The organism is Hymenobacter pini, from assembly GCF_020421205.1.
In the GTDB taxonomy this organism is placed as follows: domain Bacteria; phylum Bacteroidota; class Bacteroidia; order Cytophagales; family Hymenobacteraceae; genus Hymenobacter; species Hymenobacter pini.
The window spans coordinates 460,307-503,786 of the sequence record NZ_JAIZZH010000004.1; the positions used below are offsets into that span (position 1 = coordinate 460,307).

The window sequence follows — 43,480 nt, forward strand, 5'->3', positions numbered from 1 at the left end:
CAGCGTCTGCTGGCGGGCAATTTCGGCGAGCAGGCCGGGCCGGTCCTTCACGGCGGCAATGCGGGCCAATTCGGGCTTCAGGTAGGTGAGGCCGGCTTTTTCCAGCCCCACCGAGTCCATGCCGGTGGCGTAGAAGTCGCCCACTTTCTGGCGGTTCGAGCCGGGGGTGGCGGCGCGGTCGGCGGCGGCATCTTCCAGAATGCGGCGCAGCGTGGCCTGGGTCCGGTCGCCGAGCAGGTTGCGCGGGCCCCAGCTGCTGGCGTAGGCCGGCACGGGGTTGTTGCGCAGCCAGTTACCGCCCGAGAACTGATAGAAGTCCTCGCACGGCGACACCGAGCGGTCTACATCCTGGGGGTTGATGCTACGGCCGCCGGTGCTGGAGGCCACGGCCGGAGCCGACGTAGTGGTAGTAGTTGTGGTTGTGGTAGTCGGGCGACTGGTGGTGCAGCCGGCCAACAGAGCCAGCAGTACCGCCGCCGACCCAGAACGGCGCGGAGTAAGAGCGAAATGCATGGGGCGAAATACAACGGTGATTTCGCCTAAGGTCGGGGGAGTTGCGGGAAAGTTGCGCAGCCTGCCCGCTCGGGCTACATCTGAGCCCGCAGCCAGGCAATGGCCTCACCCTCATCGGTAAACTGCACCGACATGGGGTGGCCGGCTACGGGGTGTACCAGTTCCGGAAACGGGGGCGAATCGGTGGAAACCAGCAGCTGGTGCGGGGCCAGTAGGAAGGCCACCCGCAACTCGCCCCCAAACCGGCCCTGGCTGAGCCGGGGTACATTTTCATTCACCCAACTCGTTATTTCTGCGGTGGTCCGAAACCGGCGGCGGGCGTCCATCAGCCAGAAGCGGCATTGGCACTCTTCTGCCGCTTCAAACATGTGCAGGTAGTTCTGCTTGATTTCCTCCGTCCGACTGATTTCCACCATCCAGCGGCCTACCAGAATACCCAGGTCGGGACGGTAAGTGATGGGGAAATCGGGGGTGGAGAAGAGGGACATGAGCAGAAGAACCAACTAAGCGTGGGAGCAGGCGTAACGCCTGCCCCTGCATAGCCGTTCAAAAATACACGTTTTCACCGACGAGGCTTTGCCCGCTCGTACTGCACCGGCCAGGGCACATCGGCCCCCAGCTCCTGGGCGGCATGCAACGGAAAATGCGGGTCGCGCAATGATTCCCGGGCCAGCAAAATCACATCGGCCTGACCATTACTCAGGATCTGCTCTGCCTGGCGGGCTTCGGTGATGAGCCCCACCGCACCGGTGGCCAGCCCGGTTTCGCGGCGCACCTGCTCAGCAAACTGCACTTGGTAGCCGGGCCCCACTGGAATATCGGCCTTGGGTACGTTGCCGCCGGTGGAGCAATCCAGCAGGTCCACGCCATTGTCCTTCAGCAGCGCGGCCAGGCGCACGGTGTTCTGGTCCGTCCAGCCACCCTCCGTCCAATCGGTGGCCGATACGCGCACCCACAGGGGCAGGTGGTCGGGCATTTCGGCGCGGGCAGCGGCCACCACTTCCAGCAACAGCCGTACCCGGTTTTCAAAGGAGCCGCCATAAGCGTCGGTGCGCTGGTTGCTGAGGGGCGAAAGGAACTGGTGCAGCAGGTAACCGTGGGCCGCGTGTAGCTCCAGCACCTCAAACCCAACTGCCACGGCCCGCCGGGCAGCTAGCCTGAAGTCGTGAACGACTTGCTGAATACCGGCTTCATCCAGGGCCAGCGGCGCCATTTCGTCGGCGGTGAAGGCCAACGCGCTTGGAGCTACCGTGAGCCAGCCACCTTCGGCCTCACCCAGTTGCTGGCCGCCTTTCCAGGGGCTGGCGTGGCTGGCTTTGCGGCCGGCATGGGCCAGTTGAATACCGGGCACGCAGCCCTGGCTTTTTAAAAACCCGGCAATGCGCTGCAGGCCCGGCAGGTGTTCTTCCTGCCAGATGCCCAGGTCGTCGGGGGTGATGCGGCCCTCCGGCGACACGGCCGTGGCCTCCAGCAATATCAGCGCCGCACCACCCACGGCCCGCGCCCCCAGGTGTACCAGGTGCCAGTCGTTGCTGAAGCCATCCTGCGCGCTGTACTGGCACATGGGCGAAATAACAATGCGGTTCTTAAGGGTGATGCCGCGCTGGGTAAGCGGCGTGAAAAGCTGAGTCATGGCTGTTGTTCAGACTATAAAATGATGCTGGGCGAATAGGCGCGCACCAGTGCAAGCGAGCAACTGGTGGGTATGCTGCACAAGCATACCCAAAGCGGCCCCGAAAGTTTACGTCCTTATACCCGTCAGCAGCTTTTGGGACTTAGTTAAAGTATTGTGACCCTAGCTGCGTCTACCTGCACAGTAGCGGCTCTTTTCCCGCTGCTGGCAGATTATGACGCTACGCCTACAAGCAGATTTTCGACAATTGGTTGCACGCAACCAAAGTGCGTTGTATATTTGTAACCGATTTTGTTACGAATCAACTCATGAACACTCGCTTCGCTGTTGCAACGCACATTCTGGCCTACCTGGCGCACGCCGAGGGGCAGCCGGTGTCGTCGGAGGTGCTGGCGGCCAGCGCCGGCACCCACCCGGTGGTAGTGCGCCGCCTGGTGAGCACCCTGCGCACGGCGGGCCTGGTACAGAGTCAGCGCGGCGCAGGCGGCGGCACGCTGCTGGCCCGCCCGGCCACGGATATTTCCCTGCTGGATGTGTTCCGGGCCGTGCAGGAAACGGAGCCTGACCTGTTCCAAGTAAACAGCACCAACCCCAGCGCGCACTGCGACCTGGGCCGCGTAATGCGCGAAACTCTGGATGGCTTGTTTGGGCCGGCCATTGAGGCCATGCGGGCGGCACTGTCGGCGGTATCGGTGGCGCAGGTGCAGCAGGAGCTGGGTAAGCATCTGCCGCAGGGCTGCCCTGGGGCGTCGGGTTGACGCTTTTTATTTCCCTAGAAATGTAACCACACCGGTTACTATCTGTTTTTCACCTAGTTCTGCCGGCCTCAACAAGGCTGGCGTGTTCCACCCCCGGCTTGCCAAGTGTAGCCGCTGGTGCAGGCCGGTAAGCCCGGCACCGCATTTTCATGAAAAAGTTGGTTGGCCTTGGGCTGGTTCTGATGGTTGCAACAGGCAGCGCCCTGCTGCCCTTGTGGCTACCCGCCTCCGATGCCCAGGCAAATTCTCTCGACGCCAGCGTCGCTTACTTTCAACCCGTAGTACGCACCGTTGCTCAGTCAGTGGCAGTACCCGTTGGCGGCCAGCCTATTCTGACCCAGCAGGGTGGCCGGGTGCACGAAACCTACGTGCACGATGGGCAGCGGGTGCAGAAAGGCCAGGTGCTGGTGAAGCTCCTGGAACGGCTGCCCAGCGTGCAGCAGCAGCAGTTGCAGCAACGCTTACTACGCCAGCAACAGGCATACGCGGCCTTGCAGCGCCGGGCGGCCCCGGCCGCTGAGCTGGCCACGGCCCGGCAGCAGCTGGAAGATACCCGCCAGCAGCTGGCCCATTGCGTGCCCATGCTCAGCTTTGTGTACGTGACGGCCCCGGCCGATGGGGTAGTGCAGCACGCAACGGCCACTTTGGGCGCCCAACTAGCCGCCGGTGCGGTGGTGGCGCATCTGGCTCCTGTGCCGGCCGCCGATACCACATTGCTACTTACCAGCGTTGAGTAGGCCCGCGTGGCTTCTTAACCGCCCGATTGTTTCTTTTTTCGTCGTTGCCCATTCCTTATGGAACAGCTCATTCGCCATCAGGTAGAGCGCATGCTTCGTCGCAAGCGCCGCAACCCTTCCCTCCTACTCACCGCCACTTCCCGCCTGCAGGAAGACATCGGCCTCGACTCCATTGACTTAGTGGAGCTGGCCATCAACCTGGAACACCGCTTCCACATCGAAATCAAAGATGCTGAAATGGAACAGCTGCGCACGGTGCAGGATGTACTTGATTGCGTTGACCATCACCTTAGTAACTTGCTGATCGATTGACCTGCCGCCAGCCCTGCCGGCCTGAAACCGGCTGTGGCCGTATAGCTACCCATGATTCCGCTCATCACCTTCACTCCCCGCCTCACCCTCATTGCTGCCAGCCGCGCCCTGCTCACGGCCGAGCTAACCAAGCCCCATTATTTCCCGGTACTGCTGGGCGCTGATATGCCAGCGCACTGGCCCCCCGGCGAGTACGACCGGGACGCACAGCAGTTTTTTCTCGACCAGCTAACGGCTGGCGGCCGCGACGCCGCGGGCTGGTACGGCTGGTACGCCATTCTGCGCGCCGGGGCCGAGGTACCTAAGAATACTGTAGTGGGCGCGGGCGGCTTTCATGGCCCGCCCACCGATGCTACCGCCGAAATAGGCTTCTCGGTGGCCGATGATTGGCAGGGCCGGGGCATTGGTACCGAGTTGGTTTCGGGCCTGATACACCAAGCGGCCGATACGGGTATGGTGCGCTACCTCACGGCCCGCACTACGCCCACCAACGACGCCGCCCGCCGAACCTTGGAGGCTAACGGCTTTAAGCGTATTTCTGATGCTTTGGATGCGGAAGGCCGCCAGTTGTTCGGCCGCGACATATCCGAGGCCGATAAAACGCCGCCGAAAGCTTAGAGCTTAGAGCTTAGAGCTTAGAGCTTAGAGCTTAGAATGTATGAAAGAGGCCTCATTAAGTTATGGTGAGGCCTCTTTTTTATTGCTTTTTGTGGTCTCAAAGGCTAACATCCCAGTTCCGGGCATTAAGATTTTTCCGGGTAATGCGGATCTAGCTTCACCAGGGCGTCGCGCAGGGTACGGGCTACCACGTAGGCCTTGTACCAGTTCTGGTCGGCGGGCACAACATGCCAAGGGCAGCTGGCCGGATTGCAGTGCTCGAACACATCCTCGTACACGGCGCGGTACTGGGGCCATTGGTCGGCTTTCTGCTCGTCGCCGGCTTCGTATTTCCATTTTTTGGTGGGGTCGGTGAGGCGCTCCTGCAGCCGCTCCTGCTGTTCCTCCTGCGAAACATGCAGGTAAAACTTTAGCACCACCGTTCCGGCCTGTTGCAGCAGCTTTTCGAAGGCATTGATGGCCGTAAAACGGCGGCGCGCTTCCTCGGCCGTCACTAACCCATCTACCCGGGTAATCAGCACATCCTCGTAGTGGGAACGGTTGAAAACCTGCAGCATACCCCGGGCCGGTACTTGCTGGTGGATCCGCCACAGAAAATCGTGGGCTAGCTCCAGTTCGGTGGGCTCTTTAAACGAATGTACCCGCACGCCCTGCGGGTTAATGCCACTGAATACGCGCCGGATCAGGCCGTCTTTGCCGCTGGCATCCATGCCCTGCAGAATTACCAGTACGCTGTGCTTGCTTTCGGCGTACAGGCGGTCTTGCAAGCCAATGAGTTCCTGCCGTATCTTTTTCAACTCGCGCAGCGTGGTGTTTTTGTGGAACTCGGCCGGGGCACGGGTAGCCAGGCGGACCAGATTGACGGAGGACATAGCAGTGAATAGTTGAAATCAGCAAAAAATCTGGCAGCTTTAGGTTCTACCAACCTCATTCCTCATATGTTGCAAGGCTTGCGCACCATTGTATATCCGGTAGGCGACCTACCTAAGGCCAAAGCTTGGTACAGCCAGGTGCTGGAGCAGGAACCCTACTTTGATGAGCCTTACTACGTAGGTTTCAACGTGGGCGGCTATGAGCTGGGCCTCGACCCGCACGGCCCGGTTGCCGGCCAGTGCGGCCCCGTAACGTACTGGGGTGTACCCGACGCCGAAGCCGCCTTTACGCGCTTAGTGGAGCACGGCGCACACCCCTATGAAGCCGTGCACGATGTGGGCGGGGGCATCTGGGTGGGCACCGTGCAAGACCCTTTCGGCAACCTGTTCGGCGTTATTCAAAATCCTCATTTTCAACTTCCCTCGGCGCAATAACCGGCCGCAAAGCGGCCGAGTATATGGCAGGTAGCGGGCTACCCGGTAATTTGCGGCTGATTCTTACTCGGCCCTTCTGCCTATGACTTCATCGCCCGGCGCCCCCCTTGCGTATCGCCCTGAGCTAAATGGGGTGCGGGCTATTGCCGTGTGGCTAGTAGTGGTGCAGCACTGGGCAGCCCCGCCAATTATGATGGGCGAAATGGGCCGAATGGTGTTTTTCGTGCTTAGCGGGTACCTCATTGCCGGTATTGTGTGGAAGCAGCAGGCCTATCCTGGTGCACCCGGCCCCTGGCGGCAGCGGCTGAGCACCTTCTACAAGCGGCGGCTGCTGCGCATTATTCCGCCTTATTACTGCGCCTTGCTGCTAAGCGCCCTGCTGCCCTTAGCCACTGTGCGCGAGCACCCGGCCTGGTTTATGCTGCCGGCCGCCAACCAGCTATTTTACCGGCTGCAGCAATGGGGCGAGGGGTGCGGCCACCTCTGGACGCTGGCCGTAGACGAGCAGTTTTATCTGCTATGGCCGTTTCTATTGGCTATAGTGGGCCTGCGGGCCTGGTGGCTGCTGCTCATCGGGCTAGGGGGCCTGTTGTTTCGGGTGGGCTGGAGCCTGCTGGTAACGCCGGGCTTTGTGCTGCTACTGCTGCCCGCCTCCCTCGATTTATTTGCCGCCGGTACCCTTCTGCGCCTGCTGGAAAACGCGCCTGGGTTAGCCCGCTGGGCCCAGGGCCGGCACGTGCTGCTGGCTTGGATTACTTGGTGGCTGCTGTGGGCGTGGCTGCACCCGGTGCAGGGCGGCACTATCTGGCTGATGATTTTCCCCACGGTAGGTGCCATAGCGGCTTTTCTGACGCTCGGCTGGCTGCTGCGGGTACCGAACGCCGCGCGGCGGCTGGGCCTGCTTCACCCGGTGCTGATTTGGCTGGGGCAGCGCAGCTTCGGTACTTACTTGTACCATTTACTGCTGCCGGTGCTGTGGCAACGAGCGGTGTACAAGCTGTGGCCGGCTGGCTCAGGGTGGCGCGAAATGCTGTTGGGGCCGTTACCAACGCTTCTGGTGCTTACGCCTTTGTTGATTGCGCTTAGCGCGGCATCCTGGCATTTTATCGAAGGCCCCTTAGACCGCTGGAAGCGGCATTTACGCTACAGCTGATAACTATATACAGACACAATGCCATGCTTTGCATAGGTATATTGTCCCAAAACAAGACTTTTTGACTTGTATACAAGCCAGAAAAGGCTGCATCTGGTTTGGTACGGGATTTGAAAATACCCTTTCACCTAGTAGAAAGGAATTTGACCATGAACCTGATCAGCAAAGACTTTATTCGCAGCATGATGCCGCACCTCGACCTGATGAACACGTTAGGCGGTGGTATTGCACAGGCCACCATGCGAATTGATAAGCGCGAGAAGGGCGTAGTAGTGCGCGTTGCGGCTCCGTCCGTCAGCCCCGATAATTTCCACGTGGTGCTCAACGACAACGTTCTGACGGTGTTTGCCGAGTTCCGCCACTCCCCCGAGGACCAGTTGGCGGCTCCCCTGTTCAGCCGGGTGCTCAACCTGCCCAAGGGCCTCGACCTCACCCGCATCGACGCGGTGTTTGAAGGCCAGGAGCTGCAAGTGCGCATCCCGTACCAAACGGATGCTGAGCCGCGCGAAATCAATATCAAGCAGCGCTAAAACCTCCGTTAGCTGCTCATAACGCCGGGACCGACCGGCCCATGGTTTCATCTGCCACTGCCCTCCGCAGTGGCTTTTTTATTGCCCAATTATTAGTTGAACAGGGGCCATAGCAACACAAAGGCCAGGGCCAGCGACACGTAAAACCATCCCATTACCTGACCCCGATACCGCCGCGGCAGGCGGTTGCTCAGCACCAGCACGGCCGCTACCATTACGGCCAGATACAGCAGCAGAAATACCACGGCCTTCACCCAATTGCTCACAATGGTGTTTTCGGGCTGCATTTGATCGGGCATGCCCAGGCCGGCGGTGGCCAGCTTAAGGACGTAGTATGTCACTACTTCAAACACCACAAACAGCCCCGCCCCGGCCAACAAAGCCAACGGGCTGCTTTTCTCTCGGATATCGGCCATGCGGGTTGTTGGGTATGTAGGTGTTTATACTTGGGGGTTTGCTGGTAGAGTTGTTAATCGTGACGAGCAACACTAGCCACACACCACCTGCTCAGCGTCGGCCCAGGACCTCGGCCGTACGGGTAAGAATATAGAGCTCCTCTACCTTGGCGCGGGCCCAGGGCGTACGGCGCAGAAAGGTGAGGCTGGATTTGATACTGGGGTTCACCGCAAAGCAGTTGATGCGGATGCGGCGGTCCAGCTCGGGCCAGCCGTAGGCCGCCACCAAGTACTCCAGAATCTGGGCCAGCGTAACGCCGTGCAGCTCCCGAATCAGGCGGCCCGATTCGTCGCGCGCGTCCGCGGGCAGGTTGGATAAATCAGGCATGTGCTAAAGGCTGGTGAAGCACAAAAATGCAAAAAGCAGCACGCATTTGGGCACAGCGGCACGGTTTTCTGCCGGTTAGAGGCACCAGAAACGTCGGCTGGCGCGTTACCTTTGGCAACTACCCATTTCCCGTATGCCTGCCACCCGTTCTGCCCGTCGCCCTGTTGTAACCCGTCCGTGGTGGCGGCGCGGGTTGCCGCTGGCGGCGCTGGTGCTGCTGCTGCTGGCCGGCCTATGGTACCAGCGCCATCAGCGGCAGGTAAACCGGTACGCCCGGCGGGTCTATGCCTCGCTCATCAGCCGCTACCTCACCGGGCACGAAAAAACGCCGCTGCTGGCGGGATATTCTGTGCACGGCATTGATGTATCAGCCTACCAAGGTCGCATCGACTGGACGCAGGTGGCCGGGCACCGGGTGCGCTTTGCGTTTATTAAGGCTACGGAGGGCGTAACCCTGCGCGACAACCGGTTTCAGCGCAACTGGCGCGGGGCCCGGGCCGCGGGCATCTACCGGGGGGCCTACCACTATTTCCAGCCCAACTACGACGCTACCAAGCAGGCCAACCTGTTTACGCGCACCGTGCCACTGGCCCCCGGCGACCTGCCCCCGGTACTGGATGTGGAGCACGCGGAGTTTCACGATGTAGCCCAGATGCGCCGGGGCGTGGCCACCTGGCTGCGGCTGGTGGAGCGCCACTACGGTGTGCGGCCCATCCTGTACTCCAATTACAGCTTTTACAAGCGCCACCTGGCCGGGCATTTCGATGAGTATCCACTCTGGCTGGCCCACTACGAGGTAGAGCAACCCACGCTGCCCCGCGAGAAATGGATTATCTGGCAGCACTCCGATGAAGCCTACGTACCCGGCATCCGGGGCACCGTAGATTTCAACGTGTTCCAGGGCAACTTCCAACGGCTGCTGGCCCTGCGGATTCCGCCGCGGGGCTCAGCTGCCCCCAACTAACGGATGAGCATATTGAGCAAGCAACCTCTCCTTACATTGGTCGGCACCCGGCTGCTGCTACTGCTGCTTAGCTTGGTTATGGTGGCATGTGCCACCGGGCGCAACACTGGCACCTACACGGAGTCGGGTATTGGTACGTATTACGCCGATAAATTTGAGGGGCGGCCCACTGCCAGCGGTACGGTGTACCGGGGCCGCCAGCTCACAGCCGCCCACCGCACTCTTGCATTTGGCACGGTGGTGCGGGTCACAAATCCTCGCAATGGGCGCTCCGTCGAAGTAACCATCACCGACCGGGGCCCGCACGTAAAAGGCCGCATCATTGATTTATCCAAGGAAGCGGCACGCCGCATCGGTATTTTTGGGCAGGGCATGGCCCCAGTTGAGTTGCGTGTAGTGCGCGCTGCCCCTGATAATTCTTCTCGCTAACCCTGCTCATGCGCATCCGCAAAAAAGTACAGTGGACTATTCCCGCTGAAGCTGACCGCTTTACCCAGTTGGGGGCTTTTGTAAAAGCCGCCGAAACCCAGGGCTGGAGCGAAGCTGAAATCCAGTTTGTGATGGACGAGGTAGTGGAAGCCCGTGACGAGGCCGAAGTAGCCCTGATTTTTCAGGATTATACCCAACACACCCGTCGATAAACATAACAGCGGCGGCCCACCTCCGAGGAGGCGGACCGCCGCTGTACCTTAACCAGATAGCTGCGTGAGCAGCCAGTCTACTTCTTCTTCATTTTAACTTTGCCCTTGCCGTTTTTGGCCAGGGCCATCAGGCTGTCCTGCTCGGCCCGCATAGCCATAGTGGTCAGGCGGCCCGTCAGCGACATGTAGTCGCCCTCTTTCAGGGTAGTGGTAGTACCATCGGGCATCGTTACCATGCCGCTGGGGTTGATTTTAGTGCCATTTACTACACTGGTTTCGGCACCCAGCGCCTCCGTGTGCGCATCGCGCGTCACCATCACTTTACCGTCTTTCATCATGAAGCCGTCCTTCATGGTCATGCCCACCGGGGCGGCGGCTCGGGGCCTGGGCTGCACCGGACGGCGGGGCGGCATTTTGGTTTGCGCTTCGGCCGAGAGAGAAGCCAGACCCGTCAGGAGTAGGGCCGCGCAGAACGTAGGGAGTAGTTTCATGCGAGTGAGAAATAAGGGGAAATGGGTGAGAGGAATACGGCGCTCCGGCGGCACCGGTAGTTAAGATACGTAACTACCACAGCTTCGCCAAGCAGGTAGGCCGGTAACCCCGCAGTGGCTGGTTTCGTTTCAAAATATACGGAACCCACTGGTTTTAGGGTCCCCTCTCCCCTCTACTCTCTCCTGCCAACCCGCCGTGGATTACAAAGACTACTACAAGACGCTGGGCGTTGAAAAAACCGCCAGCAAAGACCAGATCAAGAAGGCCTACCGGAAGCTGGCCCGCCAGTACCACCCCGACGTGAACCCCAACGACGCGGAGGCGGAACGCAAATTCAAGGAAATCAACGAGGCCCACGAAGTTCTCAGCGACGACGAGAAGCGCCAGAAATACGACCAGCTGGGCGCCGACTGGCAGCGCTACCAGCAGGCCGGAGCCGGACGGGGCGGGCAGCCCGGCGGCGGGGGCTTCGACTGGAGCCAGTATGCCCAGGGCGGCGGCTTCGGTGGCGGCGGCGACGACCCGTTTGGCGGGGCTGACTTTTCTGATTTTTTCAGCTCCATGTTCGGGGGCATGGGTGGTGGGGGCAGCAGCGCCCGGCCCCGCACCGGCCAGGATTATCAGGCTGAATTAGAGTTGAGCCTAGAAGAAGCCTACCACGGCGGCCCCCGCACGCTCACCGTCAGCGGCAAAAACCTGCGCATCACCATTCACCCAGGCGTGGAGGACGGGCAGGTTATCCGGCTGCGCGACCAGGGCGGCCCCGGCCGCAACGGTGGCCCCAGTGGCTCGTTGTATATCACCCTTCGCATCCGGCCCGATGCCCGCTACTCCCGCGCCGGCAACGACCTGACGATGGATGTGCCCGTGAGCATGTACACGGCTCTGCTCGGCGGGGAGCAAACCGTCGAAACCCTATCGGGCCCCGTTAAAATCAACATCAAGCCCGAAACTCAGAACGGCACCCGTTTGCGGCTCCGTGGCAAGGGCTTCCCGGTGTATCGGCAGGCCGGCCAGTTCGGCGACCTGTATCTGCGCCTCAGCCTCACGCTCCCGCAGAACCTCACGGATCAGGAGAAGGCCTTATTCCGGCAGCTCGCCGATTTACGCAAATAAGTTTTCGGCGCCGAGAGCCGGTTGCCAGCCCATACACGCAAACGGAAACTAAGCCCTAGAAACCAGAAAATCCCCGACTTATGGAAGCCCACATCATCACCATCACTTACCACGACTGCGCTATCCATTATGGACTGAGCGAGGCAGATATCCGCGAATTCGTGGATTTGGGCCTGTTGCAGGCCGCGCCTGACGTGCCCGACGCCTTGCGCGAGGAACCGCTACACGTGGCCCGGCTGGCCCGGCTATACCACGATTTGGGCTTGAGCAAAGACAGCCTGGAAGTGGTACTGGCTATGCGGCAGCGCCTGGAGCAAGTGCAGCAGGAATTGCGGCAGCAGCGGGCCCGGGTACAGCAGCTGGAGCTGTTTCTGCGCGGCTCCGGCCCGTTGCTGGATGTAAACTTTCGGTAAATAATAAGGGCTGCTTAGCCTCCTGCCGCTGCCGTTTTGCACTCTGCAAAGTTCAATATATAGCACTTACACAACCTTTCCGAATGGTTGAGGTATAAAAGCCCAATCCGGAAAACCGAGTTTTCCTCACTAGCCACCTTTTTCCATCTTCATATGCTTCCACGCATTCCCCTCCCGAGGGCACTGGCGCTGGGCCTGGCGGCCTGCGCTTTCACCCCGCACCTCACGCACGCCCAGTCTGCTGACCGCAAGACCGCCATCGGCCTCAACGTAAGTGCCATGCAGTACAAAGGCAGCTTTGGCTCCGATTTCTGGGACTGGAGCGAGAACAAGTATGCGCCGGGCATTACCTTCAGCCAGTACCTCTCCAAAGGGGTTGACCTGCAGCTGAGCGGTAACTACGTGGAGTTCAAGAAGACGGCTCCTAACACGGGCCCTTACTTCGGCAGCAACTTCGCTACCAACGTAGTGAACGTGAACCTGGGCCTGAAATTTAAGGCGTTTAAGGAAGAGGCGCGTGTGCGGCCCTACCTGCTGGCTGCGCCGGGCTGGACCTACACCAGCCGCGAAGGTACCATCAACCGCAACGGTCAGGCCTTGCGCACCGACGAGGATAAGAGCTATTTCGACCTGTTCGGCGCGGCCGGTATTGATTTCCGCCTGGGCGATGCCGTGACTTTGTTCGTGCAGACTGGCCAGCATATTCCGCTCAACGCTAACCTTGACGGAGAGCCGGTGCGCGACGATAACAAGATTGATGACCGGTTCCTGCAGCACACCGTGGGCCTGAACATTGCCCTAGGCAAAGCCAAGGATGCTGACGGGGACGGTGTTTCGGACAAGAAAGATAAATGCCCCGGCACCCCCGCCGGTGTAGCCGTGGATATGAACGGCTGCCCGCTGGATGGTGACGGCGACGGTGTTCCGGATTACCAGGATAAGTGCCCCACCGAAAAAGGTCTGGCTTCACTGGAAGGCTGCCCCGACCGGGACGGTGACGGCATCCGCGACGGTGACGACAAGTGCCCCGACACCCCCGGCAAAGCGGAACTGCAAGGCTGCCCTGACTCGGATAACGATGGCGTAATCGACCAGAACGACAAGTGCCCCAACACGCCCGGCGGCGTGAAAGTAGACGCCAGCGGCTGCCCTATTGATACCGATGGTGACGGTGTGCCCGACTACCAGGACCGTTGCCCCAACCGTCCCGGTCCGGCTTCCAACAAAGGCTGCCCCGAAATGAAGCCCGAGGAAGTGAAGCGTCTGAAAGAGGCCACCAAGTACATCCAGTTTGAGTTCGACAAGGCTACCCTGAAGCCGATTTCGTTCCCGACCCTGGACGCCCTGGTGAAAATCATGAATGACTACCCGGACTACTTCCTGAGTATTTCGGCCCACGCCGATAGCAAAGGTGAAGATGCCTACAACCTGCGTCTGTCGGATGAGCGTGCTGCCTCGGCCCGTGCTTATATGCTACGCAAAGGCGTTCCGGCCGACCGGATTGTGTCGCACGGCTACGGCGAAACCAAGCCCATTGCTGACAACGCCACCGAAGCTGGCCGCGCCATCAACCGCCGCGTAGAGTTCGACGTGTACCTGCCCGGTGACCCGAACCCCGCCGAAACCAAGTACGGCCCCGCGCCCGAAATTCCGGCTGCTCCGGTGAAAGCCGCTCCGGCCAAGAAGGCCCCGGTGAAAAAAGCGCCGGTACGCCGGAAGTAATTCGGTGCTGACCCATCTGTGAAAAGCGGCCTGCTCCACTGAGCGGGCCGCTTTTTTTGTTATTTGCCCTCTGCTTATCTATTCTCTTTGGGTTCGGTTGTTACCGTGGCCCTGTAGCTCACTATGCTATCTAAAGTATTCTACTGCTTTATCTTCCTCATTTTCCTACCATCCACGGCCGGGGCCCAGTCCCAGCACCGGGTACCCGGGGTTGCCACCGAATTTCTGAAGCGCCTGAAAGGGCAACTTCCAACGGAGGTTAAGGGCGACGTGCTGCGTGTTACAATTCAGGATACACTGCTGGCAAAAACGCCTACGTACTGCCCGCTGCTTGATGCCAAGCGGGTAGTTGAATATGATGCCCGGCAGCATATCAGGGCTGTTTTTTTTGCTCCCGATACATTCAGAGTTGCCACCATTGTGCGTTACGACGCGTACGGGCGGGTTACGAGGGTGGCTCGCCCGAAGCACCCTGCCCTAGAGCAGGCCGTTTACCGGTACGATGACCAGCACCACCAGCGGCGTAAGTTTATCTACCGGCCCGATTCAGTGCTGTGGCAAACGGAGCTGGAAACCTTCAACCAGGATACGCTTTTACTCTCCACCCAGCACCTCGATTCCTCGGGCGCGGCCGTATTTGGTTATACCTACCGGTACAACAAACGTGGTCATCTCCTGGAGCAGCTCTACTGGAACACTCCTACCGGCCCGGGCATCATAAACGCACTAGGGCCGGGGCCAGCTCAGCACCACCCCTGGCCTAATGATACCACACGGTATGTTTGGGAGTATGACCGCACCGGAAAAGTCAGCCGGATGTGTCGCATTCGTCACAACCAATTGGGCCAGCTCGTTTTCCATTCCCGCCGGGGAGATACGCTGGTCACGGTGCGCACTGAGTTGGTATTGTGGGCCTTACCGCCCCTACAGGTAACCAAGCAGATTGGTGCACTAACCATTCAGGAGGCCCACTACAATAATCCAGGCTGGAAAGAGGAGCGCCATGATGCCATTTTCCGTACCGTTTACCACCACGACGAGCTGACTGAATCCTCCTACTGGCTGAACGGACAGCGCCAGTCGCATGCATCGTACACATACACATTCCGTTACGACAGCCAGGGCAACTGGACGGAGAAAACGATGTTGGAAAACGGCTTGCCCGTTCGGCTTACTACACGCCGGTTTATATACCGGTAGCTACACCCAGTCAACAGCCAGGGCCAGCAGCAAACCGGCCAGCGTAGCCACCAGCTTGTGCACGTTTAGACTGTGGTCGGGGCTGGTTTCGAACAGAATAGTGGTGGATACATGCAGAAAGTTGCCGGCCACCAGCCCCAGCAGCCCCGCGTACAGCCCGCCCGTGAGCAACTGCTCCAGTACCACGTAGTTGCTCACGATAATGCCCGCCGGTCCGGCCGCAGCAAACAGCAGCAGGTACGGTACCGCCCGCCGGAACGAGCCCAGGCGCAGTAGCAGAGCCGCCATTAGGGCAAAGGCCGCCGGGATATGGTGTAGCGCCACCCCAGCTAGGATAGCGTAGAAATTCTGGCTCACGTCGCCGGCAGCTGGCGTTTTCACCAGAATGCTACCCTCCAGAAACGAGTGCAGCACCAGCGAGAACAGCAACAGAAACGGTACCCGCCCGGCGTGCTCGGTGTGGTGGTGTACATGGCCGTGCTCCACCCCTTGCGAAAACACTTCCAGCAGCATCTGCCCAAAGAAGCCCGCCAGTACAAAATAGCCCACGGTGTGACCCGGGAGCATCTGCAGAGCCTCCGGCAGCAGGTGCGTAACGGTGAGCGTGAACAGGTACGCCCCGCTAAACGCCAGTAGTGGCTTCATCCAGGTGGTGCGGGCCGTAGGCAGCAGGCGGGTCAACCAGCCGGCTCCCAGTACCGTCACAAACAACGCAGCAACTGCAAACCACATAAGCGGGTAATAAGAGAATTGGGTAGTAAGAGGTTGCGGAGGCAGCAGCGCGAGGAAGGGCATTTTCTAGGAGCCAAGCATTGAACCGGCCCTTTACCCCACATGCCCTCACCGGGCTGTTTTGCGGTTATTTCTTCAGCACGAAAATCATTCGGGGGCTGGTTTTGGGGTCGAAAGGCTGGAGCTGATAGTCGCCCAGTACCTCGGCCAGCCTCAGCCCAGCCATGTGGAAGTACTCCTCCAACCGCTCCAGGCTTAGCGCCCGCACCCGCTCCTCGAAGTATTGCGGCTGCCCCTCATCATCCCGGAACCGGATTTCCTTCACAATGAAATCGTTCTGGAAGTGGCGGTACAGTTGAAACTCGGTTCCTTCTACTGTTTTGGTTTCGTGCGCCACCAGGGTCTGAATAGCCAGTTCCGTGTTCAGGAAATCGATAACCAGCTTGCCACCGGGGCGCACCACGGCCGCCGCATTGCGCAGCGCCACCACATTCTCAGCTTCCTGCTCGAAATACCCGAAGCTGGTAAATAGGTTCAGCACCAGATCAAACGGACCGTAGGGCAATGGCTCCCGCATATCGTGCACGTGGAACTGCAGGTGTGCGTGGACAAACTCCTGGGCGGCGGCAATGCTCTGCGGCGACAAATCCACGCCCGTTACATCGAAGCCCTGCTCGCTGAGGTAGCGCGCGTGGCGTCCTTTTCCGCAGGCTAAGTCCAACAGTCGAGCTTCCGACTTTGGGTGCAGGTGCTCCAGCAGCCGGCTCAGAAACGCCCGGGCCTCAGCGTAGTCACGGTTTTGGTAAAGTCGGTGGTAATACGGCGAGTCAAACCAGGTACTAAACCATTCGGCAACATTCGGGGGCATAAGCAGGGTACGCAGTGAAACAGAAAAAGGGCGTTGTCACGCCCCTTTCCAGTTCAGAAAGCAAATGAGAGGCCTCATATTTGCAACAACATTGCAAATATGAGGCCTTCCGAAATCAAATCAAAGCTCAGCCGTAGGCTTAGCGGCCGGGTTGGGTTCCAGTTCCATCTCGCACACGGGGCATTTGCCCGGCTTGTCGCTCTCACTGCCCTTGCAGCCCATCGGGCAGATGTAGGCAGCTGTAGCAAACGGCGCAGCGGCTGAGTCGGCGGGAGCAGCCACGGCTGGCGTGGTAGCGGCTTCCTGGGCAGCGGGCTTACTTTCGCACCCGGTCAGGCAAAGGGTGGCTACTAGCAAGCTACCCCATACGCGGCTCCAAAGGGTTACGCTCATCACAGCAGGTTACTTCTTGATGTCAGTGGTGGTGGGGGTGGTAGCACCCTCCTGGCTGGCACCCGTGGTGGTGGAGTTGTTCTCCTCCTTTTTGGTGTCTTTACGCACGCTCTCGGTGGCTTCGGCGCTGTTGGTTTCGGCAGCATCGGCGGCATCGGCCGTACGGGCTTCCTCGGCGGTGGTGCGCTTGGCCTGGTTGGGCTCGTCCAGGGTTACGTGCGAGCTGATGGGCTCTTCAATTGCGCCGCCTTTGTGCTGACTGGCCGATTCGCTGGTGTGTTGGTCGAAGTTATCGGACGAGCGGCCACCGGGCTCTACCATATCCACCGATACTTTTTTGTCGGGACGCCAGTCAGATGGTTCGCTGCTGCAGGCGTTCAGGGCCAGGGTAGCCAGGGCCAGGGCGGAAAGTACGAGTTGCTTGCTCATGAGGAAGGTTCAGTTATCAGTCAGTATCGAAGATTGACAGGAGAAGAAGCTATAGGCTTAGCCGGGCAGCAGGTTTTTGCGGCGCAACATAGCATCAAACAGCTTTTGGTCGTTGGCCGAGTTGAAAATCCGGTCGGGCACCTGCACAAAGATGGGCGTATCGAAGGTTTTGGCCATCCACAGGCGCCAGCCTTTCAGGTCCTGCGGCATTTCGGGAGCCTTCAGCAACAGCAGGTAGCCATCGGCCTCGCGTTTTACGTCGCCAATCATGTCCCAGGTCAGGCGCATGCCCTCTTTGTCGTTGCGGCGCAGCACAATCTGCTTGTTATCAAACTCGTAGCTGAGTTTTTCAAATAGCGGCTTGGTTTGCTCTACCTGCGTAACGCCGGTTACCTGCGCCGAGCGGAACAGCACGTACACCAGCGTGAGCAGCAGAGCCACGGCTACCCACCACCACGAGGGCCAGATGAGGGCCGGCAGCAGCCCCAGTACCAATGGGAACAGGGCGTACCACCACTCGCGCCGCCACACCCGGGCCATGGCCACTTTAGTGTAGGTCTCGGTATCGAGCTGATGTTTTTTGGTGCGGATTGCCAGCGGCGAGGCGGCCTGTTGCTGCTGGACCTGCCGGTACGCACCGCGTTGATTGGGGAGTTGCATTGTACTTGAGTTGTCAGTTGTCAGTTGCCGGTTGTGAGTGTCGCTCAGCGTTGATTGCACAAAACTGACAACTGGTAACCGGCAACTGACAACTCATTTAAAAGGCTTTCAGGCTCATGTCGAGGCTGCGGATGGAATGGGTAAGGGCACCCACCGAAATATAATCGACGCCGGTGGCGGCTATTTCGGCAATGGTTTCCTCGGTGATGCCGCCGCTGGCTTCCAGCGGGTAGCGGCCGGCCACCAGGGCCACGGCTTCACGCAGCTGGGCGGGGCTCATGTTGTCCAGCATAATCCGGTCGATGCCGCCGGCCTCCAGGGCCTGCTGCACTTCGCTCAGGTTGCGGGTTTCAATTTCGATGGGTAGTTGCCGGCCGGTGCGGGCCAGGTACGCCTGCGAGGCCTCAATAGCCTGCCGGATGCCCCCGGCGTAGTCTACGTGGTTATCTTTCAGGATAATCATGTCGAACAGGCCGTAGCGGTGGTTGACGCCTCCACCAATCAGCACGGCCCATTTCTCGCAGATGCGGAAGTTGGGCGTGGTTTTACGCGTATCCAGCAGCTTGGCGTTGGTACCGGCCAGCAGGCTGGTGAGGTGAGCGGTGCGGGTAGCAATGCCGCTCATGCGCTGCATGCAGTTAAGCACCAGCCGCTCCGCCGTCAGAATGCTCTGGGCGCGGCCTTCCACCACCAGGGCTACGTCGCCGTGCTGTACCCGGGCCCCGTCGGCCAGGCGGGGCTCCACGCGCAGGTCAGCATCTACGGTGCGAAAAATGCGCTGTGCCAACTCTACCCCTGCCAGTACGCCCGCGTCCTTGATGAGCAGTTGGGCCCGGTTGCGAGCCTCGGCCGGAATAGCCGACAGCGCCGAGTGGTCACCGTCGCCAACGTCTTCGGCCAAGGCAGTACGAATGAAGGCGTCCAGCGCTTCTGGGGTAAGGTAAGAGGGGGTTTGCACGGTGCAAAAATAGCAAAAACGGGCCGTTCCATTACCCTTAGTCCGCAAAGCCGGCCTGCGCGGGCGGAGGGCGTAAAAAAAGCGCCGCGGCAGCTAGCCACGGCGCTTTTGTTCAACGGATTTTGCTTGTCAGGAGTTGGTTACTCCTTGGTAAAGTCGATGGTGGCAATTTTCAGACCGCCGCCCACTGCTTTCATTTTTACGAACATGCGGTAGGCGCCGTCTTTACCAGCGTATTTGCCCACGGCGTAGGGCGTACCTTCATTACTGCCGCCGTAGTGGATAAAGTCGAAGGAAGCGGGGGCGTGCTTGGCAAAAAAGTCGCGCATCACGAACTCCGCCTGCGTGGCGCTGTAGCTCTGCTTGTCGCCATCGAAGCTCAACTCCACAGTAGGCGCAAAATACTGCGCCAAATCCCGCGAAGAGGAACTCCGGATAGCGGTGCGCACCGGCCCAAAGGCCTCGCCCTGGGCCATGGCTCCGGCCGAAAGCAGCAGGCTGCAGATCAGCGTAAGAGCCAAGAAGAATGTACGTTTCATGCTAACAGTAAGGGTTCGTCATGCAGAGTGCTAAAATGATGCCAAGCTGACAGAGCCGCCCGCGGCTATGCCAAATCGGGTTTTCTACGCCACCAAGTTAGGCAAAACGTGGGCGTTTCGCCGCGTCTGGCCTATCTTTGCCCCTATGAACAAACAGGTATTGCTGGTGATTCTGGACGGCTGGGGGCTGGCGCAGAACAAAGAGGTTTCGGCTATTGATCAGGCACGTACGCCGTTTGTCGATTCACTGTTTCAACGCTTCCCCCACAGCAAGCTGCAGGCCTCCGGCGAGGCCGTGGGCCTGCCCGACGGGCAGATGGGCAACTCGGAGGTAGGCCACATGAATATTGGGGCCGGCCGCGTGGTGTACCAGGACTTGGTGCGCATCAATAAATCCATTCGGGAGCGGAAACTGGCCCAGATGCCGGCGTTGGCCAAAGCCTTCGAGTACGCCCGCCTCAACAACAAGCCCGTACACCTGATGGGCCTGCTGTCGGATGGCGGCGTGCATTCCCACATCGAGCACCTGAAAGCCCTGTGCACCATTGCCCACGATGAGGAAGTACACAACGTGTTCATTCACGCCTTCACCGACGGCCGCGACACCGACCCCAAGGGTGGCGTGAGCTACGTAAACGACCTGGAGCAGCACCTGCAACGCGGAGCCAGCGGGCGCATTGCCTCCGTGGTGGGTCGCTACTACGCCATGGACCGGGACAACCGCTGGGAACGGGTGAAAGTAGCCTACGACCTGCTGGTGAACGGCCGCGGCACGCCCTCCCAAAACCTGATTCAGAGCATTCAGGAGCAGTACAAGGAAGGCGTAACGGATGAGTTTTTGAAGCCCATTGTGAAAACCGGGGCCGATGGCCAGCCGCTGACCACCATTCAGGAGGGCGACGTGGTGATTTGCTTCAACTTCCGCACCGACCGGGGCCGGGAAATCACTCAGGCACTGACGCAGCAGGATTTTCACGCCTTCCAGATGCACCGCCTGAACCTGCAGTACTACACCATGACCAACTACGACGCCACCTTTACCGGCGTCACGCCCATCTTCGAGAAGGACAACCTGGAAGAAACCCTGGGCGAAGTGCTGGCGGCCCACGGCAAAACCCAGATTCGCATTGCCGAAACGGAGAAGTACCCGCACGTGACGTTCTTCTTCTCGGGTGGCCGGGAGGTGGAGTTTGGCGGGGAGAAGCGCATTCTGCGCAACTCGCCTAAAGTGGCTACCTACGACCTGCAGCCCGAAATGAGTGCTTACGAGCTGCGCGACGCGCTGGTACCGGAGCTGCAGGCCAAATCAGCTGACTTTGTGGTCCTGAACTTCGCCAACACCGACATGGTGGGCCATACCGGCGTGTTCGAAGCCGCCGTGAAAGCCGCCGAAGCCGTAGATGCCTGCACCCAAGCCGTAGTGGAAGCCGCTCTGGCCTCCAATTACGCCTGCATCATCATTGCCGACCACGGCAACGCCGACATGATGGTGAACCCCGACGGCTCGCCCAATACGGCCCACACCACCAACCTGGTGCCCTGCATTCTGGCCAGCAACGACTACCACGGCACCGTAGCCGATGGTAAGCTCGGCGACATTGCCCCCACCGTGCTGGAACTGATGGGCCTGCCGCAGCCGGAAGCCATGAATGGCCAGAGCCTGCTGCGCTCAGAAACAGCCCTGAATGCGTAAGCTGGCAGCGGCACTGCTGGCCGGGGTGCTGGGCCTGGCCGCCTGCGGCCCTGAAGGCTCGGCTACCGTACGCCCTAACCCGGCCAACCGCAAGCCCGCGTATTTCAATCTGCTCGGCTTCTTGCAGACGCAAGCTACCCGGCTGGACCGCCGCCGCCCGGCCGTGGAAAAGCAGGTACTGTTGCGCGACGGGCAGCAGGAAACCACCCGCACCCAGCCTACCGACTGGGCCCAGGAGCTGCAGATTTTCCAGCAGGCCGATATCAACAAGCCCGCCCTGCGCGGCCTCTACGCCATCGACTCAGTGCAGCTTTCGGGCGGCCTGGTGCAGCGCACTTACCGCCGTCAGCCCGGCACTGACTTTCCGGTAGAGCAACTGACCGTAGTGCAGCAGGGCCCGGCGGTACAGAGCATCACGGCCGTGGTAGCGCAGGATAATCCGCTGGTGTACTCCACCAAAAACCTGGAGCTGCGCTGCCAGAACGGCGAGGTAGTAAGCTACCGCGTCACCGGCGTGCAAAAGCTGATTCTGTTTGACTCCGTGCGCTACGCCGTGCGCGGGCAGGTGCAATAGCCCTGCTTAACCAGCATCCCGATACACAAAAAGACCGGACAAACGCTGGCGTTTGTCCGGTCTTTTTGTGTATCGGGATGGCTAAGGCTACTACTCTAAATAAGGCTCCACGTGTACCGTGCTAAGGCGGCCGCTCTGGTACACAACTGACACGTAATTGGTGCGCTCCGAATCACCGATGCGGACTTTGTCAATGGTGCTGGCGGCGGGGCGGTGGGCAGCGGCCAGGCGGGTGCGCAGGCGGCGGCCATAAGCGGGCTCAAAGTTGACTACCCGCGCATCGCGCAGCAGGTCTTTTTCCGGAGCCCGGTAAAACTCAAACACGTTGCCTTGGTGCCGCACCAGCAGCACGGTATCTATCTGGCCGGCTTCGTAGAGGTTGCGGCAGGGTTTGCGGGCGACTACCTTGCCCCCGGCCCGCAACAGCTCCGGCACCGTAGGCTCTTCCCCAAACGGCTGGCCGGCCAGCGAGTCGTTGGTGAGGCGTACCACCCGGACGGCGGGCGGCCCGGCGGCCGGGCGGGCGGCGCGGCCAGTTTGCGCAGGCACTTTGCGAACGGCTGGCTTACCGGACTCCGGCCCCGTTTCTGCTGCCGTACCCAGTCCCATTGCCACGTACAACGACGCAGCTACGGCAGCTTTTCCGGTAACGATGAACAGGGCAACGGGCATGAGACAGATTTTCAGTCCTATACGCGAATCTCAGGCCTACGGCTTGCTGACCCATAAATATTTCGTTCAGTCTGTGCGGTTTGCCAGCCCAACCCAAGCTATTTCCCCATCAGCGTAGCCAGTACCCAGCGGCGGCCGCCGTGGTTGCGGTGCTCGCCCAAGTAAATGCCCTGCCAGGTTCCTAAAGCCAGCTCGCCGCGCATAATAGGTACCTGCACAGCGTGGCCCAGCAGGCTGGCTTTAAGGTGGGCCGGCATATCGTCGGGGCCTTCCAGGGTGTGGCGAAAATACGGGGCGTTTTCGGGGGCCAGCCGGTTGAAGAACTGCTCGAAATCGTGCCGCACGGTGGGGTCGGCGTTTTCGTTGATGCTCAGGCTGGCGGAGGTGTGCTGAATGAAGAACTGCGCCGTGCCGACCTGAATCTGCTCCAGCTCCGGCAGCTCGGCCACCAGCAAATCGGTAATCAAGTGAAAGCCCCGGCTCACGGCCGGCAGCCGCAGGCGTTTCTGGATGAAGTGCATAAGGTAGTGGTGAGTAGTAAGTACGGAGTAGTGAGATATTCGCCCGACAACCAAAGAAAAAGTCAGCAGAATAAGCGGCTCACTACTCCGTACTTTCTACTCACTACGCCCCTACGGATTCACCCGCTCGTAGGCCCCGATATCCGGCGTGGTGGAGCTGCGGGGGCGGTTGAGCAGGTCGCGGGTGAGGCCGGACAGCGGCACGGCCTTGTTGCTGGCGGGCGAGAGGGTATCCAGCTGAAAATCCAGGGTTTTGCCCCGGAACCGCAACGGCGTACTTTTAAACAAGAAGGTGGTGCCTTCCGCCGGGTTCAGAATGTTGCCGTTTTTGCGTTGGCCCAGCGCGGTGGTGTTGTCGTACTTCTTGGTTTTCAGCACGCTGTTGCTGATGCTGATGTTGCCGACGTACTGCTCCCCATCTACAAACTCCAGTTCCTCCCCCTCCCGCATTGAGCCCCACACGATGGAGTTGCGCAGGCGCAGACTGGGCGCGGCGGTTTTCACCTGGTTATTTACTTTTACCGTGGCGGCCAGCAGCACCGAAGGCGTCTGGCGGTTGGCCAGAGTGCTGTAGTTGGCAATGGTGCAGTAATCGAGCTGCAGGCTACTGCCCAGAATACCTGTCACGGCCGTTTGCTCACAATTGGTCATCAGCACGTTGCGGGCCGTTACGTTACCACTGAACGCGTACAAGGCGGCCCCGTCGAGGGCAATCTGCACCCCGGCGTTGGTGAAGGCCTGCTTGGCGCTGCTGATGTTCTGAATAACCGCGTTTTCCACTATCAGGCTCGGAAAGGGCCGCAATACCCGGGGGTTCAGCAGCAGCAGCCCGAAGGCACTGTTCTTGATTTCGGTGAAGCGCACCACATTGTCGCGGCTGCTCGATAGGAACCAGATGCCGCCCCACTGCCCGGGCGTATCCTGGTACTGCTCCTCGCGCCGGTCGGCCTGGAAGCGCACGAAGTTGCGGTCCGTGGGTTTCAGCTCGGCGGTGGGCCGGAAGTCGGCATTGCAGCGCAGGGTACCGCCCACCAGCAGGGCCGCCCCGGCGTGGCTGTAGATGCGCGTGCCCGGCTCAATGGTCAGCGTTACGAGCGAATCCACGAAGGCGTAGTCGAAAATAACGTGGGGCTTATCGGCCTTCCAGATGGTATTGCGGCGGATTTCTTCCTGATTGTGGAAGTAGGCATTCTGCCCGTAGCTGAGCAGCTTTACCACCTGGTCGTTGCCGTTGGTGTGGAACTTCAGGTCGTCCACCACCAGAAACGGCTTGAGGTCGGAGGGCGTGGGGTCGATGGTGGCGCGCACCAGCACCAGCAGGCTGTCCTTGCCCCGGATTTCCACGTCGCGGGCCATGAGGGTGGGCTCCCCGTTCACCAGCAGGCTATACGTTACGCCGGGCCGGCTCTGCAGGCTGATTTCCGCTACCCGCACGGCGCGGGCATTGCGGTTGTACACCCACAGCCGCTTGCTCACGGTACCCACCGAGGTGAATACCGTATCGAACTTCACCGTGTCCTGGGCAAACTCCAGCCGGGCGCTGCCGTCGGTGGTGATGATGTCCTCCTTGGGCTCACAGCCGGGCAGCAGCACCGTTGCCAGAGCCAGGAAAACGAACAGCAGCGGGAGCAGAAAGCGCATAACGGGTGATTGGTGAATGCTCTCTAAAACGGTCATCCTGAGCGGAGCGAAGGACCTTATCACGTTGCTACGAGTTCGTTTGGAAACACTCCCAAACGTTGATAAGGTCCTTCGCTCTGCTCAGGATGACAAACGGGTAAACAGGGGCAGCTATTATCCTACGCCTTCCTGCAGGCGCTCGGCGCTTTCGGCAATGCGCAGCTGCTCCACAAACTCGTCGATGTTGCCGTCCATTACCGACGACAGGTTGTACACCGTGAGGCCGATGCGGTGGTCGGTTACGCGGCCCTGGGGGTAGTTGTAGGTGCGGATTTTGTCCGACCGGTCGCCGCCGCCAATCATGCTCTTGCGGGCCGCGCCTTCGGCTTCGTTCTTTTTGGCCAGCTCAATCTCGTAGAGGCGGGAGCGAAGTACCTGCAGGGCCTTATCAAAGTTCTTGAGCTGCGACTTCTGGTCCTGGCACTGGGCCACGATACCAGTGGGCAAGTGGGTGAGGCGCACGGCCGAGTAGGTAGTGTTTACCGACTGCCCGCCGGGGCCCGACGACATAAACAGGTCCTTACGCACCTCGTTCATATCAATCTGCACGTCCAGTTCCTCGGCCTCGGGCATCACTACAATAGAAGCCACCGAGGTATGGATGCGGCCCTGGGTTTCGGTGGCCGGCACGCGCTGCACGCGGTGCACCCCCGATTCGAACTTGAGCTTGCCGTACACGTCCTCGCCCTTCACGGCCAGGATAATTTCCTTGTAGCCGCCCGAGGTGCCCTCGGTAGCGTCTACCAGTTCCATTTTCCAGTTCTGCTTTTCGGCGAAGCGCATGTACATACGCTGCAGGTCGCCGGCAAAAATGGCCGCCTCATCCCCCCCGGCCCCGGCCCGGATTTCCATGATGATATCCTTGCTGTCGTTGGGGTCTTTGGGAATCAGCAGCTCCTTGATAACGGCTTCCAGGCGCTCCTGCTCGGGGTAGAGCAGTTCCAGCTCGTCCTTGGCCATCTGGCGGAAGTCCTCGTCCTTTTCGTTGGCAATGACCTCCTTGGCCCCGTCGATGTTGGCCAGCACGTTCTGGTACGCCTTATACTCGGTCACGATTTTGCCGAGGTCCTTGTATTCCTTATTGAGGGCCTTGAAGCGTTTCATGTCGCTCATGGCTTCGGGCTGGGTGAGCTGCTCGCTCACGTCCTCAAAGCGCTGTTGGATGGCCTCCAGTTTATCTAGCATCTTGCCTTCAGAAAATGTATGGGGAGTGCAAAGGTACGGAAACGAAGTCGTTGGTAAATAAGCAGGAAGTAGCTGGCGGCGACGATGCGTGCGGGACCGGCAGAACGGCCGTCAGGAATAACGATGCCATGCCGGCTGAATCCTCCGGAACGTCATGCTGAGCGCAGCCGGAGGCGGAGTCGAAGCATCTCTACCGCTTCGATTCCGCCATCTGAGTTAGCCAGAAGTAAAGATGCTTCGACTACGCTCCGCTTCGCTCAGCATGACGTTCTATAGTAAGGTTTTCCACACTCGTTCTGCGGTTCGTATCAGCCGGTAGAAATCGTAAATAATTCTTTTCCGGAAATGCGGGCCATTTCAAATAATTCCTACTTTGGCCAGCGTTAACCTCCTCAGGCATATGGTCCGGCCCGGTGCTGCTCCTGCTTTTTACCCCGCTTCGCCCCTCTCTTTGATGGGTACCAGCACCACTATTACCACAACCCGCTAGAGCGGGCTGCGGAACTTCTTACCCCTTCTGATTCGCCGCCCGCTTCGCCGGTACGCCTCCCACCCAGGAGGCCCCGGGCCGAAAGCGGGTTTTTTTACGCCCATCACGTAACGAACTACTATGCAGGTACTGAAATTCGGCGGCTCCTCCGTCGCCACGGCCGACAACATGCAGCGGGTACTTGACCTGGCCCAGGCCGCCGCCCGCCAGGCTGCCACCGTGGTGGTGGTATCGGCCCTGGGCGGCGTTACCGACCAGCTGATTGCGGCCGGCCGCCGCGCCGCCGCCCACAACGACACCTACCGCCCCCTGCTGCGCGAGCTGGAACAGCGCCACCTGGAGGCGGCCCGCGGCCTGCTGCCCATTTCCGGCCAGAGCGCCGTGCTGAGCCAGGTAAAAACCAGCTGCAACGAGCTGGAAAGCCTCTGCGACGGAATCTTTGCCCTGGGCGAGCTGTCGGCCCGCACCCTGGACCGGTTGGTGAGCTACGGGGAGCTGCTGTCGTCGCGGCTGGTGGCGGCGGGACTGGCGGCCCGGGGAGCGGCCCACCAGTGGCTGGATAGTCGTCAGCTTATCCGCACCGATGCCCGCTACGGCCACGCCGCCGTGGATTTCGCCACCACCAACCCGCTCATTCAGGCGGCCGTGACGGGCGAGGTGGCGCTGTACGTGGCCCCCGGTTTCGTGGCCGCCGCCCCCGACGGCAGCACCACCACCCTGGGCCGCGGCGGCTCCGACTACACGGCCGCCATCTTCGCCGGGGCGCTGGGGGCCTCCACGCTGGAAATTTGGACCGACGTGAGCGGGATGATGACGGCCGACCCGCGGCTGGTGCGGGCCGCCCAACCTATTCCGCGCATCAGCTACCAGGAGGCCATGGAACTCTCGCACTTCGGGGCCAAGGTGCTGTACCCGCCCACCATTCAGCCGGTCATGCGGGCCGGTATTCCGCTCTGGATCAAGAACACCTTCGCCCCCACCGACGCCGGCACGCTGGTGGAGGTGGCCCCGCCCGCCAACCACGCCTTCGTGCGGGGCATTTCCAGCATCGGGCCCATTTCGTTGCTGCGGCTGGAAGGCAGCGGCATGGTGGGCGTGCCGGGCTTCTCGCGGCGGCTGTTTGCGGCCCTGGCCCAGGAGCAGGTAAACGTGGTGCTCATCACCCAAAGCTCCTCCGAGCACTCCATCTGCGTGGCCGTAAGCACCCCCGATGCCGACCGGGCCCAGCAGGCCGCCGACCAGGAGTTTGCCGCCGAAATCGGCCGCGGCCTGCTCGACCCGCTCGACCGGGAGGACGAACTGGCCGTGGTGGCGCTGGTGGGCGAGCAGATGAAAAACCACCCGGGCATCAGCGGGCGGCTGTTTGGGGCGCTGGGCCAGAACGGGGTGAACATCCGGGCCATTGCCCAGGGCTCATCGGAGAAGAATATTTCGACGGTAATCCGGCAGCAGGACGTGCGCAAGGCCATTAACGTGCTGCACGAAACCTTCTTCGAGGCCACTACCCGGCAGGTGAACGTGGTGGTGGCGGGCGTGGGCAACGTGGGCCGCAAGCTGCTGGAGCAGTTGCAGCGCCAGCAGCCCTGGCTGCGCGAGAAGCTTCGCCTGAACCTGCGGGTGGTGGGCCTGGCCAACAGCCGGCAGTTTGTGCTGCAGGAGGACGGCCTCGACCTGGCCGACTGGGAAGCCGCCCTGGCCGCCGGCCCGGCCCTGAACCTCACCCGCCTCACCACCGAGCTGCTGGCCCTGAACCTGCGCAACACGGTGTTCGTGGACGTGACGGCCAGCGCCGACGTGGCCCAGGTGTACGAGCAGCTGCTGGCCCGCTCGGTGGCGGTGGTGGCCTGCAACAAGGTGGCGGCCTCGGCCGAGTACGCGCGGTACGCCCGCCTCAAAAGCCTGGCCCAGGAGTTCAACACCCAGTTCCTGTTTGAAACCAACGTGGGCGCGGGCCTGCCCATCATCGGCACGCTCGGCGACCTGCTGCGCAGCGGCGACGAGGTGCAGCGCATGCAGGCGGTGCTGTCGGGCACGCTCAACTTCGTGTTCAATAACTACGACGGCACCCGGCCCTTTGCCGAGGTGGTGCGCCAGGCCCAGCAGGAAGGCTACACCGAGCCCGACCCCCGCCTCGACCTGACCGGGGTGGACGTAGCCCGCAAAATCCTGATTCTGGCCCGGGAAGCCGGCCACCCGCTGGAAATGCCCGACGTGCAGAACGACTCCTTCCTGCCCGCCGCCTGCTTGGAAGGCGACGTACCAGCCTTCTACGAGCAGCTGACCGCCCACGAGGCCCACTTCCGCCGCCTCTACGACGAAGCCGCCGCCCAGGGCTGCAAGCTCCGCTTCGTAGCCAGTTTCGAAAACGGCCAAGCCCGCGTGGGCCTGCAAAGCGTAGCCCCCGGCCACGACCTGTACAGCCTGCAGGGCAAGGACAACGCCGTGCTATTCTTCACCAACCGCTACGTGGAGCAGCCCCTGGTTATCAAAGGGGCCGGCGCCGGCGCCGAGGTAACCGCCTCCGGCGTGTTTGCCGACGTGCTGCGCGCGGCGCATTGACCCTACCCCCGGCCCCTCCGGGAGAGGGGTGCGTTCAACGATTTAATTGTATGACTCTTCTTTTCATAGAAAAAGGGGCATTCAATGAATCTTAAGCAGGTCCTTTTCCTAGGAGAAAAGGTTAATTACTCCTTTTGTCTTCTGGCACCCCTCTCCCGGAGGGGAGGGGGGTGGGGCCCTTGTTGACACAGCTTCCTTTAATTATTACCCATTAACATGCCGCTTTCCACTGATTCCATCTCCCTTCTTGCCCCGGCTACCGTGGCGAATGTGGTGTGCGGATTTGACGTGCTGGGGTTTGCCCTGCACGAGCCCAACGACGAAATGCACCTGCGCCTGACCGACGAGCCGGGGGTACGAATTATCAATGATGATGACTTTGGCCTGCCTACCGAACCTGCCCGTAACGTGGCGGGGGCGGCGCTGCTGGCCATGCTGCGGGCCGTGCCCGAGGTGACGGGCGTGGAGGTGCGCATTCGCAAGCACATCCGGCCCGGCAGCGGCATCGGGAGCAGCGCGGCCAGCGCGGCGGGGGCCGTGGTGGGGCTGAACCACCTGCTGGCGGGCCGATTCACCAAGCCCGAGCTGGTGGAGTTTGCCATGTACGGGGAGGAAGTGGCCTCCGGCGTGCGCCACGCCGACAATATTGCCCCGGCCATCTACGGCGGCGTAACGCTCATCCGCTCCACCACGCCCGCCCCCGATGTGGTGCCGCTGGACGCCCCGCCGTTATTCGTGACGGTGGTGCACCCCCAGATTGAGGTAAAAACCTCCGACGCCCGCCAGATTCTCAAGCAGCAGGTGCCCCTGCGCGACGCCGTGCGGCAGTGGGGCAACGTGGGCGCGCTGGTGGCCGGCCTGCTCAAGCACGATTATGCCCTCATCGGCCGGGCCCTGGAAGACGTGATTGTGGAGCCCGTGCGCAGTATTCTGATTCCGGGGTTTGAGCAGGTGAAAAGCGGCAGCCGCGCCGCCGGGGCGCTGGGCGGCGGCATTTCCGGCTCGGGCCCCTCCCTGTTCATGCTCAGCCAGCACGAAGCCACCGCCCAGGCCGTGGCCGAGGTAATGCGCACCACCTATGAGCAGCTGGGCCTCGATTACTACGTGTACCAGACGACTATCAACACAACCGGCTGCCGGATTCTGCCCGCCTGATGCCTGCCTGATGTAGAGACGCGACACTTCGTGTCTCGTCGTTGAACAACCCGGACCGAACGTCATGCTGAGCGTAGCGAAGCATCTCGCGTGCTGACATTGACAAATCGTCGAACGATAACCGCTCCGTAGCCCAGGGTTTAAACCCTGGGCTAGTGACGCAACGATGCTTCGCTGCGCCACTGCATGACGTTCCACTCTAATCACCAGACGGCCTCTCCTCGCCTTCACAACTCAACCGCCATGCATTACTATAGCCTCAACCGCCAATCGGAGCCCGTTGATTTTCGGACGGCGGCCGTGGCGGGGCAGGCCCCGGACGGGGGTCTGTACTTCCCCGAAACCATTCCGCGCTTCCCGGCCGACTTCCTGGCCCAGCTGCCCCACCTGACGGCGGCCGAGCTGGCCCTGACTGTCCTGCGGCCCTACGTGGGCAGCACCATTCCGGAGCCGGAGCTGGCCCGCATCTGCGCCGAAACTGTGGACTTCCCACTGCCGGTGGTACCCGTAACGGACCGCATCAGCGCGCTGGAGCTGTTTCACGGGCCCACGCTGGCGTTTAAGGACGTGGGGGCCCGGTTTATGAGCCGTTGCCTGGGCTACTTTTCCCGCCACGAAACCCGGCCCGTTACGGTGCTGGTGGCTACCTCCGGCGACACCGGCGGGGCCGTGGCCAGCGGATTTCTGGGCGTGCCGGGCGTGGAGGTAGTGATTCTGTACCCGCAGGGCCGGGTGAGCCTGGTGCAGGAGCAGCAGCTCACGGCCCTGGGCCAGAACATCCGGGCCCTGGAGGTGCGCGGCAACTTCGACGACTGCCAGCGGCTGGTGAAGCAGGCCTTCCGCGACGATCCATTGCGGCAGCGGCGGCAGCTCACCTCAGCTAACTCCATCAACGTGGCCCGCTGGCTGCCCCAGCAGGTGTATTACGTGGCGGCGCTGGCCCAGTGGCCCCACGCGCAGCCGCCGGTGGTGGCCGTGCCCAGCGGCAACTTCGGCAACCTGTGCGCCGGGCTGCTGGCCTACGCCTCGGGGCTGCCGGTGGCCCACTTCGTGGCCGCCTGCAACCAGAACGACGCCGTGCCCCGCTACCTGCAGTCGGGCCAGTACGCCGCCCAGCCGGCCGTGGCCACCCTCTCCAACGCCATGGACGTGGGCGACCCGAGCAACTTCGGCCGCATTCTGGAGCTATTTGGGCACCAGTACCCGGTGCTGCGCGAGCTGCTGAGCGGCTACACCGTGTCGGACGCCGACACCACGGCCACCATTGCCCGGGTGTTCCAGGAAACCGGCTACGTACTCGACCCGCACGGGGCTGTGGCTTACTTTGCGCTGGAGGAGTATCTGCGCCACCACCCGGCGCAGCGCGGCCTGTTCCTCGAAACCGCCCACCCGGTGAAATTCCCCGCGGCCGTGGAAGCCGCCACCGGCCAGCCGGTGCCACTGCCGCCCAGCCTGGCCACGCTCATGCAACAACCCAAACAAAGCACCCTGCTGGAACCGGAATACGACGCCTTGCGGGCATATTTGTGGGAGTAAATGCGTTGTTGCCGGTTACTGTATCTGTCATCCTGAGCGGAGCGAAGAGCCTTATCACGTTGTAACGATTCGTTCTGGTGTGATATGGTCCTTCGCTCCGCTCAGGATGACAGGTAATTTCTCTATTCATTCCTCCCCACCCATGCGCCCACTCTTCTGCTACCTCCTGCTTCTGCCCCTGCTGGCGGCCTGCCGGCCCGATCAGGTGGAACACCTCAGCAACACCAAGGAGCTGGCCGTGGAGGCGGCGAACTGGGAGGTGAAGCGCATCATGCCCGCCGACTTGCTGCGGGCCACCCGCTGGGCCGGCGACTCGCTCACGCGCACCGCCGAGCGAGAATTGCGCGCGGTGCTGGCTCAGAAGCTGCAGGCAGGCGGCGTGGCCGCGGCGCGGCCCTACTGCCACCCCGAGCAGCTGCCCCTCACCGATTCGCTGGCCAAGGTGCTGCAGGCCACGCTCCGCCGCGCCGCCGGCCGCCCCCGCAACCCCGCCAACCAGGCCACGCTTTCCGCGGCGGAGCTGAACCCTACCGACACCACCCGCCGGGTGGCCCGCCCCGGAGCTGAGGAGTTTACTTACCAGCGCCCTCTGGTGCTGAACGACCAACTGTGCCTGCGCTGCCACGGCACCGTGGGCCAGGATATTGCGGCGGCCGATTACGCCCTCATCAAAAAGCAGTTTCCGCAGGACCAGGCCACCGGCTACCAGTTGGGCCAAGCCATAGGTGTGTGGCGCGTAAGCCTGCAGCGTCCCGGCGTGGCCGAGTTCTGGACGATGAAAACCCGCAAAGTGATGAAGAAGCGCAAGCCGCTGTTCTGAATCACAGATTTGGCAGATGAAGCCGCGGATAGCGCAGATTCGTTCTGATATTGAGTGGATAGATAAAAACTGATTTGGGTGACAGACGAAAATCCTCATCCATCCACCTATCTATCCAACTGTAGAACCTCATCTGCGCTATTCGCAACTGCATCTGCATCATCTGTGATCCAACCTTGCCAGTGGTTTTGCAGTTTGCGGTGATATGAACACTGCTGACGCTACTCAACTTCCGGTTATCATTATTGGCGCGGGCCTGGCGGGCTTGTCGTGCGCCTGTTACCTGCACCGTGCCGGGCGGCCGGTGCTGCTGCTCGAAGCCGCCGACGCCGTGGGCGGCCGCGTGCGCACCGACGTTACGCCCGACGGCTTCCGCCTCGACCGGGGCTTTCAGGTGCTGCTCACCCGCTACCCTGAGGTCGAGCGCCTCATCGACTACGGGGCCCTCAACCTGCAGGCATTCCGGTCCGGAGCCGTTATCCGCCTGCCCGACGGTCAGGAAACTACTTTGGTAAACCCACTGCAGCAGCCTACCGCCGCCTTTTCGGCCCTCACCTCCCGCATTGGCACCCTGCCCGATAAGCTCCGCATTGTGAGCATGGTGCAGCACGTGCGGCGCTTCACCAGCCAGCAACTCCTAAGCCGCAACTCCACCACGGCCCTTTCCACGCTGGAATTCCTGCGGCAGTATGGTTGGAGCGAACAGATGATTAACAACTTTTTCCGCCCCTTCTTCGGAGGGGTGTTCCTGGACCGCACCCTGAGCACGGCCGCCAACTTTTTTGAGTTCGTGTTCAAGCAGTTTGTGGAAGCCGAAGCCGCCCTGCCCGCCCTGGGTATGCAGCAGATTCCCGAGCAGCTGGCCGCCCGCCTGCCCGCCGGCAGCCTCCGCCTGAACACCCGGGTGCAATCCATCCAAGGTACCAGTGTGCAGCTGGAAAATGGCGAAACCCTGACCGGCGCGGCCGTAGTAGTAGCTGTAGACGGCGAAACTGCCCGCCACCTGCTCCCCGCCCCCGACCAGCTCTTCACCGACCACCCCACTACCCGCTGGCGGCATACCACCTGTACCTACTTTGCCGCCCCCGCCGCCAAGGGCCGCCCCGATAAGCTGCTGCGGCTGAATGCTGCTTCCACGGGCTTGGCCCACAACGTGGCTTTTCCCTCGGATGTGGCCCCTGCCTACGCCCCGGCCGGCCAGCGGCTGGTATCGGTGAGCACCCACGGCGCGCATGGCCTATCGGAAGAGGAACTGACGGCCCGCCTGCGGCACGAGCTGCCGCAATGGTTTGGGGCCGAAGCGGCCCAGTGGCGGCACCTGCGCACTTACCACATTCCGCACGCCCTCCCCGAGTACCCGGCCGGCCAGCCCGCGCGTCAGTCGTTGCGGTTGCAGCCGGGCCTCTACCGCTGCGGCGACTACACGGCCTACCCCTCGCTTAACGCCGCCCTGGCCTCGGGCCGAGAAGCAGCCGATATGATTTTGGCCGGATAAAAACGAGTACCCCGGAGCGGTGCTCCGGCTCACGCCAGCAGGTAATTACCTTCCGGTGCGGGCCGGAGCACCGCTCCGGGGTACTCGTTTTGCCAATTCCGGCTTTAAAACACCAGCTCCACCAGCGCCGGGCAATGGTCGGAGTGCACTACGTCGTGCAGTAAGTCGGCGTGGCGGATGTGGGGTACCAGGGCGTTGTCCACCAGCAGGTGGTCGAGGCGCCAGCCCACGTTGCGGGCGCGGGCCCCAGCCCGGAACGTCCACCACGAGTACCGCTCGGGCACGGGGCCGTGGTGGTGGCGGAAGGAGTCGGTAAAACCGTCGGCTAGAAACTCCCGGAACCACTGCCGCTCCTCAGGCGTGAAGCCGGGGCTGTTCAGGTTGGTCTTGGCGTTACGGATGTCAATTTCCTCCTGGCAGCAGTTGTAGTCGCCGGCAATAACCAACGGGGGCACCCCGGCCCCCTGCAGTTCGCGCACGTAGCGCCGGAAAAAGTGCAGCCACTCCACCTTAAACGCCTGCCGCTCGGGGCCGCTAGTGCCCGAGGGCATATAGGTATTCAGCACCGAGCAATTAGCAAAATCAAGCCGCAGCACCCGGCCCTCGTCGTCGTAGCAGCCCTGGCCGCAGCCTTCCACCACCGCCAGCGGTTTTTGCAGGCTGAAGGTAGCCACGCCGCTGTAGCCCGGTTTCTGGGCCGGGTGCAGGTAGGCGTGGTAGCCCAGCCCGGTCAGCGCCGACACGTCGAGCGGCTCCCGGCCGGCCTTGATTTCCTGCACGCACAGCACATCAGGCCGGGTTTCGGCTACCCAATCGGCTAGCCCCTTGCCCATGGCCGAGCGGAAGCCGTTGAGGTTATAGGAAATGATCTTCACTTAGTCTTGCTCGTCGAAGTATTCCAGAATGTGCCACTTGAGCATGCGCTCCTGCTCCTTCAGGTTGCTGAACGGCAGCTGCTGCAACAACCGGTAGTGCGGCCAGCCTTCCTCGTCCACGCGCTCCAGCTCGTAGTAGCCCGAAATGCTGAACAGCCGGCACGTGGCAATGTGCATCAGGTCCTGCTTCTGCTCCTTAGTGAAGGGACCAGCCCCCTGACCCAGCTCCTGCACCCCAATCAGCAGTAGCAGCGCGTTCAGGTCGGGCTTCTTGCCGAAGCGGATTCGCATGTCGTTCATCAGCTCCCACCAGCGCTGCTCAAACTGCGCCTCGGTTTCCTGCGGATCCAGCATTATGCCTCGTGCAGATGCTCGGGAGCCGGCGTGGCCGCCTCTTCTTTCAAAGCCTCCCAGTACTCCACGGCCCGGCGGAAGTGCGGAATTACAATGCTGCCCCCAATGAGGTTGGCAATGGCAAACACCTCGTACACTTCCTCGTCGGTGAGCTTCTCCTCGAAGCACTTGCCCAGATGGTATTTGATGCAGTCGTCGCAGCGCAGCACCATGGAGCAGGCCAGGCCCACAATTTCCTTGGTTTTGACGTTGAGGGCGCCCTCCTGGTAGGTGTTGGTATCGAGGTTGAAAAAACGCTTGATGACCTTATTATCGGCCGCCAGGATTTTTTCATTCATCCGCTGGCGGTAGTCATTAAATTCTGAAACGAGGCTCATCTGAAAAACCGGTTATGTATAAGGCAGGCAACGCTCCGGGCTATTCCGGAAGTCGGCTTTAAACCTTAAAATTAGGGAGAAGTTTCCCGGTCCCCACGGCCTGCCTGCTATTCCTACGGTATTCTGCCTATGTCCATGTTATTACCCGCCGTTTTATCCGATTTTGTTGGATTGCTTTTCCCGCGCGTGTGCCTCGCCTGTCAGGAGCCCTTGGCCCGCGGTGAAGACCACATCTGCACCAGTTGCCGCACGCAATTGCCTTACACCGACTACCACCGCCTGCCCACCGAACAGAATCCGCTGGCGCGTCGCTTCTGGGGGAAACTCCCTGTTCAACACACGCTCAGCTACCTGCGCTTCCAAAAGCACGGTCGGGTCCAACATCTGCTGCATCAACTCAAATATCGGGGTCAGCAGGATGTTGGCCGCATTTTGGGCCGCTGGTATGGGCAGGAACTGACGGAGGCCGGGCTGCGTGCCAGCTTCGACCTGATAGTGCCCGTGCCGCTACACACCCGGAAACTGGCCCAGCGCGGCTACAACCAGGCCGACAGCTTTGCGGAGGGCCTGGCTGCCGGCCTAGGCGTGGTGTGGAGGGCCGAGGCATTGCGGCGCACTACCTACACCAATTCCCAAACTCGCAAAAACCGCATGCAACGCTGGGAAAACGTAGAAACGGTGTTTGAAGTGGCTAAACCCGAACTGGTGCGCGGCCAGCGCATTCTGGTAGTTGATGATGTACTGACCACCGGAGCCACACTGGAAGCCTGTGCGGCCGTGCTGCTGGCCGCCGGAGCCTTGGAGGTCAGCATCGCCACCATTGCTACTGCCGACCGCTAGGCATTGCCTAGACAGATGCATTCCACTTTATTGACCGTATTGAAAACAGCAAAACGAAACAGGCCGCCCAGATTGGGCGGCCTGTTTCGTTTATCAGAATCGTCCGCGAAATCCGCGGAAAATCCGTGTAATCAGTGGTTCTTATTTGTTGGAACCGGCGTTGATCATGGCGCACCGGAAACCGATGGTAGCCGTGGCCGAGTCTTCGGCCATGAAACGACGCGTACCGGGCGAGAGCCAGTAGGCTACGTCGCGCCACGAGCCACCTTTGTACACGCGCACGTGGTCATCGATGAGCGACTGGTAGCCCTTCTTGTCATATTTCTCCGAGGGGTCCAGGAAACCGTTCCGACGGAAGGGGTTCAGGTCTTCCACATCTTCGTACGACAGCGGACGGTAGATATCCTGTACCCACTCGTTCACGTTGCCCGACATGTTGTACAGGCCGTAGTCGTTGGGCGGGTAGTTGTAGATGTACTCCGTAATCATGGCGCCATCGTTGAGCGAGCCAGCAATACCGGCGTAGTCACCACGGCCACGCTTGAAGTTAGCCAGGAACTGACCCATGTTCTTACCGTAGGGGTTCCGCACTTGGCGGCCATCCCACGGATAGATGCGCTTGTTCTCCTGGTTTTCGTTGCCGGTTTCCTGCGTGCCAATAAGAGCCTGAGCGGCATATTCCCATTCGGCTTCTGTGGGCAGGCGGTAGTTCGGCAGCGTATTGCCGTTTTCGATGGCAATCTTAGCGCCGCCGCCATCTTCGGAAGTACCTTCCGCAGCGTCACCACCCTTTTTCTTTTTCCGGCCAAACAGGCCACCGCCACCGCTGCTGCCACTGTCGCTACCTTCACCAGCCAGACGCTCGTTTACTTTCGAGGTACGCCAGGTGCAATAGTCGTTGGCCTGCAGCCAGCTAACCCCTACTACCGGGAAGTAGCGGAAGCCGGGGTAACGCAGATAGTAGTCTACATAAGGGTCATTGAACGACAGCTCGCGGGCCCACACAGTGGTATCGGGCAGAGCCGACTGGTAGAACTCTTCCGACGAGTCTTTGCGCACGTAGTGCAGGTATTCCAACCAGTGGATGTTGGCTACCTCGGCTTCATCCATATAGAAGGATGCCAGCGTTACGGTACGCTCCAGGTTGTCATGCGTCATGGCAATATCTTCTTCGGCAGAGCCCAGCACAGTGCGGCCGCCTTCGATAAATACCAGACCAGGACCATCTGGGATGCCTTGGTAATCAGACACCTTCATGCCTTCCTCGGTATTGTACTCAATGCCCGTGGTAGAGCTATACTTACCGGGTTTGGTAGCTGTGGGCGGTCCGCCCTTACAAGCGGCCAGGGCGCAGGCTCCCACTACAGCAAAGCGCAGGTACTTGGAAAAATTCATGATCAAGTTGAAACTACCTGTTAGAAAAGCGTTTAGACAAGGCAAGTCGGCTGCAATAATACAAAAATTTAGAAGGCGGGGCAAGGAATTGCCGGGTAATTCCGGCGTTTTAGCCGGCGCCAAGCGGCTTCTATCGAATCGAACTCGCGAAGGGTCAGGGAAATTTCGTGCGCGCCGCCCAACGCGGCACTGAACTGGCTGAGGCTCATATCGTAACTGTACCCCACCCGAAAGCTCCCCATGCTGATGCCGGCAATACCCGTCAGAATCTGTTGGGGACGGGGCGCGCCGGGCAGGGGTACGCCCCGGTACACGGCTCCCAACGTAAGGGGTGTAGCTGTAAAGTACAAACCCGCCTCTGCCCGTTGGCTGCCTCCCTGCCGGGTATAGTTCACCGTCGGAGCCAGACTCATTTCTGTATATTGCTGCTTCACTGATGATTTCACGAAGTACACTTTATAGCCCCCCTGCAGGTTAAGCCGCAATGGCAGTGTGGTTTGCGTAACGAAACCAAGCGTCGGCTGGTTCACGTGATGCGCCGCAATTCCGGCCCAAAAATTCTCGGAGTAGATCAGTCCGCCCACACTACCCGTAATGTAGTGCACGGGCTTATAATCGGTCATTTCCAGGCTCACGTCGCGTACCACACCATCATCGGAGAGCTGGTCGCCGAATACCAGATTGCCGTAGCTCACGCGCTGCAAGCCATAACTTACTGAGGCACCGCCACTCACGCTCAGCTGCTGGCTCAGGCGTATGTGGTAGGCGTACACGCCCCCGGCCTGAAACCGGGTGTAGCCGATGCTGCCGGTCCGGTCGTAGTTCACCAGCAGCCCGGCGGCACTGTGCTGGTCCCGGAATCGGTAGTCGGCCGCTAGCTGGCTGGATTGAAAGGTGCCGGCCAGCGTTGGAAACTGGTTGCGGTAGCTCAGCGTCACGCTATAGTCATCCAGCAAGCCCGTGTACGCCGGATTCAGCTGCATCCGGTTGGCGTAGGGCTGGGCAAAATACAGATCCTGTGCCTGTGCCGTACCAGCCGCTCCTACCGCCCACGCCGCCGGCAACAGCCACTGCCAACGGCACGGCTTAGCCGACGAACGATATCTAGCGCACGAAATCCACATAGGTTACCTGACTAACGGCGGGCGGCTATATTTTGGTACATGGGGCCCGCCAGCAATACGGCTAAAATGGACTTTTCTTTTGTCTTTCCCGGCACTATCCTTGGTTATTGCCGTGTTCAGGCAACTTTCGGTGCCGTTTTCTATTCTTCCTACCAGCGGCCGTAGTGGTTTCCCTCTACTTTTACCCGGCGTTGACCAATAACTCCGGGGTTGTTTCTGCCCTTTTTTCCTTCTACCGTTATGCGTAAGTTTTTTGTCGGACTGCTGATTTTCCTCGTCGTTGTAGTTGCGGGCCTGGCCCTGGCCCCGATACTGTTCAAGGACAAAATCAAGGCTACCTTCGACAAGCAGCTCGCCCAGCGCGTGCGGGCGAAAGTAGAGTACGACCCCGCCAACGTGGATGTCACCCTGCTTAGCTCCTTCCCCGACCTAGCCCTGCGCCTCAACCAGCTCCGCGTTATCGGGCAGGATTCCTTCGCGCGGGACACCCTGGCTTATCTGCCGGAGGTACGCGTGGGCCTGGACCTGCTGAGTGTCATCAGTGGCAACCAGATCAAGATCAAAAATGTGGTGCTGGAGCAGCCTGATATTAACGTGCGGGTGCTCAAAAGTGGCCGCGCCAACTGGGACTTCTATGTGTCGGATTCGGCCGCGGCGGCGCAGGGACAGGATACTACGTCCGTAAACCTGGCTATTCAGGGCTGGAAGGTGAACAATGGCCGCCTGCGCTACGAGGACCTGAGCATTCCGTTTGGCATGCAGCTGCAGGGCATCAACCACAGCGGCTCCGGCGACTTTGCCCGCAACATCTTCGATATGCAGAGCCAGACCACGGCCGACAGCTTCTCGATGCAGTACGATGGCACGGAGTACGTGACCAACAAGAAGCTCGACGCCGACGTGACGATGGCCATGAACCTGGAGAAAATGCTCTTCACGTTCAAGGACAACCAGGTCAAGCTGAACGACTTTCCGGCTTCCTTCCAAGGCACCATCGGCCTGCCCAACGATACTGACATCACCTACGACCTCACCTTCAAGGCCCTCGAAACCGACTTCAAGAACATTCTGAGCCTGGTGCCGGGCGCGTACACCAGCCAGTTCAAGGATATTGACGCGGCCGGCAAGGTGGCCTTCGATGGGTATTTCAAGGGTGTGCAGAATGACGTGAAAATGCCGGGCTACGGCGTGAACCTGCAGGTGAAGAACGGCAGCTTCAAATACCCCCAGCTGCCCCAGCAGGCCCGCAACATCAACGTAGATATGGTGGTGGACAACCCCTCGGGCTTCACCAATAACGTAAAGGTGAATGTGAGGCAGTTCCACCTCGATTTGGGCAGCAACCCCATCGACGGCAACGTGGCCATTGATGGCTTGGAACCGATGAAAGTAGATGGCCGCGTGAAAGCCAACGTGGACCTGGCCGAAATGATGAAGGTGTACCCGGTGCAGGATTTGCTGCTGCGGGGTAAACTATTCGTGGACGGCACGGCCAAGGGCGTGTACTCCAAAACCCAGATGCCCGTGGTGCAGGCCAAGATGAACCTGACCAACGGCTACGTGAAGAGCAAGCAGTTCCCGGCCCCCATCGAAAACCTTACACTCAACGGCACCGTCACCAACCCCACGGGCCAGCTCAATGATACCCGCGTGACGATTCCGCAGTTCCGGATGCTGCTGGACGGGGAGCCCCTGGAAGGCCGCGTAACTACTCAGGGCGTGGATAAGATGGCCTTTGATACCGACGTGAAAGGCACCGTAGACCTGACCAAGCTTACCCGTATTTTCCCGCTGCAGGGCATGACGGTGGCCGGCCGCCTCAACGGCAACATTGCCGCCAAAGGCAACATGGCCGATATAGAGGCGGGCCGGTACCAGACGGTAGTAGCCTCGGGCACCGTTACCGCCCAGAATATTGCATACAAGAGCACCGAGCTGCCCCAGGGTATGAAGGTGGCCCGGGCCACGGCTACCTTCAACAACAACCAGATTGCTCTGCAAAACTTCACCGGCTCCGTCGGCTCCTCTGATGTCACGGCCTCAGGTACGCTTGCTAACTATATGGGCTACCTTTTCACGCCCGGTCAGCCCCTGCGCGGCACGCTTACCGTCAACAGTTCCCGCTTCAATGTAAACGAGTGGATGGTGGATGAAGTAAGCGGCAAGACTACTGCCACCACCGGCACTGCGCCAGCCACGGCCCAGGGCGTACTGCAGATTCCCCGTTTCCTCGATCTGACGCTGAATTCCACCGTGGGCCAGGTAGTGTACGATAACCTCAAGCTGGATAATGTGAAGGGCACTGTAACCGTGCGCGACGAAACGGCTACTTTATCGAACCTCACCTTCAATACGCTGGGGGGCGCATTCGCTACCAACGGCAGCTACAGCAGCAAAAACCTGGCGCACCCGCGGTTCAACTTCGGCCTGAATATCAAGAACCTTAATTTCCAGAATGCTTTTAAAGCTTTCAACTCCGTGAAAGCGCTGATTCCGCTGGCTTCACAGGTGGATGGTATTTTCTCCACCAATTTCAGCGTGAGCGGCGAAATGGGCCCTGATATGATGCCCGTGTACAGCACCCTCACCGGTAAAGGCCTGTTTGAGATAGTACGGGCCGCAGTGGGCAGTTCTACGGCGCTGACCCAAATCAGCAACCTCACGCAGCTACAGGAGCTTAAGCGCCTCGTAGTGGAAAATAAAGATGTAGCGGCCGAAATGCTCAACGGCAACTTCATCGTGAAACCCTTCGACTTTACCGTAGGCCAGATTAAAATGACGGTGGGCGGCTCCAGCAACGTCAGCGGCAACCTTGAGTACGTGACGGCTTTGAATGTGCCCACCGGTCAAATCGGTAACCAGCTCAACAGCAAGCTTACCCAGCTCACAGGCATTCAAAACCTGAAAGGTACCGACCGGGTAACGCTGGGCCTGAACATTGGCGGTACCATGAAGAACCCTGTCGTGAAGCTCACCACGGGTAGCGTGAAAGCCCAGGCTAAGGATCTGGTCCAGAACATCGTGCAGGCCAAGGTAGACGATGCCAAGCTGAAATTACAGGCTCAGGCCAAAGTAGCCCAGGACAGCCTGCAACGCGAGCTGCAGCGCAAGCAACAGGAGTTGGCGTTGAAAGCGCAGCAGGAGTTGGAAAAGAAACGCATGGAGGCTCAGGCCAAACTACAGGACAAAGCCAAGCAAGGACTCAACAACCTGATTTTTGGCAAACCTAAACCGAAGCCAGCTGCAACGCCAGCCCCTGATACGAAGCCCACAACACCGGCAGAGGAACCCAAACCTGCCCCCAAAGCGGATAGCACCGGTTCGGGACAATAGAATTTTTGCAAGCACGTTGAAGGTGGCACGTTGGCCAGCTTCTTGCTCTGAACGTAGCAGCTGGTGGTCCGTACAAGCCATCAGCTGCTTTTTTTGCACCTTGTTTTTTACCCGTATGACGCAGTTTCGCACTCTTCTTTACCCAGCCCTGTTGGCAGCCCCCCTGTTTTTCGGCAGCTGCTCCAAAGACAACGAATCGAATAACTCGAAGCTGGAGATACGGCTTACAGATGCCCCTGGCGATTTTCGAGCCGTAGTATTGGATGTCCGTCAACTAGAGGTGCATACCGCTGATGTGTCATCTGCTGATGGTTGGCATACGCTGGCCTTCCAGCCCCAGGCCATTAACGTGGTTGAATACGTTAATGGTAAATCGGCCCTGCTTACCAGCACTGATTTTGCTACTGGCAACATCACGGAGATACGTCTACTGCTCGGCCTCGACAGCTACGTGATTGGGCGCGACGGCCAGCGCTATGACTTGAAAACCCCCAGCGGCCAAACCTCCGGTGTCAAGCTCAAGCTTGATAACGTAACCCTCCGCGACCGGGAAACCTTCCAGTTACTACTCGATTTCGATGTTGCCAAATCCATTGCAGAGCGTGGCAACTGGAAACCCAACAATGATAAGAAAGAACGGTACCTGCTGAAACCCGTTATTCGGGTAGTAGCTCAGGATATCAAAGGCAGCATCCGCGGCACCGTTTCCCCAGCTGCAGCCCTACCTCAAGTAATAGCTATTCGCTCTTCAATCACGGTGGCTGACACGTTCAGTACTGCGGCCGATGCCTCCGGCGCCTACCAGTTGAGTGCCTTACCATCCGGAACCTACCGCGTAGAGTTCTATCCCACCACTACTGCTCCGTCAGGCCAAGCAGCTTATAAGAATGCTGTTAAGACGAACATTACAGTTGTAAACAACCAAACGACAGACGTAGGCTCGACCAGCTTAAATTAAGTTATCAGCCAATGCGCAGAAAAGCCCGCGTAGTAGATACCACGCGGGCTTTTCTGCGCATCGGCTAACGAGTACTACCTGTATTCTAACATCCAGGTATTGCCAGAGGCATATAGATATCCTTACTCCTCTCCATGCCTAACCATTAGACAATGACCGGTACTAAATAGACGAGATTCCGGGTAATTTACCGGCAGATAGTAAGCACTACCTCTGCCCAAGCCCCTTCACCGAATCACTCTTAGATTACTCTGCCACATCTGGGGTGCTGGGGTGCTGGGGTGCGGCAGGGGGGCTATAAACGGCTATTGCCCCGCGTCAGCTGCAGCCCGGGAAGGGCCAGCAGTGCGCGGGGCAATAGATGTGCTAAAAG

General features: G+C 60.3%; 47 protein-coding genes (1 of these 47 only partly in view). 24 read left to right on the forward strand and 23 right to left on the reverse strand.

Going from position 1 to position 43,480, the window contains the following annotated elements:
* The 3 genes from LF252_RS17825 to LF252_RS17835 all read right to left on the reverse strand — a co-directional run.
* A protein-coding gene (locus LF252_RS17825) for a M13 family metallopeptidase (protein ID WP_226270944.1) crosses the window boundary here: on the reverse strand, positions 1 to 513 show its 5' end (the start). The gene continues 1,596 nt to the left of window position 1, outside the view; only the first 513 of its 2,109 coding nucleotides appear in the window; it begins with the start codon at positions 511 to 513; its stop codon lies off the left edge, out of view.
* Positions 514 to 587: 74 nt separating this feature from the next.
* Positions 588 to 1,001, reverse strand: a complete 414-nt coding sequence (locus tag LF252_RS17830; RefSeq protein WP_226270945.1) for a hypothetical protein — start codon at positions 999 to 1,001, stop codon at positions 588 to 590.
* A gap of 74 nt (positions 1,002 to 1,075) precedes the next feature.
* On the reverse strand, positions 1,076 to 2,146 hold the full coding sequence (locus LF252_RS17835; RefSeq protein ID WP_226270946.1) for an NADH:flavin oxidoreductase/NADH oxidase: 1,071 nt from the start codon (positions 2,144 to 2,146) through the stop codon (positions 1,076 to 1,078).
* A 308-nt stretch (positions 2,147 to 2,454) separates the two neighbouring features.
* Between LF252_RS17835 and LF252_RS17840 the strand changes: the two genes are divergently transcribed.
* From LF252_RS17840 to LF252_RS17855, 4 genes are all read left to right on the forward strand, one after another.
* Positions 2,455 to 2,904, forward strand: coding sequence for an Rrf2 family transcriptional regulator (locus tag LF252_RS17840; protein WP_226270947.1), 450 nt, complete (start codon positions 2,455 to 2,457; stop codon positions 2,902 to 2,904).
* 149 nt (positions 2,905 to 3,053) lie between these two features.
* On the forward strand, positions 3,054 to 3,641 hold the full coding sequence (locus tag LF252_RS17845) for an efflux RND transporter periplasmic adaptor subunit (protein WP_226270948.1): 588 nt from the start codon (positions 3,054 to 3,056) through the stop codon (positions 3,639 to 3,641).
* A gap of 57 nt (positions 3,642 to 3,698) precedes the next feature.
* Positions 3,699 to 3,953, forward strand: a complete 255-nt coding sequence (locus LF252_RS17850) for a phosphopantetheine-binding protein (protein WP_226270949.1) — start codon at positions 3,699 to 3,701, stop codon at positions 3,951 to 3,953.
* Between the two features lie 51 nt (positions 3,954 to 4,004).
* Complete coding sequence (locus LF252_RS17855) at positions 4,005 to 4,571, forward strand: GNAT family N-acetyltransferase (RefSeq protein ID WP_226270950.1); 567 nt, start codon at positions 4,005 to 4,007, stop codon at positions 4,569 to 4,571.
* Positions 4,572 to 4,696: 125 nt separating this feature from the next.
* On the opposite strand, the gene LF252_RS17860 is transcribed toward LF252_RS17855, so the two are convergent.
* Positions 4,697 to 5,443, reverse strand: coding sequence for a PPK2 family polyphosphate kinase (locus tag LF252_RS17860; RefSeq protein WP_226270951.1), 747 nt, complete (start codon positions 5,441 to 5,443; stop codon positions 4,697 to 4,699).
* Positions 5,444 to 5,509: 66 nt separating this feature from the next.
* On the opposite strand from LF252_RS17860, the gene LF252_RS17865 reads away from it, so the two are divergent.
* From LF252_RS17865 to LF252_RS17875, 3 genes are all read left to right on the forward strand, one after another.
* A complete protein-coding gene (locus LF252_RS17865) occupies positions 5,510 to 5,878 on the forward strand; it encodes a VOC family protein (protein WP_226270952.1) in 369 nt (122 codons plus the stop codon).
* An 82-nt stretch (positions 5,879 to 5,960) separates the two neighbouring features.
* Entirely contained in the window at positions 5,961 to 7,031 is a 1,071-nt protein-coding gene (locus LF252_RS17870; protein ID WP_226270953.1) for an acyltransferase family protein, read from the forward strand.
* 149 nt (positions 7,032 to 7,180) lie between these two features.
* Positions 7,181 to 7,561, forward strand: a complete 381-nt coding sequence (locus tag LF252_RS17875; protein WP_226270954.1) for an Hsp20/alpha crystallin family protein — start codon at positions 7,181 to 7,183, stop codon at positions 7,559 to 7,561.
* 92 nt (positions 7,562 to 7,653) lie between these two features.
* Here LF252_RS17875 and LF252_RS17880 read toward each other — a convergent pair whose 3' ends face one another.
* The gene (locus LF252_RS17880; protein WP_226270955.1) at positions 7,654 to 7,977 is read right to left on the reverse strand and encodes a hypothetical protein; all 324 of its coding nucleotides are present in this window, start codon (positions 7,975 to 7,977) and stop codon (positions 7,654 to 7,656) included.
* Between the two features lie 91 nt (positions 7,978 to 8,068).
* Positions 8,069 to 8,344 carry a VF530 family protein gene (locus LF252_RS17885; RefSeq protein ID WP_226270956.1) on the reverse strand — a complete coding sequence of 92 codons (276 nt, stop codon included), beginning with the start codon at positions 8,342 to 8,344 and terminating at the stop codon, positions 8,069 to 8,071.
* A gap of 133 nt (positions 8,345 to 8,477) precedes the next feature.
* Between LF252_RS17885 and LF252_RS17890 the strand changes: the two genes are divergently transcribed.
* Genes LF252_RS17890 through LF252_RS17900 form a run of 3 tightly spaced genes read left to right on the forward strand, consistent with a single transcriptional unit; the run spans position 8,478 to position 9,949 of the window.
* Positions 8,478 to 9,308 carry a glycoside hydrolase family 25 protein gene (locus LF252_RS17890; protein WP_226270957.1) on the forward strand — a complete coding sequence of 277 codons (831 nt, stop codon included), beginning with the start codon at positions 8,478 to 8,480 and terminating at the stop codon, positions 9,306 to 9,308.
* Positions 9,309 to 9,320: 12 nt separating this feature from the next.
* Positions 9,321 to 9,737 (forward strand): septal ring lytic transglycosylase RlpA family protein, encoded by a 417-nt coding sequence (locus LF252_RS17895; protein WP_226270958.1) that lies wholly within the window; start codon positions 9,321 to 9,323, stop codon positions 9,735 to 9,737.
* A gap of 8 nt (positions 9,738 to 9,745) precedes the next feature.
* Complete coding sequence (locus LF252_RS17900) at positions 9,746 to 9,949, forward strand: hypothetical protein (RefSeq protein WP_226270959.1); 204 nt, start codon at positions 9,746 to 9,748, stop codon at positions 9,947 to 9,949.
* A 77-nt stretch (positions 9,950 to 10,026) separates the two neighbouring features.
* On the opposite strand, the gene LF252_RS17905 is transcribed toward LF252_RS17900, so the two are convergent.
* Positions 10,027 to 10,440, reverse strand: a complete 414-nt coding sequence (locus LF252_RS17905; RefSeq protein WP_226270960.1) for a DUF6799 domain-containing protein — start codon at positions 10,438 to 10,440, stop codon at positions 10,027 to 10,029.
* Between the two features lie 196 nt (positions 10,441 to 10,636).
* On the opposite strand from LF252_RS17905, the gene LF252_RS17910 reads away from it, so the two are divergent.
* The 4 genes from LF252_RS17910 to LF252_RS17940 all read left to right on the forward strand — a co-directional run bounded on the left by LF252_RS17910 (position 10,637) and on the right by LF252_RS17940 (position 14,892).
* Complete coding sequence (locus LF252_RS17910; RefSeq protein ID WP_226270961.1) at positions 10,637 to 11,557, forward strand: DnaJ C-terminal domain-containing protein; 921 nt, start codon at positions 10,637 to 10,639, stop codon at positions 11,555 to 11,557.
* Between the two features lie 80 nt (positions 11,558 to 11,637).
* Complete coding sequence (locus tag LF252_RS17915; protein ID WP_226270962.1) at positions 11,638 to 11,970, forward strand: chaperone modulator CbpM; 333 nt, start codon at positions 11,638 to 11,640, stop codon at positions 11,968 to 11,970.
* A 153-nt stretch (positions 11,971 to 12,123) separates the two neighbouring features.
* Positions 12,124 to 13,692 carry an OmpA family protein gene (locus LF252_RS23085; RefSeq protein ID WP_317197870.1) on the forward strand — a complete coding sequence of 523 codons (1,569 nt, stop codon included), beginning with the start codon at positions 12,124 to 12,126 and terminating at the stop codon, positions 13,690 to 13,692.
* Between the two features lie 123 nt (positions 13,693 to 13,815).
* Positions 13,816 to 14,892: a hypothetical protein gene (locus LF252_RS17940; RefSeq protein ID WP_226270963.1), complete on the forward strand. Its 1,077-nt coding sequence runs from the start codon at positions 13,816 to 13,818 to the stop codon at positions 14,890 to 14,892.
* Here LF252_RS17940 and LF252_RS17945 read toward each other — a convergent pair whose 3' ends face one another.
* The 7 genes from LF252_RS17945 to LF252_RS17975 all read right to left on the reverse strand — a co-directional run bounded on the left by LF252_RS17945 (position 14,893) and on the right by LF252_RS17975 (position 19,471).
* Positions 14,893 to 15,624, reverse strand: coding sequence for a ZIP family metal transporter (locus tag LF252_RS17945; protein ID WP_226270964.1), 732 nt, complete (start codon positions 15,622 to 15,624; stop codon positions 14,893 to 14,895).
* 127 nt (positions 15,625 to 15,751) lie between these two features.
* On the reverse strand, positions 15,752 to 16,492 hold the full coding sequence (locus LF252_RS17950; protein ID WP_226270965.1) for a class I SAM-dependent methyltransferase: 741 nt from the start codon (positions 16,490 to 16,492) through the stop codon (positions 15,752 to 15,754).
* A 120-nt stretch (positions 16,493 to 16,612) separates the two neighbouring features.
* Positions 16,613 to 16,885, reverse strand: coding sequence for a heavy metal-binding domain-containing protein (locus LF252_RS17955; RefSeq protein WP_226270966.1), 273 nt, complete (start codon positions 16,883 to 16,885; stop codon positions 16,613 to 16,615).
* Positions 16,886 to 16,894: 9 nt separating this feature from the next.
* Positions 16,895 to 17,314: a hypothetical protein gene (locus LF252_RS17960; protein ID WP_226270967.1), complete on the reverse strand. Its 420-nt coding sequence runs from the start codon at positions 17,312 to 17,314 to the stop codon at positions 16,895 to 16,897.
* A gap of 57 nt (positions 17,315 to 17,371) precedes the next feature.
* Complete coding sequence (locus tag LF252_RS17965; RefSeq protein ID WP_226270968.1) at positions 17,372 to 17,974, reverse strand: hypothetical protein; 603 nt, start codon at positions 17,972 to 17,974, stop codon at positions 17,372 to 17,374.
* A 97-nt stretch (positions 17,975 to 18,071) separates the two neighbouring features.
* Positions 18,072 to 18,932, reverse strand: coding sequence for a carboxylating nicotinate-nucleotide diphosphorylase (gene nadC / locus LF252_RS17970; protein ID WP_226270969.1), 861 nt, complete (start codon positions 18,930 to 18,932; stop codon positions 18,072 to 18,074).
* A gap of 140 nt (positions 18,933 to 19,072) precedes the next feature.
* On the reverse strand, positions 19,073 to 19,471 hold the full coding sequence (locus LF252_RS17975) for a DUF4783 domain-containing protein (protein ID WP_226270970.1): 399 nt from the start codon (positions 19,469 to 19,471) through the stop codon (positions 19,073 to 19,075).
* A 145-nt stretch (positions 19,472 to 19,616) separates the two neighbouring features.
* On the opposite strand from LF252_RS17975, the gene gpmI reads away from it, so the two are divergent.
* Together gpmI and LF252_RS17985 are read left to right on the forward strand one after the other, a co-directional pair.
* Positions 19,617 to 21,164, forward strand: a complete 1,548-nt coding sequence (gpmI, locus tag LF252_RS17980) for a 2,3-bisphosphoglycerate-independent phosphoglycerate mutase (RefSeq protein WP_226270971.1) — start codon at positions 19,617 to 19,619, stop codon at positions 21,162 to 21,164.
* Positions 21,157 to 21,738, forward strand: coding sequence for a hypothetical protein (locus LF252_RS17985; protein WP_226270972.1), 582 nt, complete (start codon positions 21,157 to 21,159; stop codon positions 21,736 to 21,738). Before gpmI ends, LF252_RS17985 begins: the two co-directional genes overlap by 8 nt.
* Before the next feature lie 90 nt (positions 21,739 to 21,828).
* On the opposite strand, the gene LF252_RS17990 is transcribed toward LF252_RS17985, so the two are convergent.
* The 4 genes from LF252_RS17990 to prfA form a co-directional block, all read right to left on the reverse strand.
* A complete protein-coding gene (locus LF252_RS17990) occupies positions 21,829 to 22,410 on the reverse strand; it encodes a hypothetical protein (protein ID WP_226270973.1) in 582 nt (193 codons plus the stop codon).
* Positions 22,411 to 22,508: 98 nt separating this feature from the next.
* Positions 22,509 to 22,931, reverse strand: a complete 423-nt coding sequence (locus LF252_RS17995; RefSeq protein WP_226270974.1) for a secondary thiamine-phosphate synthase enzyme YjbQ — start codon at positions 22,929 to 22,931, stop codon at positions 22,509 to 22,511.
* Between the two features lie 111 nt (positions 22,932 to 23,042).
* On the reverse strand, positions 23,043 to 24,572 hold the full coding sequence (locus LF252_RS18000; protein ID WP_226270975.1) for a hypothetical protein: 1,530 nt from the start codon (positions 24,570 to 24,572) through the stop codon (positions 23,043 to 23,045).
* A gap of 153 nt (positions 24,573 to 24,725) precedes the next feature.
* Positions 24,726 to 25,796, reverse strand: a complete 1,071-nt coding sequence (prfA, locus tag LF252_RS18005; protein ID WP_226270976.1) for a peptide chain release factor 1 — start codon at positions 25,794 to 25,796, stop codon at positions 24,726 to 24,728.
* 610 nt (positions 25,797 to 26,406) lie between these two features.
* Here prfA and thrA point away from each other — a divergent pair.
* The 5 genes from thrA to LF252_RS18030 all read left to right on the forward strand — a co-directional run bounded on the left by thrA (position 26,407) and on the right by LF252_RS18030 (position 33,851).
* Positions 26,407 to 28,845 carry a bifunctional aspartate kinase/homoserine dehydrogenase I gene (gene thrA, locus LF252_RS18010; RefSeq protein WP_226270977.1) on the forward strand — a complete coding sequence of 813 codons (2,439 nt, stop codon included), beginning with the start codon at positions 26,407 to 26,409 and terminating at the stop codon, positions 28,843 to 28,845.
* Between the two features lie 216 nt (positions 28,846 to 29,061).
* The gene (locus LF252_RS18015) at positions 29,062 to 30,000 is read left to right on the forward strand and encodes a homoserine kinase (protein WP_226270978.1); all 939 of its coding nucleotides are present in this window, start codon (positions 29,062 to 29,064) and stop codon (positions 29,998 to 30,000) included.
* Positions 30,001 to 30,243: 243 nt separating this feature from the next.
* Complete coding sequence (gene thrC, locus LF252_RS18020) at positions 30,244 to 31,536, forward strand: threonine synthase (protein WP_226270979.1); 1,293 nt, start codon at positions 30,244 to 30,246, stop codon at positions 31,534 to 31,536.
* Between the two features lie 142 nt (positions 31,537 to 31,678).
* Positions 31,679 to 32,356, forward strand: a complete 678-nt coding sequence (locus LF252_RS18025) for a c-type heme family protein (protein ID WP_226270980.1) — start codon at positions 31,679 to 31,681, stop codon at positions 32,354 to 32,356.
* Between the two features lie 205 nt (positions 32,357 to 32,561).
* A complete protein-coding gene (locus tag LF252_RS18030) occupies positions 32,562 to 33,851 on the forward strand; it encodes a protoporphyrinogen/coproporphyrinogen oxidase (RefSeq protein WP_226270981.1) in 1,290 nt (429 codons plus the stop codon).
* A gap of 104 nt (positions 33,852 to 33,955) precedes the next feature.
* Here the strand turns inward: LF252_RS18030 and LF252_RS18035 are convergent, their stop codons facing one another.
* From LF252_RS18035 to LF252_RS18045, 3 genes are read right to left on the reverse strand one after another with little or no spacing between them, the layout of a single operon-like run.
* A complete protein-coding gene (locus LF252_RS18035) occupies positions 33,956 to 34,726 on the reverse strand; it encodes an exodeoxyribonuclease III (RefSeq protein WP_226270982.1) in 771 nt (256 codons plus the stop codon).
* On the reverse strand, positions 34,727 to 35,080 hold the full coding sequence (locus tag LF252_RS18040) for a hypothetical protein (protein ID WP_125424355.1): 354 nt from the start codon (positions 35,078 to 35,080) through the stop codon (positions 34,727 to 34,729). It lies immediately after the preceding gene.
* Complete coding sequence (locus LF252_RS18045; protein WP_125424354.1) at positions 35,080 to 35,457, reverse strand: carboxymuconolactone decarboxylase family protein; 378 nt, start codon at positions 35,455 to 35,457, stop codon at positions 35,080 to 35,082. Before LF252_RS18045 ends, LF252_RS18040 begins: the two co-directional genes overlap by 1 nt.
* 129 nt (positions 35,458 to 35,586) lie before the next feature.
* Here LF252_RS18045 and LF252_RS18050 point away from each other — a divergent pair, with 129 nt between their 5' ends.
* A complete protein-coding gene (locus LF252_RS18050) occupies positions 35,587 to 36,297 on the forward strand; it encodes a ComF family protein (protein WP_226270983.1) in 711 nt (236 codons plus the stop codon).
* A gap of 141 nt (positions 36,298 to 36,438) precedes the next feature.
* Here LF252_RS18050 and LF252_RS18055 read toward each other — a convergent pair whose 3' ends face one another.
* Both LF252_RS18055 and LF252_RS18060 read right to left on the reverse strand, forming a co-directional pair.
* Positions 36,439 to 37,692 (reverse strand): SUMF1/EgtB/PvdO family nonheme iron enzyme, encoded by a 1,254-nt coding sequence (locus tag LF252_RS18055; protein WP_226270984.1) that lies wholly within the window; start codon positions 37,690 to 37,692, stop codon positions 36,439 to 36,441.
* A 68-nt stretch (positions 37,693 to 37,760) separates the two neighbouring features.
* Positions 37,761 to 38,816, reverse strand: coding sequence for a PorP/SprF family type IX secretion system membrane protein (locus tag LF252_RS18060; protein ID WP_226270985.1), 1,056 nt, complete (start codon positions 38,814 to 38,816; stop codon positions 37,761 to 37,763).
* 240 nt (positions 38,817 to 39,056) lie between these two features.
* Here LF252_RS18060 and LF252_RS18065 point away from each other — a divergent pair, with 240 nt between their 5' ends.
* Positions 39,057 to 42,149 (forward strand): AsmA family protein, encoded by a 3,093-nt coding sequence (locus LF252_RS18065; protein ID WP_226270986.1) that lies wholly within the window; start codon positions 39,057 to 39,059, stop codon positions 42,147 to 42,149.
* 115 nt (positions 42,150 to 42,264) lie between these two features.
* Entirely contained in the window at positions 42,265 to 43,107 is an 843-nt protein-coding gene (locus LF252_RS18070; protein WP_226270987.1) for a DUF4382 domain-containing protein, read from the forward strand.
* Positions 43,108 to 43,480: the final 373 nt, after the last annotated feature.

Bases quoted from the DNA above. Each gene is read 5' to 3' on its own strand.
- LF252_RS17830 (WP_226270945.1), bottom strand. From the start codon at position 1,001: ATGTCCCTCTTCTCCACCCCCGATTTCCCCATCACTTACCGTCCCGAC.
- LF252_RS17835 (WP_226270946.1), bottom strand. From the start codon at position 2,146: ATGACTCAGCTTTTCACGCCGCTTACCCAGCGCGGCATCACCCTTAAG.
- LF252_RS17840 (WP_226270947.1), top strand. From the start codon at position 2,455: ATGAACACTCGCTTCGCTGTTGCAACGCACATTCTGGCCTACCTGGCG.
- LF252_RS17845 (WP_226270948.1), top strand. From the start codon at position 3,054: ATGAAAAAGTTGGTTGGCCTTGGGCTGGTTCTGATGGTTGCAACAGGC.
- LF252_RS17850 (WP_226270949.1), top strand. From the start codon at position 3,699: ATGGAACAGCTCATTCGCCATCAGGTAGAGCGCATGCTTCGTCGCAAG.
- LF252_RS17855 (WP_226270950.1), top strand. From the start codon at position 4,005: ATGATTCCGCTCATCACCTTCACTCCCCGCCTCACCCTCATTGCTGCC.
- LF252_RS17860 (WP_226270951.1), bottom strand. From the start codon at position 5,443: ATGTCCTCCGTCAATCTGGTCCGCCTGGCTACCCGTGCCCCGGCCGAG.
- LF252_RS17865 (WP_226270952.1), top strand. From the start codon at position 5,510: ATGTTGCAAGGCTTGCGCACCATTGTATATCCGGTAGGCGACCTACCT.
- LF252_RS17870 (WP_226270953.1), top strand. From the start codon at position 5,961: ATGACTTCATCGCCCGGCGCCCCCCTTGCGTATCGCCCTGAGCTAAAT.
- LF252_RS17875 (WP_226270954.1), top strand. From the start codon at position 7,181: ATGAACCTGATCAGCAAAGACTTTATTCGCAGCATGATGCCGCACCTC.
- LF252_RS17880 (WP_226270955.1), bottom strand. From the start codon at position 7,977: ATGGCCGATATCCGAGAGAAAAGCAGCCCGTTGGCTTTGTTGGCCGGG.
- LF252_RS17885 (WP_226270956.1), bottom strand. From the start codon at position 8,344: ATGCCTGATTTATCCAACCTGCCCGCGGACGCGCGCGACGAATCGGGC.
- LF252_RS17890 (WP_226270957.1), top strand. From the start codon at position 8,478: ATGCCTGCCACCCGTTCTGCCCGTCGCCCTGTTGTAACCCGTCCGTGG.
- LF252_RS17900 (WP_226270959.1), top strand. From the start codon at position 9,746: ATGCGCATCCGCAAAAAAGTACAGTGGACTATTCCCGCTGAAGCTGAC.
- LF252_RS17905 (WP_226270960.1), bottom strand. From the start codon at position 10,440: ATGAAACTACTCCCTACGTTCTGCGCGGCCCTACTCCTGACGGGTCTG.
- LF252_RS17915 (WP_226270962.1), top strand. From the start codon at position 11,638: ATGGAAGCCCACATCATCACCATCACTTACCACGACTGCGCTATCCAT.
- LF252_RS23085 (WP_317197870.1), top strand. From the start codon at position 12,124: ATGCTTCCACGCATTCCCCTCCCGAGGGCACTGGCGCTGGGCCTGGCG.
- LF252_RS17940 (WP_226270963.1), top strand. From the start codon at position 13,816: ATGCTATCTAAAGTATTCTACTGCTTTATCTTCCTCATTTTCCTACCA.
- LF252_RS17945 (WP_226270964.1), bottom strand. From the start codon at position 15,624: ATGTGGTTTGCAGTTGCTGCGTTGTTTGTGACGGTACTGGGAGCCGGC.
- LF252_RS17950 (WP_226270965.1), bottom strand. From the start codon at position 16,492: ATGCCCCCGAATGTTGCCGAATGGTTTAGTACCTGGTTTGACTCGCCG.
- LF252_RS17955 (WP_226270966.1), bottom strand. From the start codon at position 16,885: ATGAGCGTAACCCTTTGGAGCCGCGTATGGGGTAGCTTGCTAGTAGCC.
- LF252_RS17960 (WP_226270967.1), bottom strand. From the start codon at position 17,314: ATGAGCAAGCAACTCGTACTTTCCGCCCTGGCCCTGGCTACCCTGGCC.
- LF252_RS17965 (WP_226270968.1), bottom strand. From the start codon at position 17,974: ATGCAACTCCCCAATCAACGCGGTGCGTACCGGCAGGTCCAGCAGCAA.
- LF252_RS17975 (WP_226270970.1), bottom strand. From the start codon at position 19,471: ATGAAACGTACATTCTTCTTGGCTCTTACGCTGATCTGCAGCCTGCTG.
- gpmI (WP_226270971.1), top strand. From the start codon at position 19,617: ATGAACAAACAGGTATTGCTGGTGATTCTGGACGGCTGGGGGCTGGCG.
- LF252_RS17985 (WP_226270972.1), top strand. From the start codon at position 21,157: ATGCGTAAGCTGGCAGCGGCACTGCTGGCCGGGGTGCTGGGCCTGGCC.
- LF252_RS17990 (WP_226270973.1), bottom strand. From the start codon at position 22,410: ATGCCCGTTGCCCTGTTCATCGTTACCGGAAAAGCTGCCGTAGCTGCG.
- LF252_RS17995 (WP_226270974.1), bottom strand. From the start codon at position 22,931: ATGCACTTCATCCAGAAACGCCTGCGGCTGCCGGCCGTGAGCCGGGGC.
- LF252_RS18000 (WP_226270975.1), bottom strand. From the start codon at position 24,572: ATGCGCTTTCTGCTCCCGCTGCTGTTCGTTTTCCTGGCTCTGGCAACG.
- prfA (WP_226270976.1), bottom strand. From the start codon at position 25,796: ATGCTAGATAAACTGGAGGCCATCCAACAGCGCTTTGAGGACGTGAGC.
- thrA (WP_226270977.1), top strand. From the start codon at position 26,407: ATGCAGGTACTGAAATTCGGCGGCTCCTCCGTCGCCACGGCCGACAAC.
- LF252_RS18015 (WP_226270978.1), top strand. From the start codon at position 29,062: ATGCCGCTTTCCACTGATTCCATCTCCCTTCTTGCCCCGGCTACCGTG.
- thrC (WP_226270979.1), top strand. From the start codon at position 30,244: ATGCATTACTATAGCCTCAACCGCCAATCGGAGCCCGTTGATTTTCGG.
- LF252_RS18025 (WP_226270980.1), top strand. From the start codon at position 31,679: ATGCGCCCACTCTTCTGCTACCTCCTGCTTCTGCCCCTGCTGGCGGCC.
- LF252_RS18030 (WP_226270981.1), top strand. From the start codon at position 32,562: ATGAACACTGCTGACGCTACTCAACTTCCGGTTATCATTATTGGCGCG.
- LF252_RS18040 (WP_125424355.1), bottom strand. From the start codon at position 35,080: ATGCTGGATCCGCAGGAAACCGAGGCGCAGTTTGAGCAGCGCTGGTGG.
- LF252_RS18045 (WP_125424354.1), bottom strand. From the start codon at position 35,457: ATGAGCCTCGTTTCAGAATTTAATGACTACCGCCAGCGGATGAATGAA.
- LF252_RS18050 (WP_226270983.1), top strand. From the start codon at position 35,587: ATGTCCATGTTATTACCCGCCGTTTTATCCGATTTTGTTGGATTGCTT.
- LF252_RS18055 (WP_226270984.1), bottom strand. From the start codon at position 37,692: ATGAATTTTTCCAAGTACCTGCGCTTTGCTGTAGTGGGAGCCTGCGCC.
- LF252_RS18060 (WP_226270985.1), bottom strand. From the start codon at position 38,816: ATGTGGATTTCGTGCGCTAGATATCGTTCGTCGGCTAAGCCGTGCCGT.
- LF252_RS18065 (WP_226270986.1), top strand. From the start codon at position 39,057: ATGCGTAAGTTTTTTGTCGGACTGCTGATTTTCCTCGTCGTTGTAGTT.
- LF252_RS18070 (WP_226270987.1), top strand. From the start codon at position 42,265: ATGACGCAGTTTCGCACTCTTCTTTACCCAGCCCTGTTGGCAGCCCCC.